Annotated in this window: 57 protein-coding genes, 1 pseudogene and 1 riboswitch (1 of these 59 only partly in view); of the genes and pseudogenes, 5 read left to right on the forward strand and 53 right to left on the reverse strand. The window is 63.5% G+C overall.

Going from position 1 to position 57465, the window contains the following annotated elements; all coding sequences use genetic code 11:
* Positions 1–355: 355 nt before the first annotated feature.
* The 12 genes and pseudogenes from nagB to C6W55_RS11660 all read right to left on the reverse strand — a co-directional run bounded on the left by nagB (position 356) and on the right by C6W55_RS11660 (position 13905).
* Positions 356–1141, reverse strand: a complete 786-nt coding sequence (gene nagB, locus C6W55_RS11600) for a glucosamine-6-phosphate deaminase (protein WP_286892727.1) — start codon at positions 1139–1141, stop codon at positions 356–358.
* Positions 1138–2160 (reverse strand): ROK family protein, encoded by a 1023-nt coding sequence (locus C6W55_RS11605; protein WP_286892728.1) that lies wholly within the window; start codon positions 2158–2160, stop codon positions 1138–1140. Before C6W55_RS11605 ends, nagB begins: the two co-directional genes overlap by 4 nt.
* On the reverse strand, positions 2153–3340 hold the full coding sequence (gene nagA / locus C6W55_RS11610; RefSeq protein WP_286892729.1) for an N-acetylglucosamine-6-phosphate deacetylase: 1188 nt from the start codon (positions 3338–3340) through the stop codon (positions 2153–2155). The genes C6W55_RS11605 and nagA overlap by 8 nt, the downstream gene beginning before the upstream one ends.
* Positions 3337–5109 carry a beta-N-acetylhexosaminidase gene (gene nagZ, locus C6W55_RS11615; RefSeq protein WP_286892730.1) on the reverse strand — a complete coding sequence of 591 codons (1773 nt, stop codon included), beginning with the start codon at positions 5107–5109 and terminating at the stop codon, positions 3337–3339. The genes nagA and nagZ overlap by 4 nt, the downstream gene beginning before the upstream one ends.
* Positions 5106–6791, reverse strand: coding sequence for a response regulator (locus tag C6W55_RS11620; RefSeq protein ID WP_213484156.1), 1686 nt, complete (start codon positions 6789–6791; stop codon positions 5106–5108). Before C6W55_RS11620 ends, nagZ begins: the two co-directional genes overlap by 4 nt.
* The gene (locus C6W55_RS11625) at positions 6766–8589 is read right to left on the reverse strand and encodes a cache domain-containing sensor histidine kinase (protein ID WP_286892731.1); all 1824 of its coding nucleotides are present in this window, start codon (positions 8587–8589) and stop codon (positions 6766–6768) included. Before C6W55_RS11625 ends, C6W55_RS11620 begins: the two co-directional genes overlap by 26 nt.
* Before the next feature lie 24 nt (positions 8590–8613).
* Complete coding sequence (locus C6W55_RS11630; protein WP_286892732.1) at positions 8614–9438, reverse strand: carbohydrate ABC transporter permease; 825 nt, start codon at positions 9436–9438, stop codon at positions 8614–8616.
* Positions 9438–10322 (reverse strand): carbohydrate ABC transporter permease, encoded by an 885-nt coding sequence (locus tag C6W55_RS11635; protein WP_286892733.1) that lies wholly within the window; start codon positions 10320–10322, stop codon positions 9438–9440. The genes C6W55_RS11630 and C6W55_RS11635 overlap by 1 nt, the downstream gene beginning before the upstream one ends.
* A 96-nt stretch (positions 10323–10418) precedes the next feature.
* Positions 10419–11831 (reverse strand): extracellular solute-binding protein, encoded by a 1413-nt coding sequence (locus C6W55_RS11640; RefSeq protein ID WP_015254507.1) that lies wholly within the window; start codon positions 11829–11831, stop codon positions 10419–10421.
* Between the two features lie 163 nt (positions 11832–11994).
* On the reverse strand, positions 11995–12588 hold the full coding sequence (locus C6W55_RS11645) for an MFS transporter (protein WP_286892734.1): 594 nt from the start codon (positions 12586–12588) through the stop codon (positions 11995–11997).
* Between the two features lie 58 nt (positions 12589–12646).
* A pseudogene (locus C6W55_RS18140) lies at positions 12647–13345 on the reverse strand (MFS transporter); the annotation flags it as partial.
* Between the two features lie 32 nt (positions 13346–13377).
* Positions 13378–13905 carry an oligopeptide/dipeptide ABC transporter ATP-binding protein gene (locus tag C6W55_RS11660; protein ID WP_083883168.1) on the reverse strand — a complete coding sequence of 176 codons (528 nt, stop codon included), beginning with the start codon at positions 13903–13905 and terminating at the stop codon, positions 13378–13380.
* Between the two features lie 309 nt (positions 13906–14214).
* On the opposite strand from C6W55_RS11660, the gene C6W55_RS11665 reads away from it, so the two are divergent.
* Entirely contained in the window at positions 14215–14511 is a 297-nt protein-coding gene (locus C6W55_RS11665) for an N-acetyltransferase (protein WP_286892735.1), read from the forward strand.
* A 121-nt stretch (positions 14512–14632) separates the two neighbouring features.
* Positions 14633–15718 carry a tyrosine recombinase XerS gene (gene xerS, locus C6W55_RS11670; RefSeq protein WP_286892736.1) on the forward strand — a complete coding sequence of 362 codons (1086 nt, stop codon included), beginning with the start codon at positions 14633–14635 and terminating at the stop codon, positions 15716–15718.
* Positions 15719–15776: 58 nt separating this feature from the next.
* On the opposite strand, the gene C6W55_RS11675 is transcribed toward xerS, so the two are convergent.
* The 6 genes from C6W55_RS11675 to C6W55_RS11700 all read right to left on the reverse strand — a co-directional run bounded on the left by C6W55_RS11675 (position 15777) and on the right by C6W55_RS11700 (position 21498).
* A complete protein-coding gene (locus C6W55_RS11675) occupies positions 15777–16199 on the reverse strand; it encodes a WGxxGxxG family protein (protein ID WP_286892737.1) in 423 nt (140 codons plus the stop codon).
* A gap of 168 nt (positions 16200–16367) precedes the next feature.
* Positions 16368–17645, reverse strand: a complete 1278-nt coding sequence (locus C6W55_RS11680) for a DUF4129 domain-containing protein (RefSeq protein WP_286892738.1) — start codon at positions 17643–17645, stop codon at positions 16368–16370.
* Positions 17642–18769 carry a DUF58 domain-containing protein gene (locus C6W55_RS11685; protein ID WP_213484169.1) on the reverse strand — a complete coding sequence of 376 codons (1128 nt, stop codon included), beginning with the start codon at positions 18767–18769 and terminating at the stop codon, positions 17642–17644. The genes C6W55_RS11680 and C6W55_RS11685 overlap by 4 nt, the downstream gene beginning before the upstream one ends.
* A gap of 10 nt (positions 18770–18779) precedes the next feature.
* Complete coding sequence (locus C6W55_RS11690) at positions 18780–19742, reverse strand: AAA family ATPase (protein ID WP_286892739.1); 963 nt, start codon at positions 19740–19742, stop codon at positions 18780–18782.
* Positions 19743–19919: 177 nt separating this feature from the next.
* Complete coding sequence (locus tag C6W55_RS11695; protein ID WP_286892740.1) at positions 19920–20255, reverse strand: hypothetical protein; 336 nt, start codon at positions 20253–20255, stop codon at positions 19920–19922.
* Positions 20256–20331: 76 nt separating this feature from the next.
* The gene (locus tag C6W55_RS11700; protein WP_015254499.1) at positions 20332–21498 is read right to left on the reverse strand and encodes an iron-containing alcohol dehydrogenase; all 1167 of its coding nucleotides are present in this window, start codon (positions 21496–21498) and stop codon (positions 20332–20334) included.
* 213 nt (positions 21499–21711) lie between these two features.
* Here C6W55_RS11700 and modA point away from each other — a divergent pair, with 213 nt between their 5' ends.
* Positions 21712–22506, forward strand: coding sequence for a molybdate ABC transporter substrate-binding protein (gene modA, locus C6W55_RS11705; protein WP_286892741.1), 795 nt, complete (start codon positions 21712–21714; stop codon positions 22504–22506).
* Between the two features lie 25 nt (positions 22507–22531).
* Here modA and C6W55_RS11710 read toward each other — a convergent pair whose 3' ends face one another.
* The 3 genes from C6W55_RS11710 to C6W55_RS11720 all read right to left on the reverse strand — a co-directional run bounded on the left by C6W55_RS11710 (position 22532) and on the right by C6W55_RS11720 (position 25538).
* A complete protein-coding gene (locus tag C6W55_RS11710) occupies positions 22532–23857 on the reverse strand; it encodes a deoxyguanosinetriphosphate triphosphohydrolase family protein (protein WP_015254497.1) in 1326 nt (441 codons plus the stop codon).
* A gap of 215 nt (positions 23858–24072) precedes the next feature.
* Positions 24073–24975 carry a type II pantothenate kinase gene (coaW, locus tag C6W55_RS11715; RefSeq protein WP_015254496.1) on the reverse strand — a complete coding sequence of 301 codons (903 nt, stop codon included), beginning with the start codon at positions 24973–24975 and terminating at the stop codon, positions 24073–24075.
* Positions 24976–25142: 167 nt separating this feature from the next.
* Positions 25143–25538 (reverse strand): hypothetical protein, encoded by a 396-nt coding sequence (locus tag C6W55_RS11720; RefSeq protein WP_015254495.1) that lies wholly within the window; start codon positions 25536–25538, stop codon positions 25143–25145.
* A gap of 552 nt (positions 25539–26090) precedes the next feature.
* Here C6W55_RS11720 and C6W55_RS11725 point away from each other — a divergent pair.
* A complete protein-coding gene (locus C6W55_RS11725) occupies positions 26091–26549 on the forward strand; it encodes a chemotaxis protein CheX (RefSeq protein ID WP_015254494.1) in 459 nt (152 codons plus the stop codon).
* A gap of 73 nt (positions 26550–26622) precedes the next feature.
* Here the strand turns inward: C6W55_RS11725 and ytxJ are convergent, their stop codons facing one another.
* From ytxJ to C6W55_RS11760, 7 genes are all read right to left on the reverse strand, one after another.
* Positions 26623–26964: a bacillithiol system redox-active protein YtxJ gene (gene ytxJ / locus C6W55_RS11730; protein ID WP_015254493.1), complete on the reverse strand. Its 342-nt coding sequence runs from the start codon at positions 26962–26964 to the stop codon at positions 26623–26625.
* A 37-nt stretch (positions 26965–27001) separates the two neighbouring features.
* Entirely contained in the window at positions 27002–27538 is a 537-nt protein-coding gene (locus C6W55_RS11735; protein ID WP_015254492.1) for a DUF420 domain-containing protein, read from the reverse strand.
* A 14-nt stretch (positions 27539–27552) separates the two neighbouring features.
* Entirely contained in the window at positions 27553–28776 is a 1224-nt protein-coding gene (locus tag C6W55_RS11740) for a metallophosphoesterase (RefSeq protein WP_286892742.1), read from the reverse strand.
* A 93-nt stretch (positions 28777–28869) separates the two neighbouring features.
* The gene (locus C6W55_RS11745) at positions 28870–29358 is read right to left on the reverse strand and encodes a metallophosphoesterase family protein (RefSeq protein WP_286892743.1); all 489 of its coding nucleotides are present in this window, start codon (positions 29356–29358) and stop codon (positions 28870–28872) included.
* 80 nt (positions 29359–29438) lie between these two features.
* A complete protein-coding gene (locus C6W55_RS11750) occupies positions 29439–30353 on the reverse strand; it encodes a peptidylprolyl isomerase (RefSeq protein WP_286892744.1) in 915 nt (304 codons plus the stop codon).
* Between the two features lie 102 nt (positions 30354–30455).
* Positions 30456–31418, reverse strand: coding sequence for a serine hydrolase domain-containing protein (locus C6W55_RS11755; RefSeq protein ID WP_015254488.1), 963 nt, complete (start codon positions 31416–31418; stop codon positions 30456–30458).
* Positions 31415–31909 (reverse strand): DinB family protein, encoded by a 495-nt coding sequence (locus tag C6W55_RS11760; protein ID WP_286892745.1) that lies wholly within the window; start codon positions 31907–31909, stop codon positions 31415–31417. Before C6W55_RS11760 ends, C6W55_RS11755 begins: the two co-directional genes overlap by 4 nt.
* A gap of 170 nt (positions 31910–32079) precedes the next feature.
* Between C6W55_RS11760 and gluQRS the strand changes: the two genes are divergently transcribed.
* Positions 32080–33060 (forward strand): tRNA glutamyl-Q(34) synthetase GluQRS, encoded by a 981-nt coding sequence (gene gluQRS / locus C6W55_RS11765; protein WP_015254486.1) that lies wholly within the window; start codon positions 32080–32082, stop codon positions 33058–33060.
* A gap of 34 nt (positions 33061–33094) precedes the next feature.
* On the opposite strand, the gene C6W55_RS11770 is transcribed toward gluQRS, so the two are convergent.
* The 25 genes from C6W55_RS11770 to C6W55_RS11890 all read right to left on the reverse strand — a co-directional run.
* Entirely contained in the window at positions 33095–33637 is a 543-nt protein-coding gene (locus tag C6W55_RS11770; RefSeq protein WP_015254485.1) for a GNAT family N-acetyltransferase, read from the reverse strand.
* 42 nt (positions 33638–33679) lie between these two features.
* Positions 33680–34585, reverse strand: a complete 906-nt coding sequence (locus C6W55_RS11775; protein WP_286892789.1) for a DMT family transporter — start codon at positions 34583–34585, stop codon at positions 33680–33682.
* Between the two features lie 147 nt (positions 34586–34732).
* A complete protein-coding gene (locus C6W55_RS11780; protein ID WP_286892746.1) occupies positions 34733–36121 on the reverse strand; it encodes an MATE family efflux transporter in 1389 nt (462 codons plus the stop codon).
* Positions 36118–36981, reverse strand: a complete 864-nt coding sequence (locus tag C6W55_RS11785; protein WP_015254482.1) for a sugar phosphate isomerase/epimerase family protein — start codon at positions 36979–36981, stop codon at positions 36118–36120. The genes C6W55_RS11780 and C6W55_RS11785 overlap by 4 nt, the downstream gene beginning before the upstream one ends.
* Positions 36982–37017: 36 nt before the next feature.
* Positions 37018–38073, reverse strand: coding sequence for an oxidoreductase (locus tag C6W55_RS11790; RefSeq protein ID WP_286892747.1), 1056 nt, complete (start codon positions 38071–38073; stop codon positions 37018–37020).
* A gap of 45 nt (positions 38074–38118) precedes the next feature.
* Positions 38119–39045: an AraC family transcriptional regulator gene (locus tag C6W55_RS11795; RefSeq protein WP_015254480.1), complete on the reverse strand. Its 927-nt coding sequence runs from the start codon at positions 39043–39045 to the stop codon at positions 38119–38121.
* Between the two features lie 215 nt (positions 39046–39260).
* On the reverse strand, positions 39261–40250 hold the full coding sequence (locus tag C6W55_RS11800) for a Gfo/Idh/MocA family protein (RefSeq protein WP_286892748.1): 990 nt from the start codon (positions 40248–40250) through the stop codon (positions 39261–39263).
* A 154-nt stretch (positions 40251–40404) separates the two neighbouring features.
* Complete coding sequence (locus C6W55_RS11805; protein ID WP_286892749.1) at positions 40405–40653, reverse strand: hypothetical protein; 249 nt, start codon at positions 40651–40653, stop codon at positions 40405–40407.
* The gene (locus C6W55_RS11810; RefSeq protein ID WP_286892750.1) at positions 40650–41387 is read right to left on the reverse strand and encodes a metallophosphoesterase family protein; all 738 of its coding nucleotides are present in this window, start codon (positions 41385–41387) and stop codon (positions 40650–40652) included. The genes C6W55_RS11805 and C6W55_RS11810 overlap by 4 nt, the downstream gene beginning before the upstream one ends.
* 24 nt (positions 41388–41411) lie before the next feature.
* Entirely contained in the window at positions 41412–41978 is a 567-nt protein-coding gene (locus C6W55_RS11815; protein ID WP_286892751.1) for a hypothetical protein, read from the reverse strand.
* Positions 41978–42559, reverse strand: a complete 582-nt coding sequence (locus tag C6W55_RS11820; RefSeq protein WP_015254475.1) for a hypothetical protein — start codon at positions 42557–42559, stop codon at positions 41978–41980. The genes C6W55_RS11815 and C6W55_RS11820 overlap by 1 nt, the downstream gene beginning before the upstream one ends.
* Positions 42559–43128 carry a hypothetical protein gene (locus tag C6W55_RS11825; protein WP_286892752.1) on the reverse strand — a complete coding sequence of 190 codons (570 nt, stop codon included), beginning with the start codon at positions 43126–43128 and terminating at the stop codon, positions 42559–42561. Before C6W55_RS11825 ends, C6W55_RS11820 begins: the two co-directional genes overlap by 1 nt.
* 74 nt (positions 43129–43202) lie before the next feature.
* Positions 43203–43562, reverse strand: a complete 360-nt coding sequence (locus C6W55_RS11830) for a Lin0512 family protein (protein WP_286892753.1) — start codon at positions 43560–43562, stop codon at positions 43203–43205.
* A 60-nt stretch (positions 43563–43622) separates the two neighbouring features.
* Positions 43623–43922 carry a hypothetical protein gene (locus tag C6W55_RS11835; protein ID WP_015254472.1) on the reverse strand — a complete coding sequence of 100 codons (300 nt, stop codon included), beginning with the start codon at positions 43920–43922 and terminating at the stop codon, positions 43623–43625.
* 2 nt (positions 43923–43924) lie between these two features.
* Complete coding sequence (gene hrpB, locus C6W55_RS11840) at positions 43925–46435, reverse strand: ATP-dependent helicase HrpB (RefSeq protein ID WP_286892754.1); 2511 nt, start codon at positions 46433–46435, stop codon at positions 43925–43927.
* A gap of 142 nt (positions 46436–46577) precedes the next feature.
* On the reverse strand, positions 46578–47405 hold the full coding sequence (gene cobS / locus C6W55_RS11845; RefSeq protein WP_286892755.1) for an adenosylcobinamide-GDP ribazoletransferase: 828 nt from the start codon (positions 47403–47405) through the stop codon (positions 46578–46580).
* A 186-nt stretch (positions 47406–47591) separates the two neighbouring features.
* Positions 47592–48182 carry a bifunctional adenosylcobinamide kinase/adenosylcobinamide-phosphate guanylyltransferase gene (gene cobU, locus C6W55_RS11850; protein ID WP_286892756.1) on the reverse strand — a complete coding sequence of 197 codons (591 nt, stop codon included), beginning with the start codon at positions 48180–48182 and terminating at the stop codon, positions 47592–47594.
* Positions 48183–48185: 3 nt separating this feature from the next.
* Positions 48186–49253: a nicotinate-nucleotide--dimethylbenzimidazole phosphoribosyltransferase gene (cobT, locus tag C6W55_RS11855; protein WP_286892757.1), complete on the reverse strand. Its 1068-nt coding sequence runs from the start codon at positions 49251–49253 to the stop codon at positions 48186–48188.
* A gap of 25 nt (positions 49254–49278) precedes the next feature.
* Positions 49279–50115, reverse strand: coding sequence for a heme ABC transporter ATP-binding protein (locus C6W55_RS11860; RefSeq protein ID WP_286892758.1), 837 nt, complete (start codon positions 50113–50115; stop codon positions 49279–49281).
* The gene (locus tag C6W55_RS11865; RefSeq protein ID WP_286892759.1) at positions 50112–51158 is read right to left on the reverse strand and encodes a FecCD family ABC transporter permease; all 1047 of its coding nucleotides are present in this window, start codon (positions 51156–51158) and stop codon (positions 50112–50114) included. Before C6W55_RS11865 ends, C6W55_RS11860 begins: the two co-directional genes overlap by 4 nt.
* Positions 51159–51165: 7 nt before the next feature.
* Positions 51166–52221: an ABC transporter substrate-binding protein gene (locus tag C6W55_RS11870; RefSeq protein ID WP_015254465.1), complete on the reverse strand. Its 1056-nt coding sequence runs from the start codon at positions 52219–52221 to the stop codon at positions 51166–51168.
* A gap of 198 nt (positions 52222–52419) precedes the next feature.
* Positions 52420–52637, reverse strand: a riboswitch (cobalamin riboswitch).
* Between the two features lie 52 nt (positions 52638–52689).
* Positions 52690–53007 (reverse strand): rhodanese-like domain-containing protein, encoded by a 318-nt coding sequence (locus C6W55_RS11875; RefSeq protein WP_015254464.1) that lies wholly within the window; start codon positions 53005–53007, stop codon positions 52690–52692.
* Positions 53004–53387, reverse strand: coding sequence for a DnaJ family domain-containing protein (locus C6W55_RS11880; protein ID WP_015254463.1), 384 nt, complete (start codon positions 53385–53387; stop codon positions 53004–53006). The genes C6W55_RS11875 and C6W55_RS11880 overlap by 4 nt, the downstream gene beginning before the upstream one ends.
* Positions 53388–53493: 106 nt before the next feature.
* Entirely contained in the window at positions 53494–56391 is a 2898-nt protein-coding gene (locus C6W55_RS11885; protein WP_286892760.1) for a VWA domain-containing protein, read from the reverse strand.
* On the reverse strand, positions 56375–57465 hold the 3' portion of the coding sequence (locus C6W55_RS11890; protein WP_286892761.1) for a vWA domain-containing protein. The gene runs 889 nt beyond the window's last position; the window shows 1091 of its 1980 coding nt (coding positions 890–1980); its start codon lies off the right edge, out of view — the gene reads right to left on this strand; it ends in the stop codon at positions 56375–56377. The genes C6W55_RS11885 and C6W55_RS11890 overlap by 17 nt, the downstream gene beginning before the upstream one ends.

The raw sequence follows: 57465 nt of genomic DNA on the forward strand, positions 1-57465 counted from the left end.
AGGGGGAACGTTTACCCATCTAGCCTGCAATCACTCGAATTGACTGGAAAAACAGCCACAAAATTGAATGGAATCTTTGCTGATCGCTTCATCCGACTAGCGCTATTCCGGACTTTCGAAATTCAGGTTAATTATAGGATTAAAAAATAATCAGCCTCCTTTCCGGTTTACGGACAGGAGGCGCACAGGAACAAGACAGACGCACCGCTTATGCCGATAAGCAGCCGTCCTTCATGTTTGACTGTAAAAACCCGCACTTCTCCTATCCCGAAAACCGGTCAGCTCGATTTTCTTGCGGATAGGATCAGTGAACCATGGGCATCAAGTCATCCTTTCGCGGTGGAATAATTTATTTCTACCATAACCCATTCGTGGAATCAACTGGTTCATGGAAGGCGTTTTGTGTCGTTTGACACTTGATTCGCGCTGCCGCGCCTTCATCCAGCATCACCACCAGACGGGGATGAAGCTGCAACAAGGAAGCCGGGCATTCCGTCGTGATCGGTCCGGTCAGCGCCCGGTGAACGATGTCCGCCTTGTCGTTTCCTTTCACGACAAGCAGGATGGTCCTGGCGCTGAAAATGCTGCCCAATCCCATGGTGATGGCCCTTGTCGGCACCTCTTCCGGCGTACGGAAGAAACGGGCGTTGGCCTCCCGCGTTTGCGGATGCAGGATGGCCACGTGCGTTTTGCTGTGCAGCGCCCGTCCCGGTTCATTAAAACCGATATGCCCGTTGTGGCCGAGTCCGAGCAGCATGAGGTCGATCCGGCCGGCGGCCTGGAGCAGCCGATCATACCGTTCGCATTCGCGTTCCAGGTCCGCCGCGCAGCCGTCCGGGATGTGCGTTCGCTCCGGCGGAATATCGATGTGGCGGAACAGATGCTGATCCATGTAGTAACGGTACGATGCCGGATGATCCGGCGGCAATCCGACGTACTCGTCGAGATTGAACGATGCAGCCCGCGCGAAACTGACCTCCCTCCGCCGAACCGCCGCCGTCAGCGCTTCGTAGATGCCGACGGGCGTTCCGCCGGTGGCCAGACCAAGGACCGCGTCCGGTTTTTGCCGCAGAAGCCTGACGATCGTTTGTGCCGCCGCCTCGTGCAATAGATTCGGATTTGCAAAGATGTTGAGCTTCAAACCGTATGTCCACCCCTTTCCTTGGCCGCGAGAGCGCTGCCGATCACGCCCGCTTCGTCCGTCCATCGGGCCGCGGTCACCTTCAACCTTTCGGAATGCAGCGGATGAAGCCGCTCCGACAGCGCCCGCCGCACCGGGGAAAGCAGCCGTTCGCCGGCGCGCGACACGCCGCCCCCGATCACCATGACGTCCGTGCCGAGCAGCGCGGCGCAGGCGGCGAGCGTGCTCCCGAGCGCCCGTCCGGTCTGCTCGAACACTTCGGCAGCCACCGCATCCCCCAGGTCCGCCGCTCTGGCCACGTCCTCCGCCGTCATGGATCGCTCCGCTTGGAGCCGCCCGGCTTTGGGCCGCTCGGGAAACCACTCGCCGAGCACGCTGGGCTTCCATCGCATCAGCTCTTTCGCCTGCCGCACGATCCCGCCCGCCGAAACCAGCGTCTCGAGGCAGCCGCTCATCCCGCAGCCGCACGCGTATTCGTTGCCGTCCACTTTGACATGGCCGATTTCCCCGGCCAGATCGCCGCCTGTCAGCAGGCGGCCGTGGTGCACGACGGCGGCGGCCAGTCCGGTGCCCACGGTGACGACGAGCGCGTCGTCGTATCCCGCCGCCGCTCCGACCGCGGCTTCACCGTAAGCGTACATCCGCACGTCGTTGTCCAGGATCACGGGAGCGCCCAACAGCGCGCCCAGCCGATCCGCGAGCGGAAAGTCCCGCAGGGGAAGATTGGCCGCGTGCCGGACCACGCCCCGCCGCGCGTCCAGAAAACCGGGGATGCCGACACCGACCGCGCGAAGCGCGCCCGTCTCCGGCGAAGACGGAAAACCCGCTTTCGCCGAACGGATCGTGAGCAGCTCGCGCACCATCTCCGCGAGTTGCCGCACCAGCGCGTCGCCGTCGGAAGTTTCCGTCCGTTTTTTGACCGTGGCAAGCAGACGCCCCTCCGCATCCACCATGCCGGCCCCCGTGTTCGTCCCGCCGACGTCGATGCCGACAAACACGGATTCCGCTTCGTCAGCCATCAACACGCACTCCTTTGACATACGTGCGGACCACCGTCAAATCCGGTCCAAGCGCCACCAGATCGGCGTCTTTGCCGACTTCGATCGATCCTTTGCAGTCGTCCGCGCCGATTTGCCTGGCGGGATTGATTGTCAGCGCGGGAAGCACTTCGGCCAGCGGCAGGCCGGTGAACGCGACCGCCTGCTTCAGCGCCCGGTCCATCGTCAGGCAGCTGCCGGCCAAATTTCCGCTGTCCCGGAGCACCGCCTTGCCCTCTTTCACCGCCACGGGCAGGCCGCCCAACCGGTAGCCGTCGCCGTCCGGCATGCCGGCCGCCGCGATCGCGTCCGTCACCAGCGCGATCTTGTCGCGGCGTTTGACCGCGAACACAAGCTTGACCACATCCGGATGGACATGAAACCCGTCGCAGATCAGCTCCACCGTCAGTTCGTCGCGGAGCAGCGCGGCGCCGACGATGCCCGGCACGCGATGGTGCAGCGGGTTCATGGCGTTGAACAGGTGGGTGACGTGCGACGCCCCCGCCTCGATCGCCCGCCGCACGGTCTCCGAGTCGGCTTCGGAATGGCCGATGGAGACCGTGACGCCGCGGTCGCGCAGAGCGCCGATCCGGCGCAGCGCGTCGCCGCACTCCGGCGCCAGCGTCACCAGGCGCACCGCTCCCCGCCCGCGCGCCAGCAAATCCTCCATTTCATCCCGGTCAAACGGACGGATGAGCGCCGGGTTTTGCGCGCCGCACCGCCGGGGGTTGAGGAACGGCCCTTCCAGATGAAGTCCCAGCACTTCCGCGCCGCCGGCGGCGACGCCCCTTTCCATCGCGCGTACAACGCCATCCACCGCGCGTTCGAGCTCGTTTCTGGGCGCCGTCATCGTGGTGGCCAGGAAAGACGTCGTCCCGTGCAACGCGTGAAACCGCGCGATCCGCCCGATGGCCTCGTCATCGTCCGCCGCGTCCATCACGTCGGCCCCGCCGCCGCCGTGCACGTGGACGTCGACGAATCCGGGCACAAGCGAGAGTCCTTCGGCGTCCCACACTTCATCGGCGTCGCCCGGCTTCGCCGGCGGACCGTCCTCCGGTCCGCAAATGCGCGCGATCCGCCCGCCGACCGCATACACCGAACCGCCCGTCAACACCCGATCGGGCAAATAGACGTTGGCGTTCCTGATCCACAATCCTTTCAAGACTCTTCACCGTCTCGTTCTTTCCGAAATCCCGAAATGCCGTGCCCAAACGGATATCGCTCCGACAGGGTGACCGGCAGGCGGCCCCGGGCCTCCGTCTTCCCGGCCAGCACTTCGGCCAGCGCCTCCATCATGCAGGGGGTGTTCTCGTAACAGGCCGCGTAGGCGTGAACCTCCGGAAACGCGAGGAAATCGTACGGGTTGCGGAGCGCCGCCGCCGTCACCCGCACCCCTTCGCAGGCCAGCAGACGGTTCACCAGTTCGGTTTGTCCCGCCGCGAAGGCGGCGTTGTACGTCCCGACCACCACCTGCAGGAGTGCCCGATCGCTTCCCGGCTCTCCGCGGACCGCGGCGCGTTCGCGAATATTCTTCAGCGCCTTGCCGATCTCCGCCAGCGTCTCCCGAATCTCGTCTTCGCCGGGAACGGCGCCGATCCTGAACTCCTTCACCCGGCCGAGATACGGCGCGAGCGCCCGGCCCAACGTCAGCTCCCGGGCCAACGCTTCGTCCACTTCCGTTCCCTGCCGCACCTCGGGCCAGACGACGAACGTCGGCACATCCCGCCGAAGCGGCAGCGCGCCGCGCTCGTTCCGCACGAGCGTCACGCTGCGCCGGCAAACTTCCCGGGCGAGCGCCGCCGCTTCACCGCCGAAATCGAAATCATCCGTCCCGGCCCCGGCATCGGAGCGATCGGCCGGAACGGGACCGAACGGAACCGCCGCCGACTGTCTGGCCTTCAACCCCGCAATGCGCCGCACCGACTCGTCGATTCGCTCCTCGGCGATTTCCCCGGCGACGACCGCCTCGTACAATGCGTCGAGCGCGGCGATTTGCAGCGCCGGCGTATGGCTGACCAGCACGACGTCCGCGCCGGCCTTCACCGCCATCACCGCCCCCCGGGCGACGCCCACCGTACCTGCGATCGCCTTCATTTCCAGACAGTCCGTAAACACCACGCCGTCGTATCCCCATTCGTCCCGCAGCAGGCCGCGCAGAATGCGCGGCGACAACGTTGCCGGAAGACCGTCCGGTTCCAACGCCGGAAACCGCACGTGCGCGGTCATGATCGCGTCCGCGCCGGCGGCGGCCGCCAGCCGGAACGGCAGCAGCTCCACTTCTTCCAGGCGTTTCCGATCGTGCGGCACGGTCGGCAGCTCACGATGCGAATCGGCCACGGTGTCGCCGTGCCCCGGAAAATGCTTCGCACAGGCGACCACCCCCGCCTCCCGGTATCCCCGGATGGCCGCGATGCCCAGTTCGGCCGCCAGTTCCGGACGCTCGCCGAACGAGCGCACGCCAATGACCGGATTGGCCGGGTTGTTGTTGACGTCCAGGCAGGGTGCAAAATTCAGATTGACGCCCAGCCGCATGAGCTGCGCGCCGGACGCATAGGCCGTCTCGCGCGCCCACTTCGCCGAGCGCGTCGCGCCGAGCGCCATGTGGCCCGGCATGACCGTCACGCCCTGGTCGAGGCGCACCACCATGCCGCCTTCCTGGTCGACGGCGATCCACAGCGGCGCCTTCGTCGCCTCCGCAGCCAATTCGCGCAGCGCGGCCGACAGGCTGGCGACTTCAGGGGCGCTGCCCGCGTTCCGGCGGAAGTAGATCACCCCGCCGAGCTTGCGTTCGCGGATCAGCGCCCGAATTTCGTCCGTCGGCGCCTTGCCGTCGAAGCCGGCCATCACCATCTGCCCGATTTTGTCGCGCAGGCTCCAGCCGGCCAGGTTCACGCCTTCTCCTGTTTCCCGCCAAACCCCCGCATTGCTCAATTCGTCCCGCTCTCCTTCCGGTCGTTCGTTTTTCGCCGTTCCCGCCAGGCCGACGGCAGTTCGCCGGTCACCTTGTGAAACACTTTATTGAAATATCTCCGCTCGGCGTAACCGACCGAACGGCCGATGTCCGAAATGCTTCGATCCGTGAGGAGCAGCAGCGACTTGGCCAGCTCCACCCGTTCCGCCGTCACGTACTCCAGGAATGTGGCGCCGAAATGCTGTTTGAACAGCAGGCTGAAATAGCTGGCGCTGATGCCGAGGTGCCCGGCCACTTCGTCGACGCCGAGATCCCGGGACAGGTTCCGGTCGATGTAATCCTTCGCGATGTGCATGAGCCGGTCGCCGGTCTTTTGGCGTTCCGACGTTTCCAGGCTCAGCTCCACGATGCGCCGCACGGCCGCGAACATGTCGCTTACCCGGTCGGCCAGCTCCACGAGACGCCAGATTTCGTCCTCCTGTTCGGCGGTCAGCGCGCCCAGCGCCCGCATTTCGCGCAGCAAATAGAGCGCGATGAAATGGGCCGCCTTCTCGGCCCGGGCCAGCGACCGCCCCGACTCCGCCGCAAGGCGCGCCGTCAGCAGGCGCAGCGCTTCTGCGACGCGATCGCGCTCCACCCGTTTCAGCGCGGCAACCAATTGTCCGACCGGTCCCCACAGCTCCTCCCGGGTCGCCTCCTCATCCGCCGCCCCGTCGTTCCACAGCACCGAGCGGTTCCGGTCCGCGGCCAGATGCACCGTGCGCTGCAGCGATCGGAACACCGGAGAAAGTTCGTGGATCGCAATTTCCGCCGGGTGGATGCCGACCGTGACGGGCAGGCCCGCATGGGTCCACACCGCTTCCTGCAGCAGCGCCGCCCACCGCCCGGCGCGCTCGCGCAGCCCGTCCGTGCGCCGCCCCGCCGGCTCAAGCGGTTCGGCATCCCGCTGCCCCGCAGTCTCTCCCGGCTCTGCCTCCTCGTCCCCTGCGCTGCAGCGCCCGATCAGCACGCACCACTCGCCTTCACGCATCGGCAGCACGGCGTGCCTGAGCCCCTCCGCCGCAAGCGCGTCCCGCAGCGCGTCGCGCGCCGCGACCAGCCACATCTTCCGCTCGCGCTCCCGGACGACGCGGCACCGCTGCGCGTAGTCGTCAATGTCGGCGAGCATCATGACAAAACGCCACCGCTCCGGCTCCTCCCCGTCGATCCAGCGCGGCGGCGGAGCGGAGGCGTGATCCGTCAGCAGATCGTGCAGCATTTTCTCGTACGCCAGGCGCATCGCCTGATCCAGCCGCGACTGCTCGCTGTCCCGGGCCTGCCTTCGTTCGCGGATCGCGCCCGCCAGCCGTTCGATGAGCGCGGTCAGTTCGTCGTAGCGGATCGGCTTCAGCACATAATCGCGCACCCCGTACGGAATGACCGAGCGGGCATAGTTGAAATCCTGATACCCGGTGAGCATCACCACTTCCGCTTCCTCGTCCGTCTCGCGCAGCTGCCGCAGAAACTCGATCCCGTCCATGACCGGCATGCGGATGTCGCACAGAATGAGGTCCGGACGGTGCCGCCTCGCGATGTCGAGCGCCTGCACGCCGTTTCGCGCCAGCCCGACGACTTCGATGTCCAGATCCGCCCACGGCAGCACCGCGTGCAAGTTTTGCAGAATCGGCTTTTCGTCGTCAACGAGCATCGCCTTCAGCCTCACGGGCAACCCCTCCCGCCATCTTCGGAATGACGATTTTGATCACGGTGCCCCGCCCCGGCTCGCTGCAGACGAACAGGCCATAGCGGCCGCCGTAGCGAATGCGGATGCGGTCCGCCACGTTGCGGACGCCGAGCCCGCGCCGCTCTCCCGTCTCCGGCGCGTCGCCGTGCCCGGCGGACGCGTCGGGGACGGCTTCGATCGCCGCCAGACGTTCCGGCGGGATGCCGATGCCGTTGTCCTCGACGCAGAACGCGATCCGTTCCCCTTCTTCGCGCGCGGTGACGCGGATGTGGCCCATGTACCCGATGCCCTCGAAGCCGTGCTGGATGCAGTTTTCGACCAGCGGCTGCAGCGTCAGCTTGGGCATGAGGCAGTTCATGAGCGAGGGCGGCACGTCGATGTCGAATTGAAACAGATCGTCGAAACGGTATTTCTGAATCTCCAGATAACTGAGCAAATGGTCCAGTTCCTGCGCCACCGTAATTTCTTCCCGCTGCAGAATGCTGATGCGCAGCATGCTGCCGAGCCGTGTCACCATCCGGCTGACCTTCTGCCCTTCGTTCTGCACGGCCAACGCGTTGATCGACTCCAGCGCGTTGAACAGAAAATGCGGCTTGATCTGCGCCTGCAGCGCCTGCAGTTCGGCGCGCGTCTTGCGTTCCTGCTGCCGCTTCACTTCCTCGAGCAATTCCGCGAGGCGGCTGACCAGCCGGTTGAACCCGCGGGCCAGGAGCGACGTCTCGTCGTTGCCCTGCAGCGGCAGCCGGGCGGTCAAATCGCCCCGTTCCACCCGGCCCATGACGTGCACGGTTTGCACGATCGCCCGCGCGACCCGGTTGGCGAACAGCCGGATGAACAGCAGCGCCGACGCGAGGCAGAGGAGCAGGATGGCCGCGACCCAGCGGGAGTACTGCAGCACTTCGCTGGACAGGGCGTGCCAGGAGGTGACGGACACCAGGCGCCAGTCTTCGATCCCTAAGCCGATGCTGGAGATGACGCTGTCCTGTCCGTCAAACCGGCTGCGCGCGCTTCGGTACGCCTCACCAGACAAAAGCGGTCGTTCCGCCAGCTCGGACAGCTGTTTTCCGTTCAGGGCGCCGCCGCTGTCGTACAGCACCAATCCGCCGCCGTTCACGATGAAAAACCGGGTGGCGGTCTGGTTTTGCCGGTAACGGAAATATCGGAACACCGACTCCAGCCCCGAATTTTTGATCTGCACCAGCAGAATGCCCTTGTCTTGCAGCGTGTCGATGTCCTTCACGACGCGGATTTGCGTGAACACCGGCTCCGAACCGGTCAGTTCCGGATATTCATAGGGGCCTACCCACAGCGGCAGGCCGTCCCGCTCCAGCACTTGCTTATGCAGCCGCGTCTCGATGAACTGCGCGTACGGCATGGCCTGAAAACGCTCTTTCGTGAAAATGCGGTAAATCCGTCCGTCGTCCAGCGCGTACATCAGGGCGTAACTGACCGATGGGTGATAGACGAGCAGCTCCCGGAACTTCTGCTGCACCTCGTTCAGGTTGAGGTAATCGATGTCCTCCACATCTCCGCCGTATGCATCGTTCAGTACATCCTGGATGGCGTCGCTGGCGATCGTGCTGTCGGTCACCTGGTTCATTTCCCTGAAAATGAAGCCGACCGACTGGCTCAGCGCGCGCAGCGTCAGTTCCGTCTGGCGGGAATGCTTCTCCTCGATCAGACCGGTCACCAGCGTGTAGAGCGCGACGGCCAGCACGACGAGCGGAACGATGATCAGAACCAGAAACGCGCCGAACAGCTTGAACCTCAGCGACATCGCACCCGGACTCCTTCGGACCGATTACCCCTTGACGCTGCCGACGGTCAACCCTTCGATGATTTTCTCCTGCAAAAACGCGTACAGCGCGAGCACCGGCGCCACGCTGAACACGATACCGGTACAGATCAGCGCGTAGTTCGTCTGGAAGGCGTCGCGAAATCCGACCATCCCGGTCGGCAGCGTGCGCAGCGCGTCCCTGCTGATGAAAAAGTTCGCCAGCAAATACTCGTTCCACGCGCCCAGAAAATTCACGATGAAGACGGTGACCAAAGCCGGCAATGTAAGCGGTAAAACTATTTTGGCAAAAAGTCCCGCCGAACTCAATCCGTCCATGATCGCCGCCTCCTCCAGTTCGCGCGGCAGCGACTTCATGAACGCCGCAAGGAGCAGCACGCCGAGCGGCAGCGCGCCCGCCGTGTAAGGGAGAAACAGCGCCCAGTGGGTGTTCAGCACGCCCAGCTTCATGACCAGCAAATATTGCGCGATGAACAGCACGTTGCCCGGGATGAACATGCCGATGAGCACCGTTTGATAGATCCATTTGCCGGCGCGCGGGAACCGCATCCGGACGATCGCGAACGCCGTGGCCGCGGCCAGCAGGGTGGAAGCGAGCGCGGACGTGAACGACAAATAGACGCTGTTGAAGAAATAGACGCCGATTTTGGCCTTGACCCAGGCTTCCGCGTAATTCTCCACGTGCCACGTTTTCGGAACGCCGAACGGACTCTCCGCGATTTCCACGTTGCTTCCTTTCAGCGAGGAAAACACGACGAACACGAACGGAAAAAGGACGACGGCGACATACGCCAGCAGCACCGCATGCGGCACGGCCCGCTTGAGCAGCATCAGAACTCGCCTCCTTGCATCCGCCGACCGAACGTGAACTGGTAAATCGACGTCAGGACGAGCGCGAAGGCGAAAATGATGAGGGCAATCGCCGTGCCGAACCCGTAGTTCGGGTCGACGCCCATCGCTTCGTTCACCATGTACGACGCCATCACTTCCGTCGCGCCGACCGGTCCTCCCTTCGTCATGACCAGCACGATGTCGACGACGCGCATCCCGCCGGCGATCGACAGCATCACCACGACGGAGATGATCGGCAGAATGAGCGGAACCGTAATGTTAAGCGCCCGTTGCCAGCCGCTGGCGCCGTCCACGACCGCCGCCTCGTGAATCTCCCGCGGAATGGCCAGAATGGCGGCCAGCACCAGCACGATGTAGAAGCCCATCCACTGCCAGGCGTTCGTGATCAGCACGGCCGGCAGCGCCCATTTCGATTCCGCCAGCCAATAGATCGGACCCGCGCCGAACAGCGCGAGCAGCCGGTTGAGCGGCCCGACCTCCGGTTCGTAGATGAACCCCCACAGAATGCCGATGACGGACGTGGACACGATGGAAGGCACAAACACGGTCGTCTTGTAGAAGCCCCTGAGCCGCTTGACGGAAGCGATCAGCAGGGCGAACAGCACGATGAGCGGAATTTGCACGAACACCGAAAACCCGATGAAGATGAGGTTGTTGATGATCGCGCGGCGAAAGTCCGGGTCGCCGAAGGCGTCGGCGAAATTGGACCAACCGACAAAGCGATAGCTTTCCAGGCCGTTCCAGTCGGTGAACGCGTAAAAGGAAGACGACAGCATCGGCCAGAGGAAAAACAGACCGTACAAGAGCAGCGTCGGGGCGATGAACAGCGTATAGATCCATGGATTGCGCATCGGATGTTTCAAACGGCTCCACCTCCATGAACAGACGGCGCCGCCCGCGCCAGGCGGGGCGGCGCCGCCACAAGGCTTCCGGACTCGGACCCGGCTCTCTTGCGGCACTTACGACTTCGCGTTGGCCTCCTGCTGGACTTCCTGCAACGCTTCCGTCACCTGCGCGGCGGTCGCCTGGCCGGCAATCAGCTTCTGGATTTGCGCCTCGGACTCCTTGTAAACGTCCGATGAGACGGTGGAGTCGAAGTGCGAGAACGCGCCGCCGGCTTGCCGCATCGTTTCCATGATCTGCTTGACAAGCGGGTCCTCCACTTTGCCGATCGCGTCATCGGACAGCTTCATCGACGGCAGCACGCCGTCTTCCAGCAGTCCCCTGAGCTGCATTTCTTCGCTGTACATGTTTTTGATGAACGCCTTCACGGCGGCCAGCTCGCGTTCGTTCAAATCGGCGGAGAACCCGTAGCCGTTGCTGTAGTTCCCGTTGACGAACGTTTGATCGCCTTTGCCGCCGGGCACGGGAGGCATCGGGAAAAATCCGACCTTGCCGGTGAGCTCGCCCGCCTGCTCCGGATCCTTGAACACGGACGAACGCCAGCTGCCGTCGAACATCATGCCCGCCTTGCCCGTCACAAACTGGTTCAGCATGTCGGCGTACTCGAGGCCGAGCTCGCCTTTGGTGAAGTACCCTTTTTTGACCCATTCTTCATATTTCGCGAACGCGGCCGTCACTTCCGGCGAATTCCACGCGTGCGTGCCGGCGGGGAAACCGTCGATCGCCTCGGGGCCGGCGTAGCGGCCGATCAGCGTGTTGACCATCATGAGCGGCACCCACGCGCCTTTCGACCCCATGGCGAACGGGGTGATCCCGTTCTGTTTGAGTGTTTCCGCGGCCGCCTCCAGCTCCTCCCATGTCGTCGGCACCTTGATGTTGTACTGCTCGAACAGCGGGATGCTGTAGAAAAATCCTTCCGTGCTTCCGCCGATCGGCAGGCCGTATACTTTGCCGTCCAGCGTAAACTGGCTCAGGTTGAGGAACTTGTCGGCGATGCCCAGCTCTTCGATGATCGGCGTCACGTCGAGCAGCCTGCCGGCTTTGGCGTACTTCAACGCGTCGCCCGCGCCGCCGAACAGGTCGAAGATTTTCGGCGGATTGCCCGCGGCCATCTCGGCCGGCAGCTTCGTGAAGCGGTTGACCTGGTCCTCGACGCCGTCGAGCTCGAACTTCAGGCCGGGGACTTCCGCCTCCGTTTGCTTCACCACGTCGTCCAGAATCGCTTTCCGGAATTTTTGCGCTTCGCCGATTTGAATATGCCGGAGCGAAACGGTGAACGGCTCGGCGTCCGCCTGCGGCTCCGTCCCGGACGTCTCGCCGCCGGTATTGCCGCTTTCCGACGCGCCAGGCGAATTGCTGACGCCGTTTCCGTTGGTTGCGTTTTCATTTTTGTTCGAACCGCATGCCGCAAGCGCCGCGGACAGGGCGAGGAACAGGACCATGACGGCGATTCCCAACCTTTTTTTCATCGACTGACCTCCCGTCTGTGGTTTCGTATCACAGTTTCAATTATAGAGAGAGGTCGGCGTTCGGCAGAAGATACATAATTCCATGATTACGGGATAAATTTCTTGAATAGCTGCGGTTGGGTCGCCAAAGGCCTGCATGAAAGGACAAGAGTTGTGCACTCCATTATGACCGGATATGAACGTTCTCGCCGCGGCTTGCGCATGGTTCACTCGGCGGCTTACGGCGCAGCATCAACAGAATCGGCATGGCAACTGCAAGAAAAATGACGATGAGCAGGAAGGTGTCTTGCAGCCCGGCCATATATACGACCGGGTTCGCCTCGCCGCCTTCACTGCCCGCCGGAATGCTCCCGGGACCTTGCAGCGATCGGGATCTTGCTTCCAGACGCTGATAAAAATAAGAAACGAAGCAGCCGACGCCGATTCCGCCAAATACTTGCCTCACCCAGTGCAAAAGCGCCGAAGCGTGTCCCGACATCTCCCTCGCAACCGCCTGCATGCCGACGTTCAACAGCGGCGTCAGCGACAAGCCGATGCCGACATTGCGCATGCACATCCAGAATACCGCATACGCCGTTCCCGTGACGGGCCCGAAACCCGCAAACGCCCAGGTGCTGATGAGAAGAAGCACTGTACCCGCCGCAATCAACGAGAATGCGCGGACGCTGCCGCTCAATCTGCCGGCGGCAATCGTTGCGGCGGTTACCGCGCATGCGCCCGGCAGGAAGAGCAGTCCGACTTCGAATGGGGTGTACATGGACAACGAACACGATGAAAGCCAGCGTTCCCGCCAGCAGCCCGATGATCGCTGCGGGCGAACCCAGTCCCCAGGCGTGGAGATTTCCGAATACCATGAGATAAGCCGCGCTGGCGGCCGCTGCCAGAAACATGCCCCACCCGTCCAGTCCGGGACGCCGGGGCGAAGCCGCTTCGGGCAAATACCGAAGGCCGATCAACATCGCGGCTGCGCTGGGGATGACGGTCACCCAGAACATCATCGGCCAGTACACGCCTTGAAACCACCCGCTTGCGCTCGGCGCTACGGCGGTAGCGGTAATCGAAGCCGCAGACCATACGGAGACGGCCTGCGGCTGTTTTGCCCTTGGTACAATCTGATACAGCAGAGCCAGCGTGACGGGCTGAACAAGCCCCGAGAACACGCCCTGGATCGTCCGGAACACGACCAGCGAGCCGAGGTTCCAGGCAATGCCGCAGCATACGGACGTCAGCGTCAAACCCGCCATGCATACGGCGAAAATGCGCCTGTACCCGAACCGCGAGCCCAAATACCCGCTGATCGGCGCGATCATGCCGGCGGCCAGCATAAAGCACGTGACCAGCCATTGCAGGGACGCCGGGTCCGCGTCGAAAATGCCGGCGAATGCCGGGATGGACACGTTCAGCGACACCGTATGGTAGATGCCGACAAATGAGCCGGCAATCAAGGCGAACTGCCCGCTCCAGCCCGAAGGACGGCTGCCGGAATTGCCCGTCTCCGGCTCAAAATGCTCCATCTTGTATCTCTCCACACCGGAATTTTATTTGATCAGGCCGGAAAATGGCAGGCCGCGTAATGACCCGGACCGATTTCCTGAAGCTCGGGAGCCTCCAGCTTGCAACGCTCCGTCGCCGCCGGACAGCGCGGATGGAACCGGCAGCCGGAAGGCGGCGCGGCGGGCGACGGGACTTCCCCTTCGATCACCCGGGCCGTTCCTCTGCCGGCGGGATCCGGATGCGGGATCGAGGCGATGAGCGCCCTTGTGTAGTGATGGGCCGGATGCAGGAACAATTCCGCGCTGTCCGCCACTTCAACCAGCTGTCCGAGATACATCACACCGATCCGGTCGGACAGATGGCGCACCACATGCAGCCCGTGCCCGATGAACAGATACGTGAGCCCCATCCGCTCCTGAATGTCCAGCAGCAAATTCACAATCTGCGCCTGAACGGAGACATCGAGCGCCGACACCGGTTCATCCAGCAGCAGAAAAGCCGGGTTCAGCGCGATGGCGCGTGCGATGCCGAGCCGCTGCCGCTGCCCTCCGGAAAATTGATGCGGGTAGCGGTCGGCCATGTATCACTTCCGGATGCCGGTGGATTTCCCGCCGCCACTGCACCATTTCATCTTGCATTGAACGAATGCAGGCCAATATGGGAGCGGTGTCCATCACCGAATCCGCTTCGATTTCCGGCATGCTCATAAGACCTTTCCCATGCCGATCGCACACCTGATGCTGTTCTGAGTTGAGCCCAGCTTAAGCTGATTTTTCCCCATGCCTGAACCTCCCGCACGTAATTTCAAACATTTCATATCTGTTTAGTGTTATTTGGGTTGCTATTCATACTGTAACCTCAAGATGACCTTCCGGGGATATACGAAAGATTGAACGTTGATTCGGAGATTTCTATCAAAGGCTTCTGCAAGGATCAACCGGCTGCGGCGGCCGTCCAAAAGCCGCCGGAACATGGAACGGATCGGCATGAAGATCGGATTTATCAAAGCGTTGTGGACCTACTGGGACACCGGCCCGAAAACGCCGCCGCGGCCGCGCTGTATGAGAAGACAGGCTTTCATGTTACCGGCGAGATCATCGGGGTAAGATTGTCTGTTGCTATTCATTTGATTGATCCGCAATATAGTTTACATAATTTTTATTATGGAATATATAAACCGAAATGAATTTATAAGTTTACATAATATTAATTACAATCACTATTAACCTTACAACTCCGGATGCCAACCTTCCCCGCTGATGGTACAATAAGACTTGTCAGAGCACCGGCCCATACGGAGGGATCGCATGAACGTCATCAAGCTGAAAGACAGACAGGAGCTCGACCGGCGCGTGCCTTCGATGCCTTGGTACGTGGAGCAGTTCATCAACTACAAACTGCCCGATCTGTCCCCCTCTTCCCTGCTCGAATACGTCCGCGACTACGAAACTTTCTTTCGCTGGCTGATGGCGGAGGGGCTGACGGAGGCGCGGGAGATGAAAAATATTCCGCTCTCCGACCTCGAGAATTTGCGCATGGAGACGATCGACCATTACAAAATGTACCTCGCCGCGCACAAAGACCGGGCCAACAGCCGGACCACGATCTCGCGCAAACTGTCCTCGCTTCGCTCGCTGTTCCATTATTTGAGCCAGATTGCCGAGGACGAAAATTTTTACCCGCTGCTCAAGCGGAATGTGATGGCGAAAGTGTCGATCAAACGGACGCACAAACCGAAAGATTCGGCGGCGCGTCTCGAAGGAAAGCTGCTGCAAGAGGATGAAATCGCGGAATTTTTGCAATATGTGAGGGAATACTATGCCGGCGACCTGGCGGGCAACAAACAGGCGCTTGCGGCCTACGAGCGGAACAAAGTCCGCGATGCCTGCATCATCAGCCTGATCCTCCACTCCGGCCTGCGGGTATCCGAAGTTGTCAACCTGAACGTCGACGACGTCGACTTGAAGCGCAAGCTGGTTTACGTTTACCGCAAAGGCGCCAACGACGAGACATTCAAGACGCCCGTCTATTTCCGGCAGGACGCGGTCGAAGATCTGAACCGCTATCTGCAGCTCAGGGAAAGCCGCTACAACGCGCCCAAGAAAGAAAAAGCGCTCTTCCTCGCCGTGGCGAACGGCAAGAAGGAAGGCTCGCGCATGACCAAGCGGGCCATCCAGGAGATGGTCATCAAGTACGCGAGACGGTTCGGCAAACCGTATCTTTCCGTGCACAAACTGCGCCATTCCTTTGCAACCGACTATTATCTGCGCAACGATCTGTACAAGACGCAGGAGCAGCTCGGTCACGCCTCGCCGGAGACGACGCAAATTTACGCCCATCTGACGGACAAGACGATGGCCGAGGCGATCGACCGTCCGAGAGCGGATGCGTGACGGCAATGAAAAAGCCGAGGGTTCTTCTTGCCGAAGAACGCTCGGCTTTGCCGCTATTTCAGCGGCCCGTCTCACGATTGCGGCCGCGAAGACCCGCAAGTCCGATCAGACCGAGCAGGCCCAGCCAGCCCCAGTCAAAATCGTTGTTGTTGTCAGTAGCCGCCGCGCGGACCGTACGTTCCGTACCGCGAACCATACGTTCCGTACCGCGAACCGTACGATCAATCAACCCGTTGTTGTCGCCGTTAACGTTGTTGCGGCGGAAGTTGCGGTCATTGTCCATGAAATTGGTCGTTGCCGGGTCTTCCATCATACGGTTGGTGTAACCGCTCGTCCCCGATTTGTTCACGCTCGTTCCCGTGTACGCGGATGTGTGGCCTTTGCCCGTCGAGCTATTCACACCGCCCTCCGCGAATACAGGGGAAGATAACGCCAACATCAGGGCTGTTGCGGCGACCGCACCTTTCAAAGTACGTCTCATTCGAATCGGCTGCCACCTTTCTCTCCAGGGATGGATTGAGCGTCGGGCACTATTCTCCGCCTGGCTCAACTATGGTATGCCCCGTAGACAACAATCCGATTCGAACGGGATCAGGAAGTTGATGGCGGATTGCCGCGAAGGACAGCCGCATGCACGATGCATGCTGATTCACAAGCCCAATCGCGATTTCAGCGCCTCGGCCTCCTCCTTCGCGGCCGGACGGCCGCCGTAGCGCACTTCTTCATAAACCTGATCCAGCCGGCTGTCCGCATCCCGGTTATCGCCGTCGATCTCCTGCAAGGCGCTGATATTCTCCCGCGGCGTCCAGCTTAAGCGGTAGCGGAATCCCCGTTTCCCGGCAAGCTGAAATCTGCGCCGGAACAGCCAGCGAACCCGCTCTTCCGGCGACATGGCCGCCCAGGATTCCCGGCGGCCGATCGACCGCAGCCGCCGGATGACGCCGGCAGCCATGGATTCCCCGGTCAGCCGCTCGACCTCGTCCACATAACCGCCGGTATCCGCGGATCGCGTCCGTTCCCGCCAGGCGGCCAGCCAGCGGGCGATCAGCCGCGCCAAGGCCGGAATGCGCAGCAACTGCCTGAGCGCTAGGACGGCAAGCGCGATCAGCGCCAGTACGCCGATGGCGACCGCGATTCGTTCCAGCAACAGCAAGAACCAGTTCGGCTCGCTTTCCTCGGGCATGGGCAGCCCGGGCATCATCGGTTGAGCGCCCGGATCTGCCGGCAATTCGTCCGGAACCGGATCGCCGATCTTGCCGGTCAGCCACTCGATCAGCCGTCTGAGCCAGCCGATGAACATATGCCAGAGCGCCTCCAGATGGCGGAAGAACGCAATGAACAGCGCAATGGCCGTAAAAGCGGCCGCCAGACTACGGTTGCGAACCCTGATGGACCGGGGCACCGATCCGCCGCTCTGATCCAGGTTGGCATCCATGAGCGCAATCCGGTTTACGCGCCGGATGGTCAAGAGCAGCGTGATGACCCCGCCCGCCGCCAGCAGCATCCGGTAAGGCTCCATGCTGTCCATAAACCCTGCGGCAATCGATGCGATGAAATAGAGGATCAGCGCAGGCGTCAGCATATCGCGCATCCGCCGGTCGTCAGGCAGCACCGGTGACATCCCGTGCAGGACAAAGGCAGCCGCAACGAGACTCGCGGGCAGCGCACCGAAACCGTACGGACGAAGCGCCAACCCGATGCCGGCTCCTATGGCCGCCGCCAATGCGAAACGCGAGGCCCGCCGCATCCGGTTCCATCGCGCCGTCAGCCTTTCGCCTGCCGCATAACATATCGGAAGCGCCGCCAAGAAAACATAAAATACGGATGCCGGCAGCCCCCATGAAGAGACAAACACCGGCACCGGCAGCCAGATGATCGTCGTCGTTGCGCCAAGCCAGACGGCGAGCAGAAGTCTCCGCGCGTTCATGCCGGTTGCCCCGCTTTCTTCTTGCCCGATGCGTTGCGGTCTGGCAGGCGAAGCGGCAAGATGCGCACCGCATGGCCCTGCTGCTCCAGCTTCCGCGCCGCTTCGGCGATCCGGTCGTTTTCATAGGACGTCAGTATGGCGATATCCGTACGGCCGGCCAGCCGCTCGCCGATCATCTGCAGCAGCTCATGCAGCGGAAGAAGCCGTTCCGTCTTGAGCCGGGCCATCGATTCGAAGATCGCCGTCAGATGCGGGTGGCCCGCATCCGGCTCGACGTACGCCGGCTTTTCCTCGCCGGTTCGTCCCGCCTCCGCGGCGTTCGCCGCAAATCCGGCTTCCAGGCCGTTCTCCACGGCATGCCGGGCCATGCCCGCCGCCGCCGACAAACCGTATTCGACCAGCTCGTCATCCGTCGCGACGCTCCACATGCCTTCATGATCTTCCACATTCAGGACAATCATCAGCCGATGGTCGGCCGAATAATCGCGCTTGTGCACCTGCAGCTTCCCGGTGCGCGCCGACGCCTTCCAGTTGATGCCCTTCAGCGGGTCGCCGTACCGGTATTCGCGCGTGCCCGCGATCAGGAACGGGTCGTCGACGATCCAGCGCCGGACGACCGCTTCCCCCATCCAGCTGTGGGCCGGCAGATCCCACTCCTCGGGCAGCAGCGGCTTCGGATAGACGATCAGTTCGAATCCGATATCGATGCGCCGGGTCGCCGAGGCGAAGCCGAACAGGTCACCCGCCGTCATCGAGACGGATTCGGCGCGGTAATAGCCTCGTTTTATGCACTTTACCGTATGCCGACGCGTAATGCGCGTATAGGGCATCAGGCTGAACAGACTTTTGTGGTTCTGATAAATATTCCCCGCGCTGACGTCGAAGTTCGCCTGCGTCCCGAAGCTGAGCGCCGCCGGCATCTGTGACTCCACGCGCAGCCACGGCACGGGCAGCCACTTGCGGTTCTCGATCGTCTCCACCATCTCGATCTCGTCGCCCTCGTGGCACGATCTCACGCTGAGACGGCGGTCGTACCGGATGCGGAGGAGTCCGGTACGGCGGAACAGGTAAGCCTGCAGCAGCATCAGCAGGATGAAGGTCAGCAGGATGAAATGAAAAGCCATCTTCGGCCTCCTAACTGGCGCCCAGCGTTTCCTCCGCAGGCACCGGAACCTCGTCGAGCACTTGCCGGATGACCGCCTCGGCGGCTTCCTGCTTCGAGCGGGTCGCGCTGCGCAGCACAATCCGGTGGGTCAGCACATCGGGCGCCATCGTCTTGATGTCATCCGGCACGACGTATGCCCGGCCCTGCAGCGCCGCATAGGCCTGCGCCGCCTTGAGCAGCGCCTGGCTGCCGCGCGGGCTGACGCCGACGTACACGTCAACGTGCGAACGCGTCCGCTCCACGATGCCCACGATATACCGCAGCAGATCGTCATGCACCGCGACTTTCGCATACAGCCGCTGCGCTTCCAGGATCGCCTCCCGCCCCACGACGGGGCTGATCTCCTCCAGCGGGCTCGCGTCCATGAACCGCTTCAGAATATGAAGCGCCTCCTTGCTGTCCGGATAACCCATGCGCAGCTTGAACAGGAACCGGTCGAGCTGCGCTTCCGGCAGCGGGAACGTGCCCTGGTTCTCGACCGGATTCTGCGTCGCGATGACGAGGAACGGCCGCTCAAGCGCATGCGTATGCCCGTCAATGCTGAGCTGGCGCTCTTCCATGCATTCGAGCAGGCTCGATTGCGTGCGCGGCGTCGCCCGGTTGATCTCGTCCGCCAGCACGATGTTGGCGAACAGCGGACCGGGACGGAATTCAAATTCGCCAAGCTTTTGATTGAAGAAATGAATGCCCGTCAAATCCGAAGGCAGAAGGTCCGGCGTGAACTGGATCCGCTTGAACGTGCAGTCCAGCGAAACTGCAAGCGCTTTCGCAGTAAGCGTTTTGCCGGTGCCGGGCACATCTTCAAGCAGCACGTGGCCGGAGGTGATGATGGCGATCAGCAGGCGGTCAATCATTGTCTCCTTGCCGACGATCACCCGCGCGACGTTCGCGCGGATGGCTTCGGCCATGTCGCGAATCGGCGTCAGATCCATGGCTGAAATTCCTTTCTGCCGCACCCTCTCGATGAAAAAAAATCCCGCCAACAGACGCACGTACGAGGAAGGCGCGGCGGGAGTCATTTTTTCCAGTGTAGCCCATTCGGGTCGGAACCGTCAATTGCCGGCAGCCGGACCGCTGACGGCTTTGCAACGCCGCCAGCGGATTGCCTTTCACTGCCGAATGCCCGGCGAAGTCGAAAGCACCGACTGCATCGCGTGTTCCGCCTGGCGGACGCGTTCGCGGATCGCCTGCAGCTGCCGGAGCTGCGCGTCCATCTGCACCTGGACCTGATTCTCCGCGCGTGCGATCTCCGAGTTCAAATTCTGCAGTTCGACGAGCAGCGTGCGGAGCCGGTCGGAATAACGGTCCGCGCCCGCCCGAAGCAGCGCTTCCCGCGCCATCGCCTGTTCCTGCTCCTGGCGGATGCGCTGCTGCTCCTGAAACTGTTCGTAGGTCATCTGCTGCGGCACGAAGCCCGTGCCGCCCGCCGGTTGCGATTGCTGCATGGGGATCCTCCTTGTCGGCAGATCGGAATGACATTCACCGTTAACATGCCCTGCCGCAAGGAAAAATATGCCTCCGTTACAGCGCCATCTCCAGAATCGCCTTGACGTCGTCCTTCTCCAGCTTGCGGAACGAACCGAGCGGACCGAAGCGGACGGCGTCCTCCGCCATCACATCGAGCTTCTCCCGGCCGATGCCGGCTTCGCCCAGCGTCGCGGGCGCGCCGATCCGGGTGAAGTAATCGCGGGTTGCCTGGATGCCGGCGAGCGCGATTTCCTCGTCGGACTTGCCCGCGGGATCGATATCCCAGACGCGGACGGCGTACTGCACGAACCGGTCGATGCGCGAGCGGTAGACATATTTCATCCAGTTCGGGAACACGATCGACAGGCCCGCTCCGTGTGCAATGTCATAGACGGCGCTGATCGCGTGCTCGATCTCATGCGACGCCCAGTCCTGCTGCACGCCGACGCTGATCATGCCGCCGTTCAGCGCGTAGGTGCCGCACAGCATCAGGTTTGCGCGGGCGGCGTAATTGTCCGGTTCGCGGATGGCCAATTCGCCGTTCTCGATGACCGTCTTCAGAATCGACTCGCAGAGCCGCTCCTGCAGCGGGGTGTCGGTCGTCAGGCTGAAATATTGCTCGAACACGTGCGACATCATGTCGACGATGCCGTTCGCCGTCTGGTCGGCGGGCACCGTGAACGTCAGCTCCGGATCGAGAATCGAGAACTTCGGGTACACGTGAATGCTGCCCATGCCGCGCTTCTGATTGATTTCCCAGTTCGTGATGACCGTATTGCCGTTCATCTCCGTGCCGGTCGCCGCCAGCGTCAGCACCGCGCCGAGCGGCAGCGCCTTCTCGACGCGCGCCTTCCGGGCATAGAAGTCCCACACATCCCCTTCATACGGCACGCCGGCCGCGATCGCCTTGGCCGCGTCGATGACGCTGCCGCCGCCGACCCCGAGGATGAATTGCACATCGTGCTCGCGGCAGAGTTCAATCCCGCGGTGGACGGACGTCAGGCGCGGGTTCGGCTCGACGCCCGGAAGCTCGTACACTTCCGCGCCGATGCCCTTGAGCTGCCGAAGCACCTGATCGTAAAGACCGTTCCGCTTGATGCTGCCTCCTCCGTAGACGAGCAGCACGCGCTTGCCGTAAGGCTCCACCAGTCCGCCGAGTTCGGATACCGTTCCGCGGCCGAACACAATCTTCGTAGGGTTGTAGAACGCAAAATTGTTCATAAACGCGTGTTTACCTCCTCGTAATCCCATGCCGTAATTCTTTTTCCATCCTTAAGCATAGTCGAAAACGTGCGGTAAGACAATCGCCGGCGCCGCGGACCAAGCCGTTCAAATTGAGCGCCTGCCCCCCCTGTGTTAGAATTAATGCCATCAACGCGGAAGACGAACCGGAGTGGAGAAGACGAAATGGACAAACGGCGGCAGGCTGTGTGGATGGCATCATTGGCGGCGATGTTGACAAGCTTGACCCTGCTTGCGGGTTGCCGGACGACGGACGAACGGAAACCCGATGAGCGCATCGAATTGCTCGTCTCCGCCGCCGTCAGCCTGCAGCGCAGCATGGACCGGATCGGCGAAGCGTTCGAGCAGGCGCATCCCGACATCCGAATCACGATGAATTACGGCTCGTCCGGCGCACTCCGCCAGCAGATCGCCGAAGGCGCGCCGGCGGATCTGTTCATTTCCGCCGATACGGTGCAGATGGATCGGCTGGCGGACGACGGCCTGATCGCCAGGCAAGCCGTTCTGCTCGGCAACCGGCTGACCGTCGTCGTGCCGGCGGATCGGAGCGATAACCTCCCCGAAACCCTGGAGGATCTCGCCGCCGGCGAATACCGCGCCGTCGCCATCGGCGATCCGGATACGGTGCCCGCCGGCGCCTATGCGGCCGAGGCGCTTCGCCATGCCGGCCTGCTGGAGACGCTCGAACCGAAGCTTGTCTACGGCAAAGACGTCCGCCAGGTGCTCACCTATGTCGAATCCGGCAATGCGGACGCCGGTTTCGTCTACCGGACGGACGCGCTGCTGTCGGGCGCCGCCCGGGAAGCGTTCACGCTGCCGGACGATCTTCACGCGCCGATCCGCTACCCGGCCGGGATCGTGAAGGCGACGGCTCATCCGGAAGCAGCCGCTCGATTTTTCGCGTTCCTCACGGGCGATGCGGCGCGGCGCATCTTCGAAGCGGACGGATTCGTCTTCCTGTATTCGCCCGACGGCGAGTCGTCCTGACCGCCACCATGCGGGAAGCCGCAGCCTAATCCCGCTCGTAGATCGAGCCGGACCGGCTCGCGAACAGTTCCGTGTACACCTTCTCCGCGTATGCGTCGGTCATCCCGGCGATATAATCCGCCGCCAGCCGCTCCCATGGCCATGATCCCTTCTGCCGCTCATAGCTTTCGACCCAGTCCGGCGGCAGAAGCAGCTTCCCCGTCTCGCGGTCCGCGAAACTTTCCCACAGGCGGGTCAGCATGATCTCGCTCCGTTTCTGCAGCCGCTGCACGCGGAAATCTTTGATGAGCGTCACCCACGCCAGCTTCTTGAGAATTTCCATCGTCCGCAGCAGATCCATGTCTTCCTCGCCGTCGCGCACGAACGTGACGCGCTTCCAGCCCTGGCCGTCGCCCAAGATGCCGACCCGGCTCGCGAACAGGCCGACCCAGCGCGCCTTCATCTCGCGGCGGGTGCGCGAAGGCTCCCGGCCGGTTTCCCGAAAAACCGTCGTCCACTGCTCGTAATATTCGGCCAGCACCCGCTTGACCATCCCGGTCATCCGCTCCCGGTCAATGCCGTCCCAGGCGCGGTTCGGTCCGGACGGATCGTGCTCGATCTCCTGCACGATCAGCTCCGCCAGCCGGTCGTCCTCGAAAAACCCGGGACTCATCAGAATCTTGCCGGCGCGGATGCCGTCCTCGATATCGTGCGTCGAGTAGGCGATGTCGTCGCACAGATCCATCAGCTGCGCCTCGAGCGTCGCCCGGCCTTTCGGCATGTCCCACAGCTCCCGCAGCCTGCGGATGCCGCCTTCCCATTCCATCTCGTAGACCCCTTTGGTGACGCCGGGCTCGTTCAGACAGTGCGGATATTTGTTGATCGCCAGCAGCACGGCCGCGGTCAGATCGAGCCCGCTGTCGCTGCCGGCGCGCTTTTCGAGGAACATGAGAATGCGGAAGTTCTGCGCATTGCCCTCATAGGGCATGCCGTGCCGCTTGCTGAGCAGCCGGTGCAGCACTTCCTCGCCCTTGTGGCCGAACGGCGGATGGCCGAGATCGTGGGCGAGCGCGGCGCATTCGACAACTTCCGGCTCCATCATCAGCCCGGGATGCTCGGGCTTCTGCAGCATCGGATACGACCGGTGCAGCCGACGCGCCGACTCGCGGGCGATCTGGGACACTTCGAGCGAATGCGTCAACCGGGTGCGGTAATAGTCCCCGGTGCCCGCCCCGAACACCTGCGACTTTCCCTGCAGCCGCCGGAAAGCGGGCGACTGCACAAGCCGGGCGTAGTCTTTCTCGTACTCGTCCCGCGCCTCGCTCGTTTGCACTTTCCCGCCTTCATCCAGCCGGATTTTGCGGATATCCATTCCTTCCACCTCCCGTGTGCAAAACAAGATCTCCGCCAACCCTCATACTTCCATCATATCGCAAGTCCCGGCAAAATGTCAGGTATGCTGACACAAAACACAAACTTTCTTGCAGCAAATCCGAACGTTCGGGCAACAGAAAAAGCATGTCCCAAACCGGAACATGCCAATACCTTCCCCGCAGACCTTCGCATACCGCCGGCATCCGCCGTCCTTCAGCCGCGACCGAGCCGCAGCAATGCGCCCAGCGCGCCGCTGAATTCGCCGTTTTCGACAAAATGCGGTTCCCCGCCGCGGAAGCGGGTATAGGATTCGACGGCCTGACGCAGCGGCGCGTTGCCGTTGAAGGACGAACCGATATAGACGACGGTCTTCACACCGTGCGCGGCGGCGGCGTGCACGCACAGCGTCGCCACCGCTTCCCCGACCATGCCGATGACCGAGGCGAGCGCATCCTCCCGCGAGATGGAACCGTCTTCGCCGCTGCCGATCACGGCTCCCGGAAGCACCCGCCCGAAATTGCTGGCCGTCAGGTCGCCGTCAATCGGCGGCTCCAGCCCTTCATAGATGTGGCGCACCTTCAGGTCGGCCGTGCCTCTGTCACCCTTTGCCGCCGCCGCGACGATCGCTTCATATTTGTCCAGTCCGGTAAGCAGGCGGGCCAGCCCGACGATCGTCCCGCCGCCGAGCCCCGTGCCGCCGATGCGGAGATTGCGCTCTCCGTCAATGACATGAACGGAAGTGCCCGTGCCGACATTCGCCAGCAGGAACGCGCTTCCACCCAGCGCCGGCGGCAGCAGCAGACGAATGCCGGCGCAGGTTGCCTCGAACTCCGGCATCATGTCCGTCTCCCTGCCGATCAGCGCCGCCAGTTTGGCTCCTTTGCCGCCCGTCAGGCAGAGCGGCGCATCCGGCAGCTCCTTCCGCAGCCAATCCGCCGCCTCCGCCAGCCGGTCCGAACGGAACTTGCGCAGCCGGCGAACGCCGTCTTTGACATATGCAATCTTGACCAACGTTCCGCCTGCGTCAATGCCCGCCGCGTCGCCAGGGCCGGGCCGGCCGGCAAGATCGCCGAAGTCCGGCGCCGCATGCAATTCCGTCGATTGTGTCGCATCCATAGCTGCTGTCAAGTCCCCTCTGCATCCAGGCTGCAAGGCGGCGCAGCCGGCCTTCCGGACGGGATGGCCGGCCGCGTCTGCGCATCGCGTTGAATTATAGCACGGATCAGACGGGTGTCAAGTTTTGTCGGTATTGGCAAGCGTACCGGGAGCGCAGGAAGCGATGCTCAAAGGACGCGAACCAGGCCGCTGAATTCCGCGATCACCGCCATCAGCTTCGGCGGAATCGGCAGCACGAACTGCATCGCGCCCATCGCGGTCAAGCCGCTGCGGTTGTGAACCGTCACGCGGCTCGCATACAGCCGGTACTGATCCGTGTCCGCCCTCGGACTCGCATATTCGACGGCGCTGCCCGACGAATGGCGGACCGATACCCGGGTCCTTCGCATCTGCTGCTCGAACGGCACGATGCTGATGATGTCGTCGTATTTGATGTGATAGTTGACATGCGGCTTGTGAAACACGATTTCGCGTGTCGAGACGGTCAACCCGTACTCCCGTTTTTTCTGCGAGACCTTCAGTTCGCCTTCAAGACCCCGCAGCTGGATAAAGTCCCGGTTCACGGCAGCTCCTCCCCTCGATTCTCCCAAGCATACCATACGTCGAGAAAATCTGCATGGGAGGTCGCCAACCCCCTCGATTATCCAGTCTGCACCGTCTTCTCTTCCTCATAGACATCCATGGCCGCCTGCAGCGCCGGGAGCGGCCACTAGCGCATGATGAACGCAGGGCATCAGGCGCATCAATGAACGCAGGGGGTTTTTGTATGATGGACCAATCGGGAAACATGAAGGTTGGTTTCTGTGCATGAGGATTTGGACGAAAGTCTTGATCCGGTTGAATTGCATTTAGTACTTTGCGTCATACCTTCCTTGTGATAACATGGGATACAGCGGACCTGGCATTCACAACCAATAGTCCGCAAGACCCTTCAATCGACAACCGCAGACCAGACATTAGACAGGGGGACGCAATGCCGCCGGACCGGATCGGTTTTCCCGCGTGGCCGGGAGCCCGATCAGACGGACAGGCTCAGCTTCCGAACATCAGCGTCTTCCGGTTCCGGAAGCGCTTTTTCATATGGGGTTCAAATCATGCAACAGAAGGCAGCAGCCATGAACGTCAATTACATCAACCCGTTTCTCGCATCATCCATTCACGTCATTGAAGCCATGATGCAAGTGAAGCCGTCCGTCGGCCAGGTCGCGCTGCAATCCGTGGACAGCCGCAGCGATTCCCTGCTGCTCAAGATCGGCATACTCGGTCAATTTCAGGGCGACGTCGTCTTCAGTTTCCCGCACCAGGTGGCTCTGCGCATCGTCTCGGTCATGATGGGCGGATACCCGGTTTCCGAACTCGATGACATGTGCTGCAGCGCCATCGCCGAACTCGGAAACATGATCAGCGGCAACGCCACCACCATGCTCTCCAACGAAGGCATCGCCGTCGACATCACCCCGCCCGACATCGTGGCGGATCACAGCCGCTACGTGGAGAAGAAGGCGATTGCGATTCCGCTCGATCTGTCGGATATCGGCAAATTCAACATTTACATGTTTGCAGAGAGCGCATGACATACCGGAACGGCAACACCCCCGCCGCGCCTTGAACGGGCGCAGCGGGGGTGTTGCTGCCTTGCCGGCTGCTTCAATCCAGCACGGCGGTCATATGTTTCTTCGTCACCGACCAGTGCGACGTGTTCCATACCGCTTTGCCGTCTTTCACCAGAATCATCTGCGGCGAAGCATGGACAACGCCCAGGTCTTCGGCAATCTTGTTCGATACCGGGCGGGACTCGATCACCTTGACGAGATAGTAGTCTGTATCCGGATTCGGTTTGTCCGCCAGATAAGCCTCAAATTCCTCGAGTGCGCTGGCCGATACGGGACAACGGGTGCTGTGCTTGAGCACGATGATCTGCCGGTTTGCGGAATCCGATCTCACCTTGTCCCACGCTTCCAGTGTCGAAATCTCCTGCCATGCCGTCATATGCATCCTCCTCCCAACCGGCATGCCGGTTCAAGCGTCAAGATCCATAATACGGCGAAATGAGCAGATAGACAACAATGCCCGTAAAGCTGACGTACAGCCAGATCGGCATCGTCCATTTCCCGATGCGGCGATGCTGCTTGATGCGTCCTCCCAGCCCGAGCGTGACCGAGATCAGCGCCAGCGGCACATTGACGATCGCCAGGATGATGTGCGTGGCCAGGACGAACAGATAAATATAGCGCATCACTTCGCTGCCGCCGTATGCAGTCGGCTCCGTCAGGTAGTGATAGACCACGTAAGTGACGAGAAACAGCGCCGTGGTAACGAATGCGGCCCAGATGAAGGTGCGGTGCATCTTGATATTTTTCCGCTTCACGGCAACCAGCGCGATGACCAGGAAGCTGAATGTGAAGCAGTTGTAGACCGCGTTCAGGAGCGGCAGCACCGTCACGTCAAAACCGACTTCGCCCTCGTACCCCGGCAGGAAAAACAGCAGCGTGATGATGCCGACGAGAACAAAGGTGAAAATGAAAATGAGCGGAATCCAGTTGCGTTCACGTACCGAAGGCACAGACGGCCCCTCCTTCACGAATTGGCGGCTTGTCCATCCTCTATTGTAAACGATCCTCCGGCTTCCGCGCCGCCCGGTTTGTCACGATTTTCCGAACGTTGGCTTCCCGTGAAGACGAGTGTGATGTCCAGCAGCTCGGAGCGGCTGGCGAGCCGGATGGCCGGTCCCCATGTGCCGAAGCCGGACGAGACAAGGGCGTGCATGCCGCCGATCCGCTTGTAGCCCCAATCGAGTTCGAAAAGCCGCCTGGTCACCAGATGGTTGGGCGCGAACTGGCCGCGGTGGGTATGGCCGGACAGCAGAAGATCCGCTCCCGCCTGCGCCGCCTCGCCGAGAGCCAGCGGCTGGTGATCCATCAGGAGAATCGGCAGCTTCGGATCGAGCGGTTCCAGCAGCCGGCTCACCGGCAGCCGTCCGTCCGGCCCGGCGCCTTCCGCCGTCTTGTCCTTCCGGCCCGCGATTTGGAAGCAGCCGTCAATCGTCACCGTCTCGTCGCGCAGCACGCGAATGCCGGCATCCGCGGCGCGCCGCACATAGGCTTCGATCTGGCCGCCGTAATATTCATGGTTGCCGAGGACGGCATAGATGCCGTATGGCGCTTTCAACCGGCCGAGCGTCTCGTCCATCCGGTTGCGGATGAACGGTTCGATGTCATCGTCAATGACATCGCCGGCCAGCAGAATCAGATCCGGCTTCCTTGCTTCCGCCGCCCCGATCAGCCGGCGCAGGTGCCGGTTGCCCACGATATTGCCGAGGTGCAGGTCCGAAGCGGCCAGAATGCGCAGCGAGCCGAGGCCCCCCGCATCCTTCGGCACTTCAAGGCGATATTCACGCACCACGGGCGACCAGGCGTTGATGCTGCCGGTGATGAACAGCACAAGCAGCACCATCGCAACGGCCGCGCCCGGCACGCCGATATGTATCGATGCGCCGTACCCGGCTTCCCTGAGCAGCCAGCCCGCGATGTCGGCCGGAGGCAGCAGCAGGCAGCCGTATTCGAACAGGGCAAAATAGTAGGCACCGGCCACTTTGAGCAGACGCAGGACGGGGCCGGCGCCGCGCCCGATCCGGCCGATCGGGAAGCCGAAGGCGACGAGCAGGAACGGAATCCAGAAGACCGCTCCCGGAATCGGTCCGGCCAGCCATTCCAGGAACATCCGCAAGTTCCATCCGATATAGACATTCAGGCCGATGTAGAGAATGAGGATTAACGGCAGCGCGAACAGCATCCGTTTCATGACGAAATGACGACCCCTTGTTCCGGAAACAGGTTCAAATACCATCGTATCATATCCGGAGCGCTGCCCTCAAATGCGCCGCCGCTTCATTCATCAGAAAAAGACGTGCCTCACCTGCAGAATACCGTCCTCAATGTCCCAGATGCCGAATGAATGATGGGCCTGTCTCCGCCGCGCGGTCGGCGAGCCCGGATTGAACATCAGGACGCCTCCGTCCCGCCGGTTGAGCGGCACATGGGAATGGCCGAACAGGATGACATCCACCTTCTCGTTCTTGAACGCCTGCCGCGCCCTCGACTCGGTCGTTCCGCCCGTGCCGTGACCGTGCACGATTCCGATGCGGATGCCGCCCAGATTCAGCCGTTTCCGCCAGCCGAACCGCTCCGCCAGTTCCCGGACATCGTTGTTGCCGGCTACGCCGTCGACCGGGGCGTATGCTTCGAACGCCCGGACCGCGTCCGGCACGCACCAATCGCCGGCGTGCAGAATATAGTCCGCCGTTGTCAGCGCTTCCCGCAGCGGAGCCGGTATCGATTTCGCGCTGCGCGGCATATGCGTGTCCGATACGACGATGATCCGCATGGCCGCCCTCCTTCCGGTTGATTGATCTACAGACATTGTATGCGCCGCAAGCGCTGCGGAGTCACCCCGTGCCGAGCCCGTTACCATTCCATCAGATACTCGATGTCCGCTTCCGCTTCGCGATCCGCGATCCAGCCGTCGACCAGATCGGCAAGCTTCGATTGGGTCAGATAATCGACGATCTCTTCGCGCGCCGAATCCAGCGTCGCTTCCTGCGCGGCGGACTTGTCCGTCACGCGAACGACGTGAAAGCCGTAGCTCGTCTCGGCAATGGCCGTTTCGCCGATTTCAAGGCTGAACGCCGTTTCCTCGAATCCTTCCTCCATCTCGCCGCGTGCGAAATCGCCGATATCGCCGCCGCTTTCTTTCGTCATTTCATCGAGCGTATGCTCGGCGGCAAGCTCGGCGAAATCCGCTCCCGCCTCCAGCTGCTTGAGCAGTGATTCCGCTTCTTCCCGTGTCTCGACCAGGATGTGCGACGCCCTCACCGTCTCCGGCTGGTCGAAGCTGTCCTTGTTCTCTTCGAAATACGCCGCGATTTCTTCGTCCGTGACGGCGACGTCCGCCCCGATGATTTTCTCGATCTTGATCTGCGTTGCAACCTGCTCCCGCAGCATTTCCTCGGAATAGCCGTAATACGCGATCTCTGCCAGGAACGCGTCCATCGATCCGTAGGGCTCGGCGAATTTCTCCATCCGCGCCTGCACTTCTTCATCAGATGCCGTCTTTCCGGCTTCCTCGACCGCCTGCCGGATCACTTCCTGACGGATCAGATCGTCGAGCACGCTGCTCCCGCCGTATGCCGCCATTTCATCGAACAGCTCGTCCTTCGTAATCTTGACCCCGTTCACGGTCGCCACGGCTTCGGCGCTTCCCGCCCGGCTGCCGAAAACATGCAGCAGAAGCGAGACGATCAGAAGCACGGCCAGCACGGCGGTCGAAATTTTCCAGCCGAGGGTTCCCGCCGTCGGTTGGTCATGGTTGCGTTCATTCATCGTCCAATTGCTCCTCTCCATTCGCGTACGTCAACCACTGTACCACGAATGGAGAACGCTTGCCTTAAATGAACCTGAAAAATGTCACCCGTCTCCCCGATTTCATGTCCGGGATCCCGTTGCCGCGCGCAAAATGTACTCGTCGAGCAGGGACCGCGACTTCATCGAATCCGCCCGCGTGGTGGCATTCCGGCGCAGCACGGCGGCGATGCCGAGAGAAGGCACGACCGCCAGATATTGGCCGCTGAAGCCGAGCGCGAAGGCGTACCCCGGCCGGTCTTCCGCGGGATCCGCGACCCACCAGTGGAAGCCGTACCGGCCGAAGATCGGCGGTTTGTACAGCGCCAGCCCTTTCGACGCGGGCCGGGTCGATTCCCGGATCCACTCCGCCGGCACGATCCGCCGGCCTTCCCATACGCCTTCCTGAACGGTCAGCATCCCGATCTTGAGCAAATCCTCCGTCTTGAGGTACAGCCCGGTGCCGCCCTCGTGGATGCCGTGCAGCGCATTCCACTTGACGCGGCGGATGCCCAGCGGTTCGAACAGCCGCTTGCGGGCGTAATCCAGCACGCTTGAGCCCGCCGCCGCCGCGAGAATCGCCGCGAGCAGATGGGAACCGCCGGTATTGTACGCGAACACCGTTCCCGGCTCATGCGCGACCGGCCGGGACAATACGAATTTTACGCCGTCCGCGCTTCGTTTCATCGCCCAGTAAGGCTTGTCGAAATCGGGCCAATCGATGCCGGACGTCATCGTCAGCAGATGGCGAAGCCGGATCGACGACAACCGCGGATGCCCGTCCTTCGGCAGCAGCAGATAGTCGCCGATCCGGTCGTCCGGCCCGCCGATCAACCCCTCATGAATCGCAATGCCGACGAGCAGCGACAGGACGCTCTTCGTGATCGAATAGACCGCCGACAGCCTGTCCTGCCCCGACGCATGCCAGGACCAGACCGTCTCTCCGCCCTCGGCCACCGCGATGCTCCGCATGCCGCGGTCTTCAAGAAGACCGCGCATCGCTTCCAGCCGCTCGAAGTCCCACGCGATGCGGCCCATCTTCTTCATCCGGCTCCTTCCGCATCCATCGAGTCGCCCGCCGGCCAAGCGCAGGCAAGCGGGACCGGATCGAATCCAAGCTCCCGCGACCAGACCGTGAGCTGTCCGGCGTGATAGGCCTCATGCTGGACGAGCCAGCGCAGAATGTCACCGAACACCAACTCGGATGCCGTTCCGTCCTCATGCTGCACAACCCGGATTTCGCGATCGCGTACCGGCGTCCAGGACCTGACCGTCTCTTCCACGAACGGCCTGAGCCGTCTGGACAAAGCGTGCAGCGCGTCGAGATCCGCATATTCCGCATATTCGTACCGATGTTCCGTTCCGTAGGCAAAACGCCGGATCCAATATTGCTCGACATCGATGATATGGAACAGCGTGCGGAGGATGGATCCCTCCCCGTCGAGCCGCGGCGCGTCGAGTTCGACCTGCGGCACGTCCAGGCACCAGCGGAACCATTCGTCCCGCATTTTCCAGTTCAATCTGAACAGCTCGATCATCATCCCATCTCCTTCCGGTTGTCCGTCTTATCCGCGTCTGATCCCGCGTTCCCTGCCATCGTCCTTATGGTTGCCGGTCCCGGTGATTTGTCCGCTTCATCATTGCGCGTCCGCCCGAGCCGTGCTATCATGACCGGCGTAAGATGCGTTCCCGCCCGGGAGGTGAACCGATGACGTATCGCGGACGTTTCGCTCCGACGCCGTCCGGCGAAATGCATGTCGGCAACGCCAGGACCGCCCTGCTGGCCTGGCTCGACGCGCGGAGCCGGGGCGGTCAATTCATTCTCCGCATTGAAGATATCGACAAGCCGCGCTGCAAGCCGCAATATTATGATCTGCTGATGGAGGATCTCCGCTGGCTCGGCATCGACTGGGACGAGGGGCCGGACATCGGCGGTCCGTTCGGACCTTATGTCCAGTCCTTGCGGCTCGGAGATTACGAGCGGGCCTTGAAGCGGCTCGAGGAGCAGCAGCTGCTCTACCCTTGCTATTGCAGCCGCGCCGAACTGATGGCCGTCGCCAGCGCGCCGCACGGTCTCGGCAGCGAAGGCCCCGCCTATCCGGGGACATGCCGAAAGCTGACCGAGGAAGAGCGCCGGGAACGGGAAAGCCGAAAAAGCCCGTCGCTCCGGTTCCGCCTGCCGGACCGCGCCGCGGCGTTCGAGGACGGCGCGGCCGGACCGCAGCGGTTCGAACCGGGCGCGGGCGGCGATTTCGTCGTCCGCCGGGCGGACGGCATTGTCAGCTATCAGCTCGCGGTCGTCGTTGACGACGCCGCGATGGGCATCACCGATGTCGTGCGCGGCGCGGATCTGCTCGATTCGACGCCCAGGCAGCTGTTCCTGTTCGAAGCGCTCGGCCTTGAAATCCCGCGCTACGCGCATGTGCCGCTCCTGTGCGGACCGGACGGCAAGCGGCTGGCCAAACGGCACGGCGCGCTCTCGATCCGCGCGCTGCGCGGACGGGGCGTCCGGGCGGAGACGATCATCGGCGCAATCGCGTCGGTCAGCGGCCTCCACGACCGCGTCGAGCCGATCGCCGCGCATGAACTGATCGGCCGCTTCCGTCTTGAGGACGTGCCCGGTGAACCGGTCATCGTGGATGAACAATGGATCAGCCGGCTGGCCGGCGAAGCGCCGCCCGCGCCGTGACTTCACCCGGGCTTGTCCGTCCGCAAGTTCCCGCTCACAGCCGGCTGCTGTTGTCGAACGTCTGGACGAAGCCGTCCCACCGGTCGTCGTTGAGTTCGGTCTCCTTGTACCCGCCCGCCGTGTACTCGCGGATGACATTGCGCCAGAAGCGCTGCGCACCTTCATGCTCCCGGCGCTGCTTGATCTCCCACAAGCCGGGGTACGACTCGAAAATTTCGCGCACGACGGCTTTGCCGATGGAACGGCGGCGCCATTTGCGCAGAATGAGGAAGTCCGACAGATGCCGCGTCGAAGGCGTGCGCGGCGCGACCAGACTGAATCCGTTGATCATCGCGAAGCCGGCCGCGGTGCCGTCGATCCGGATCAAGATCGGCAGCCGCCCCTCCTGCCGGCCTTCCGCCGTGAAATAATAATCGAACTCGGGATAATCGAATATGCCGTGATCATCGGGGTCGGCGCCGGTAAACTCGCTGATCTCATGCAGATAGAGCTGCATGAGATTCCGGAGCAGCGGCTTGTCTCCCGTGCCCGCCGTCAGCAGCAGTATCTGATGGCCGCCGTGATGGATGATGTTCATGGCATACCCTCCTTTTCCCGCGGCAGCTTCGTCTTTCATATTCTACCCTTCCGCGTGCCGCGTCGCGGCAGCCGCTCCGCCGTCCCGGATCACCACGCGCTTCTTCAGCGGCATGTTCAGTAGCACAATGCCCGCCGTGAACAGGAACGCTCCCGCGATGATCCACAGCGTAATCGGTTCGCGAAACAACGCGGCCGACCAGATGAGCTGGAACAGCACCTGACAATTGCTGATGATGATGACGGCGGGGAACGGCACGCGCTTGATCGCTTCCCCGAAGCAGAGAAAGCTGAGCCCGGTGATGAGGCCGAGGGCGATCATCGCGGCCCATGCCGCGGCCGAAAACCCGCCCGGCAGCGGATCGCCCGCGAACGGCAGCGGCACCGCCGTCATGACTGCGGCCCAGAAGAAGACGACGAAATTCATCGTCGCCGCATCCATCTCCTTGACCAGCGACCTCTGGCTGAGGACGTGAATCGCGGCGCCCACTCCGGCGATCGCGAAGCACAGCGTCGTCAGCCCGTTCCCGCCTTCCGCGAGCTCCCCGCCCGCATTGCCCCAGCCGATGATCAGGATGCCCGCCAGGGAGAGCGCCGCGGCCGTCCAGCCTTTGGGACCGATGCGCTCCTTCAGGAACAAGGCCGAGACGAACAGCAGCGTGATCATCTGGACGGGCGGAATCACGATGTTGCCGTAGGAATAGCCCCATTTGAGCGCCATGTTCTCGAAGAAATAGTTGAGGCTTTTGCCGGCGGCGCCGATCCAGATCCAAGGCAGCGCGGCGGACAGCCGGATTCTGCCGTCCTTGAGCAGCAGCCAGCCGCCGAGAAACAGCACCCCGAAGCCGAACCGCGCGAATGTGATCAACATGCTGTCCGCCATGCCGGATGCGATCTTGACCAGAATGCCGACAAAGCTCCATCCGAGGGTGGCCAGCAGCAACAGCACGTAGCCCAATCCCTTCACCCCACAAGACAAGGATAGCGGATCGACCGATGGTTCTCAACAGCAAAAGCGAGAGGCCGCGTCCGTCCGACATCAGGAACAGACACGGCCCTTGCGGGAATGAGGGAATTTCGATCCCGGATTCCAGTCTCAGCCGGCGGCCGTCTCCGCCGCGCGGGAGACGATCGCCTTGGACTTCCACGCCTTGCTCTTCCACCTCAGGAACAGCGCGATGCCGCGCACCCACTCATCCGCGATGAATGCGGCCCAGATGCCATGCAGCCCGTATCCCAGATGGATGCCGAGCAGATAAGTCAGCGGCACGCTGAACAGCCACATGATGAGCACGGACGACAGCGCGGTGAAGCGGGCGTCGCCGGCGGCTTGCAGGCATCGCTCGAACATGATGTTCAGGTTGCGGCCCGGTTCCAGCAGGAAGCTGAGCAGAAGCAGATTTGAACCGATCCGGATGATTTCCTCCGAATCGGTGAACAGATCGAGCAGCGGCACCCGGAGCAGGCAGATGACCGCAGCCCCGGCCAGCGTGATCAGAACGCTGCGGCCGTAATTGCGCAGCACCTGCCGGTACGCCTCGTCCTGCTCCCCGGCCCCGACGAGATGGCCGACGATGATCTGCATGCCCCGTCCAAGAGAGATGCACAAAATCACGATGATGAAATTGATGTTCATCGTATAGATGCGCGTCGTCAGCATGACCGAGCCGAGGCTGGCAATCATGGCGGTCGTGACGAGCTGATTCACATTATAGGACAAATTGTTGAGCGACGCCGGAACGCCGACGCGAAGCACCCGGACCACGTCGTCCAATTTCCACCGGATCAAATGCCTTGGCGTGAACGGCAATTCGACAGCCCGGCGCAGCAGGTACAGGTTGACGATCATGCCGATAACCTGGCTGACAACCGTCGAGATCGCGACCCCGGTCACGCCCAGCTTCGGGAAGCCGAACGGGCCGAAGATCACGAGATAGTTGCCGAAGATGTGAATGATGTTCATGCCGAGCGCGACGAACATCGTCTGGCGGGTCAGGCCGTGCGACTGGATGATCGCGACCGCCGCAGACATGACGGCCTGCACGAACAGCCCGCCGCCGGCGATAAGCAGGTAGCGTTGCGCGATCGCGTGCAGCTCCGGTTCAAGACCGAACAGGCGGAGCAGATCGCCGCAGAACAGGACGACCATCGCGCTGACGAACAGCCCGAACAGCAGGTTGAGCGCCAGCGAAGATCCGGTGAGCCGTCCGACGTCCCGCCTAAGCCCGGCGCCGAGATACTGCGAGACAACGACGGCGGACCCCATCGCCACAAAGTTGAACAGCAGCATGCCGAACATGAGAATCTGGTTGGACACGCCGACGGCGGCCACCGCCTCGTCCGACACCTTGCTGAGCATGAACGTGTCCGTCATCCGAATGAGGGTTTGCAGGGCGGATTCAATGAAGATCGGCCAGGTGATGGCCAGCAGAGACAGCTTGACCGTCTTGCCTGCCGATCCGCCGCCTCCGTCCTTTGGGTTCACGTTGATCTTGCTCCTTCGATGTGATCGACCGAGAAAGCTTTTCTCAGGCAATCCAGGCCGTATCGGGCCGTGTCCGGCGCCGTACGCCCTCCGAAATTTTCAATGAACAGCTCCAGGGACAAGTAGCCGCCGTAACCCGAATCGCACAGCAGGCGGGCGAGCCGTCCGAGCGGCGCAATGCCTTCGCCCGGAAAGACGCGGTCACGGTCGGCGATCGTCTCCCGCGGCGGCTCGGCCGGGTAATCGTTCGCGTGAACGATGCCGATCCGATCGCCGCTTAACGTGCCGACGCTATCGAACCGGCTTCCCCCGACGTACATATGGAACGGGTCAAGCAGCAGCTTCGCATCGCCGATGCCGCTCAGGTCAAGGACGGCAACCGCGTCTTCCAGCCGATTGAGCCGCTTCGCCCGCCCCCAGAATTCGAGATACGGCTCGACGCCCATGGAGCGGCCGAGCCTCACGAGTTCCGCGAAATGCGCGGCGAAATGTTCCGGACCCGCGCCGTCGACGTCGCCGTACGGCGGCGCGGCGACGGCCGGGCAGCCCAGCTCGGCGAGCATCTTCATCTCCCGCTCGGCTTGCGCGAAACCGTCGTGCCTCGCCGTTTCACTCATATCCGCCCAGCGGAAGAAGGCGATCGCATTCGGGATCGCGATGCCGAGTGAAGCGGCGTAATCCTTAAGCTCCGCGATCGATCCTCCGGATGCGGTGTAAGCTTCGAGATCGCGCATCCAGATTTCAATGCCGTCATAGCCGGCCTCGGCGGCGACCCGAAGCTGCTCCCGGATGTCCAATTTGTACGGGAACAGCGTGGATGCGTTCAGACAGGTTTGAAACGGAAAAAGTGCATCGCCCATGCTCAGGCCGCCTCCCGCAAAAATCGATAATGTCGATTACAGTGAAACTTCGATCGTCCGTCCTTCCCGGCTGCTCTGCAAGCCGAGCTCGATCAGGCGGATTGCCGCGCGCGCCTCCTCGGGTTTCACGGCGAGTTCGCCGGCGCCGTTCACCGCATCCCGCACATTCGCGAAATAGTTCTGGTACGCGCCGGGCAGCGTCTCGACCTTGCCGGTGAACCGGAGGCCGTCCTGCATGATGTCCAGCGTGCCCCAATTCGCTTCGGGATCGCGGCCCCAGCCGGGATCGGACGGCTTCCCGCCCGCCTTGAGGGCGTTCTCCTGCGGGTCTTCGCCGTACTTCACGAACGATCCGTTCGTTCCGTTCAGCCGGTAGCGCGGGCCGGGCGTGCGGACAATGAGCGAAGAATACAGTCTGACGCTCAGTCCGTTCTCGTAGCCGAGCGTCACATCGAAGGCGTCATCGGCGGCGACACCCTCCCGCTGCGTCCGGATGTCCGCCCGGATCGTCTTCGGCGTGCCGAACAGCTGCAGCGCCTGATCGAGGAAATGGACGCCGAGATCGTACCAGACGCCGGCTCCCGGCGCCGCGCTGTCGCGCCATCTGCCCGGAGCGGGATACGGATTGTAGCGATCCCAGCGAAACTCGGCGGACACGATCCGGCCAAGCTTTCCGCCGCGCACAATCTCGCGCACGGTTTGAAAATCGCCGTCCCACCTGCGGTTGTGGAAGACGCTGAGCACAAGGCCGCGCGCCTTCGCGAGCGCGATCAGCTCATCCGCTTCGGCAGACGTCACCGTAAACGGCTTCTCGACGATGACATGCTTGCCGGCGAGCAGCGCGTCGCGGGCGAAGGTGAAATGGTCGGTGCTCGGCGTCGTGACAACGACGATGTCGAGTTGCGGATCTGCATACAGACCGTTCACGTCGCGCACGATCTCGACCTGCGGGTAATCCTGCTTTGCGCGATCCGTCCGGCGTTCGACGACTTTCGCGAGCTTGAGTCCCGGCACGCACGTGATGACCGGCGCGTGGAACGTCTTGCCGGCGAATCCGTACCCGATCAGACCGACGTTCAGCGTATCCTTCATTCGTTCGACCATCCTTTCCCCGAAAAGATAAGCATGAGTCCGGCATCAGTAGCTTGAGCCCGCGTTGTACAGGATGCGATTCGGCGGATAGGGAGAATCGCTCTCGCTGACCGGATGCAGCTCGCTGTACCGCGGATCGTAGTATTTTTTTCGATATTTGGTGGCGGTAATCCCTTTCACGTTCTTGAACACCCGGCAGAAATAGTTCTCGTCCGTGAACCCGACCGCATAGGCGACGTTCTTCACGCTCCGTTCCTCGTAGAGCAGCAGCTGGCATGCCCGCTCGATCCGGCGCTGGATGATCATCTCCCGCGGCGTGCGGCCCGTGTAGCGGACGAAGGAGCGCGAGAAATGCTCATGCGTCCAGCCGACACTCTGCGCCAGCCGATCAATCGAAAGCGGTTCGTCGAGATGCTTGTCGATGTAGTCAAGCGCTTTCAGAATCTGCGGCGGAATGCGGTTTTTGTCCCGCGTGACCGGCTGATCGACGATCAGGCCGTTGATCTCCTCGAGCAAGGCGGCCAGCAAGGCGCTGCCCCGCTGCTGCAGCTTGTCGGGATACAGATACGCGATGTTCATGATCTGCTTCATCATGCCGACGAGCAATTCGTCTTCCGCCGGGATGACGGACGGACCGTCCGGCTGCAGGATCGCAAGCGGCGGCGCCTCCCCGTTTCGGTGGAAATAGCCGAAATGGATGAACAAGTGGCGGGACGGCTGCACCGGATCGTACTCGTACTGATGCGTCTCGCCCGGTCTCGTCACGATGAAACACGGTTCGCTGAGCGTGTACGCCATTTCGCCTACGCGGTAGATGCTTTTGGTGCCGTCGGGAAAATAGAGCAGTTCGTAGTCTTCGATCTGCCGCGGCCCGAGACCGGTGCCGGCGCGTTTCACGATATCGCCCGCAACCCGGATGGCGGGAAGACATTCATGCGGCGGACGAAGCTGCACGTTGCCGCTGCGGTCCATGACGATTCCACTCCTTGCTCAACAGGTATGACGGGTCCGATTCCCGCAAATGTTTGCCGAGTCTGCCCCCATTATCGATGTTCGGACGAGGCGAAACAATAGAGCAGATGAAAGAAAAACTGGACATATTTGATATTCCCAATGGATGGTATTTCTTTGCCGGATGCAAACGACGCCTGGACGGCGCAAGTCCGCCAGGCGGTCGTTACATCGAATCAGTCTGCGTACGGATAAGTCAAATTCCATTGCGCGCGGAGCGCATCGAGCGTCCGCATGATGGCCAGCGTCTCGTCGAGCGGCATGACGTCGCTCTCCTTCTTGCCCTCCCGCAGGCAGCGCATCGCTTCCTCCGCCTCGAAGTTGTAGCCTTTCGCTTCCCGGTTGTCGGTGAACGTCACCGGTTCTTCGCCGTGCACGAGCAGCGTTGCCGATTTGCCGAACAGGAAATCCGGGATGCGGATCTGTCCTTTCGTGCCGTACAGGATGGCTTCATTCGACGTTCTGAGCCGCACCGCCGCGGCGACCTGGGCTGCGCGCCCGTCTTCGTACTCGAACAGCGCGGCGAACTGCTCGTCCACTTCCGTCTTGCCGATCCGGGCGGTCGACGAAATGCGTTTCGGCTGCGTGCCGAACACCATGGAGGCGAAAGAAACCGGATAGATGCCCGCGTCAAGCAGCGCGCCGCCGCCGAGTTCCTTGTTCAGCAGCCGTCCTTCGGGCTGCCAGCCGATATCGAAGCCGAAATCGGCGGTCATCAGGAGCACTTCGCCGATCTTCCCTTCGCGCAGCCACTCCCGAACTTTCACGATCGGCGGCAGATAGCGCGTCCACATCGCTTCCATCAGGAAGACGCCGCGCACCCGGGCTTCCCGGATCACTTCCTCGGCCTGCTTCGCGTTCATCGTGAACGGCTTCTCGCACAGCACGGCCTTGCCGCCGCGGATCAGGGTCAGCATGTTGTCCCTGTGGGCCGGATGCACCGTGCCGACATAAACGATGTCCACTTCGGGATCCGCGGCCAGCTCCTCGCAGCTGCCGTATGCGCGTTTCGCCCCGAACTCCGCCGCGAACGCCTCGGCCCGCTCCTTCGAGCGCGAACCGACCGCCACCAGTTCGGCGCCTTCGACCCGTTTCAGATCCGTCGCGAATGTCCTCGAAATGCCGCCAGGCCCCATAATGCCCCATTTGATCGTCCGTTCTGCCATGTAACCCGCCTCCCGTATTCCGGTAATCTGCTGTATCAATTTGATACCGTGGCTTCCATCATAACACGCGTTCACAAAAGCAGGCAATGGATTTCCATTCGCAAAAACTTGCACGTATCTTATGTATGGAACATACCGGGGGCGTCTTCCCGCTTCAGACGCGCTTGTCGATGATTTGCGCCTTCTCCCTGGCCAGTTCACGGCGCAGCATCCGGACTTCGTCCGTCAGCTCCGCCAGCCGATCCGTCAGCTTCGATTGGTTGATGGCGTTCCGGATCACCATCGTCAACCCCAACAAGTGAAGTACCCCGGCCATCAAAATGATCACGATTAGCTCATCGGTATTCATCGTGCACACCCGCCTTTCCGATCCCGGCTTCCGCACCGGAGTTTCCTTCTTCAACCGTCCAGCCTCCGATAGCGCGCCGTGCGCAATTCCCGTTCATATTCGGCGAATTCCGGCATGCCCGCCGCCTTCGCCTCGCGGATTGCCCGCTCGACATCGTAAGGGACCCGCAGCAGCTGGATCGACCACGGCGCCGGCGCTTCGCCGCCGAGCTCCCCTTCCAGCAGCGCATAGGAAGCGGCCGGCAAATCCAGCGGATTGCCGACGCTGCCCGCATTGAACAGCGTGCGGCCCGCCAGATGCTGGACATAGGCGTTATGGATGTCGCCATATCCGACAATGTCCGCCGTCACGGGCTCCGTGCAATGCGGCGACGGCTCGAACATTGTCAAGCGGCGTTCATCCGGGTCCCACAGCTGGATGCGCTCATAGACGCTCCGGGGTGAGGCGTGAAACAACCGGACCCGCTTGCCGCTCAGAACAAACTCGATCATGAAAGGCAGCGAGCGCAGGTAATCCATCCGCTCCTCGCCGATAACGGATTGATGCCAGCGCACAACTTCGGATTCGGGATCGGACTCCCGCGGCACGAAATCGTCCCAGTTCCCCCGGATCACGGCTTTGCAATGGCGCCGGACGAGGTCGATGGCCGCATCGCCGGACGGCCCCTTGCCGATCAGGTCGCCCAGACAATAGATCGTCTCAACGCCGCGCGCCGCGATGTCCTCCAGCACCGCTTCCAGCGCCGGCAGATTGCCGTGAATATCCGAAATAACCGCGATTTTGTCCAAATCGGATCCTCCAGACGTAGATGTTCAATGCCGGCGCCGCAGACGCAGGATCAGCAGCACGAAGACGATGGCCGCAAGAGCGGCGAACGCCGTTCCGGACCAGAACAGGTACTTGCCGGCCGGATTTGAGCGGATGGCGCTTTCCAGTTCCGGCGACGGCGGCGGCACCTTGCCCTTGCCCAGCGCCGCCAAATCGTCCGACGCCTTCGCCAGTTCGGCCGTGCGCGTGCACGAATCGATTCTGAGACCGGTCAACGTCTTCCTGGCATAGACCATGTACGGCATGCCCTCGACAAAACGGTTCGCAACAGACGCCGCCATGCGAACCGTCACCCTGTCCGAATCGACGCCTTTCCAGGACTCCGTCACACGGAATGCCACCTCGACCGGATCGGCGGAGGATCCCCATTTGGACCGGTTCAACGCCTTCACCGACAGCACAATGCCGGAGAACACGGCGTCGCTTTGCTGCAACGCGGTTTCGGGAGAAGGAATTTCCGCGCATGAGGCATGGGCGGGTGCCGGATTTGTGCCGAATATTCCCCCGCCGATCAGCAGCACGATGACGAGCATGACAAGTCTGATGCGCATTACCGCTTCCCCCTCTGTCTCGTCCAATGCCGGCGCCGCAGTCGCAGAAGCCGGATCACGAGGACAACAGCCGAAAAGCAGGCCAGCACCGTACCCGTCGGGAACAGGTACAGGCCGCGCTTATCCGGCTCCGGCGACGGCGGCACCTTGCCTTTGCCCAGCGCCGCCAAATCGTCCGACGCTTTCGCCAGTTCGGCCGTGCGCGTGCACAGCCCGGTCGCCAGACCTTCCGATGTCTCGTAGGCATACACGATGTACCGCATGCCTTCATCGAAATCGAAGCCGCAGGTGGACATCGACGTATGCACCGTCAGCCGGTCCGCCTCTACGCCTTTCCAGGTTTCCGTGACGCGGAATGTCACCCGGATCGGATGCTCGGCGTATCCTCCTCCGAACAGATTCGGTCCCTTTTGCCTGACCGACAACACTTCGCCGGCAAACACGGCAGCGCTTCTCTGCAGCGCGATCTCCGGGGATGGGATTTCCACGCAGGAACAAGCATGCGCGGGTGTCGGACCCGAGGCGAGCCCCCACCCGACAAGCAGCAGCAACATCAAGAGCACGCCCCGTCTTCGGCGCATCATCTCTCCCCCTGTTCCCGCCGACGCCGACGAACCTGTACATATACGGTCAGGCTCGCCGCAGCCAAGGCGAAAACGATGCCGCTCCCGATCAGCCAATCGTTCCGCCTCGTCGACGGCGGAGGCGTTCCTTCACCCAGCACGGACAGATCGTAATCGGCCGTGTCGAGAACGGTTGTACGCGTGCAGATGCTCGTATCCAATCCCTCGGTCGTCTCGTAGGCATAGACCAGATAGCGGACGCCCGGTTCGAACCGGTAGCCGCACATCAATTGCGACGGATCTGCCGTCAAGACTTTGATCCGGTCCGCGTCAGGGCCTTTCCACATCGCCGTCACGCGGAACACCGCTTCGTACAGATCGGATAAAGTCTCCCCGTTGCCCGGTTCCGCTTTCCGGAAATCCGTCACCTCGCCCGCGAACACCGCGTCCGCCTGCCGCAGCGCTTCGTCCGGGGGAAGCGGCTGCAGACAGGAACAGGCGCGGACCGGCGCCGGATGCAGGGCGAACAGCCAGCCGGCGAAGGACAGCAGGATCACGGGGAGGAACAAACGTGCGCGTAACGCCACGCCTTCACCCTCCCGTCACACAAGGCAGTTTTCCCTTTAGACGCCGATACCAGGGAAAAAGTTACAGCCGCAGGCTACCTTCCGACTTCCACCGATGCGATGACGACGTACATCAGATCATTCACATCGCCCTTCTCGGGAATCACGATGCCGCTCGTCGTCGCCATGCCGCCGTTCATCACTTCAACGGTCACCTCGCCGAAAGGCAGCTCCGCCGTCACGGCGTCGATGTCCAGCTTGTCATGATCGCAAGGGACGGCCAGCTTCACCTTCACTTTCATATTGTCCAGCGAGCCGCCCGGCAGCATGCTCCGGAGGCCCGGCATCGAATTGCGGTGGATCGCGTCGCGCACGGCGCGCACCGCCGCGGTCGTCACATTCTGGCCGTGAAGGTCGGCCCCCATACCGAGCTGAATGAACAGCAGCTGCTCCATTCCGTCATCCCTCCATTCATCGATTGACGTGCCGCTTCACGCGGAATGATTTTTACCGTCTTACAGATTGAACCGCCGGATGTGCGACCAGAGCCCTTCCGCGGCCAGAATCGCCTTCTGCCGCGGGCCGATCAGGTCGAAATGCGGATATGCGCCGCGCCGGTGAATGTAGGCGGGGTTCAGCCCCCATCGCCTGCACCACGCCGCAAGCAGGTCCAGATCGGCGCACCCGACCTTCGTTACCGTCGTCACGCCCGGAAAGCGCGGGTCAAGCCAGTAATGGGTCAGGTAGGCGATGCGGCCGGATGCGACTTCCGCTTTCCATGCGTCGAGCTCCGCGCGGCTGATGCCGAACGCCATCCTTACTCCCGCCCTTCTCGCGGCTGCGGCCGCACGCGGCTTGTCGCCGTCGCCGTGGCCGGGTCGTCCGGCCAATAGTGCTTCGGGTAGCGGCCTTTCAGCTCTTTCTTCACTTCGAAATAACCATTCTTCCAGAAGCCTTCCAAATCCTGCGTCACCTGGACGGGACGCATCGCCGGCGACAGAATGTGCAGCGTCAGCGGCAGCCGGCCGTAGCCGATGACCGGCGTCCGGCTCATGCCGAACAGTTCCTGCAGCCGCGCCGCCAGCACCGGCGCCGACGGGTCCGAGTAGTCGATCGCGATGCGCGAGCCGCTCGGCACGCGATAGTGGGTCGGCGCTTCCTCGTCCAGCTCGCGCCGGCGGTTCCAGTCGAGCATCGATTCGAGCGCGGCCGCGAGATCGAGCCGCTTCAGGTCGTCGAGCGATTTCATGCCGATGACGTATGGCAGCAGCCATTCTTCCAGGCTTGCAAGGAGCGCCTCGTCCGACACGTCGGGCCACGACGGATCGAGCCGGTGCAGCGCCGCCAGCCGCCCCCGCAGCTGGCGGGCCTGTTTTGTCCACGGCAGGCGGTCGAGCCCTTCCGCGCGCAGCGCGTCGAGCAGCGCCTTCGCGATCTCCTCCGGCTCCGGTTTGTCAAGCGCCGTCTCCTTCAGGACGAGCGCGCCGAAGCGGACGAGCCGCCTCGCCCGCACCGTGCCGGACTGCCGGTCCCAGGCGACGGACTTCTCTTCCCGGACCTTGTCGGCAAAATGAGCCTCGAACCACGAAGCGTCAAACGGAGAGGCCAGCCGGATGCGGGAGTCGGCGCCGGCATCATCCAGCTCGGCCGCAACGATGAACGGTTCCGATGCGAGCGGTGAACCGGCGGGCAGCGCGGCGCCCCGGCCGACGGCGAGGGTGTAGGCTGCTCCGCTTCCCGGCGTTCCGGAGTTTCGCCGCATGCCGATCCGGTCCGGATAGGCGAAGCCGAGCAGAAGACCGGCGAACCGGTCGTCCGGACGTTCGTGCTCCGGGACGCCGAATTGCCGCTTCAGATGGGCCGCTTCCGCCGCGGCGCGGCGGGCTGCGCTCTCGTGGACGCCGGACGGGATGCGGCCCGCGGCGGCCGCCCGGAGCGTCTGAAGGCGCGGCTGCACCTGGACGTCGGGGCCTTCCGGTCCCTGGTTCAGCAGCACGTCGCGCTCTTCGAGCAGCGCCGCCAGCTCGCACGCCAGCGCGCCTTGACCCAGCTCGAGCGCCTTGATCGCCATGTGCGCGAGACGGGGATGCAGCCCCGTCTCCGCCATGCGGCGGCCGTGCGGCGTCAGCTTGCCGTCGGCATCCCGTGCTTCAAGCTGCTCGAGCAGCTCCGCCGCCTGCGCAAGCGCGGCTTCGGGCGGGGGGTCGAGAAACGGCAGCGCCCGCGGGTCCGACGCGCCCCACGCGTCAAGTTCGAGCAGGAGCGGCGCCAGGTCCGCTTCCAGCATCTCCGGCACGATCGCCTTCGGCATCGCCCGCTCCTGCTCCTCCGACCACAGCCGGTAGCAGACGCCGGGTTCGAGCCGGCCGGCGCGGCCGCGGCGCTGTTCGGCGGAATCGAGCGAAACGGGCGTCGTCGCGAGCCGCGTCATCCCGGTGCGCGGTGAAAATTTCGGCACGCGCTTCAGGCCGGAATCGATGACGACGCGGATGCCGCTGACGGTAAGGCTCGTTTCGGCGATCGTCGTTGCCAGGACGATTTTGCGGATGCCGGGCTCGGGATCGGCCAGCGCCCGGTCCTGCTCCTGCTGCGGGAGCGCGCCGTACAGCGGCAGCACGGCCGTCCCTTCCGGCGCGCCGAGCAGTGCGGCGGTGCGGCGAATCTCCCGCTCGCCGGGCAGGAAGACGAGCAGGCCGCCCGTCTCCTCCGCCAAGGCGCGGCGGATCGCCCGGACGACATGCTCCTCCAGCGGCACATCCGCCGGTTTCGGCATATAGCGGGTTTCGACCGGATATTGCCGGCCTTCGCTCGCGACGACCGGCACGCCGCCCATCAGTTCCGCGACCGACCCGCTGTCCAGCGTCGCGGACATGACGAGGAGGCGGAGATCGTCCCGCAGCACCTGCTTCGCCTCGAGGCACAGCGCCAGGCCGAGATCGGCATGCAGGCTCCGCTCATGGAATTCGTCGAATATGACGACGCCGTATCCTTCCAGCGACGGATCCGACTGCAGCATGCGGGTGAGCACGCCTTCGGTCACGACTTCAATCCGCGTGTCGGGACTGACCCGGCTTTCCATCCGGATCCGGTACCCGACCGTCCGGCCGGGGCGCTCGCCGAGCAGCGACGCCATGTAGGCGGCCGCGCTGCGGGCCGCCATCCGGCGCGGCTCGAGCATCAGGATGCGCCGGCCGTCAAGCCACGGCTCGCCCAGCAGCCGGAGCGGCACGCGCGTCGTCTTGCCCGCGCCCGGTGCGGCCGTGAGCACCGCGCCGCCGTGCTCGCGCAGCGCTTCGAGCAGCCGGGGCACGGCTGAATCGACGGGCATCGGCAACTCGTCCAGGCGGACGAGCGCGCGTTGAATTTCAGATGATGTACCGGTGTTGATGAGATTGGAATGATGGTTGGACTTCATAGTGCCATTGTAATCGAGGCAGGCCGGGTTTCACAACGGAAGGTTGGGCGGGGATTCAGGCATAGAGGGCCGACAGGGCGAGCAGCAGCCAGGCTTCCGTCCATTCGTTCATGGCGCCGTACGTGTCGCCGGTCTGGCCGCCGAGCCGGCGCGCCAGCCATCGGCCGAGCGGCCAGCCGAACGCGGCGGCCAAGGCCGGAAACGCCGCCGCCGCAAGCGCGGCAGCGCCGGGCGCCGGCAAGCCGCCCCATTCAATCGGCGCGGCGCCGCCTGCGCACAGCAGCGCGAAGGTCACCGCCAGCCCGGCGGCGGCTGCGCCTCCCGCGTGCACGGCGCGGACGCCGCGGAACAGCGCGCCCATGCCGCCCTCGCCGCGGGCGTTCGGCCACGCGGCCATTGCCGCGGTCATCCACCAGCGGCTCCACACCGGGATGGCGGCGAGCATCGCCCAGCATGCCGGCCCGGCGCTATCGAGCAGCGACGCGAGCGCGGCGAATTTGACGATGAGCAGCAAGACGCCGGCCATCGCACCCATCGCGCCGACCCGGCTGTCCTTCATGATTTCGAGCATCCGCTCCCGCGGCCAATTGCTGAGCGTGCCGTCAGCCGTGTCGATCCAGCCGTCCAGATGCAGCCCGCCGGTGACCGCCGTCCACACCGCCAGCGTCAACGCCGCTGCGGGCCATGCGGGCAGCAGAAGCAGGAGCGCCGCCGCTGAAGCGGCCGTCACCAGCCCGACGGCAGCGCCGGCCAGCGGAAACGAGACGGCGCTTGCCCTCATCGTGCCTTGGTCATACGGCACCTCGAGCGGCACCGGAATCCGGGTGAGCAGCTGCATGGCGGCCGCGAACCCGCGGCCTGAACGGACGAGCAGCCGGAACATGCGATCACCCCCTGGTGTGGGTCAGTTGCAGCGCAGTCCTTGCGAAACAGAGACGACTTATTTGTGTCAAAACACGAGGTTCCGGCAGGATAACGAAACGGAGACACGCTATTCACTCCGAAACGAGCTGAACATCCCGTCGAAACGGCAAATAACGCGTCTCAGTTTCGTCAGGACGGTCTTCCGTCAAAGTTCATCCATCCGAAATTCGATCGATTTCAGATCGACCGGAATGCCGGAAACGACGAGGAACAGCCGATCGCAGACGCCGGCCAGCCGCTGGTTCATCCGGCCGGCGGCGTCCCGGAACATACGGCCGAGCGCCGTCTCGGGCACGATGCCGGCGCCGACTTCGTTCGTCACCAGCACGAGCGGAAGCGGAAAGCGCCGCACGGCGCCGGCCAGCGCTTCGATCCTGCCGTCCATCTCGCGCTCGACCCGCGCCCGGTCCGCACCGCCGTCCGGACAGACCGCAAGCAGATGGTTGGACAGCCAGAGCGTCAGGCAATCGACCAGAACGACCGGGCGGCCGGCTTGCGCCCCGGGGGCGGCGAGCCGATCCAGCAGCCCGACAAGATCGAGCGGTTCCTCGACCGTCTCCCACGCGAATCCGGACAGTCTCCGTTCCTCGCGATGCGCCCGTACGCGCCGCTCCATTTCATCATCCAAAGGCTGCGCCGTCGCGACATAGATGCCGCGGGACGCGAGACGAGCGGCATACGACTCGGCGAAGCGGCTCTTCCCGCTGCGCGCGCCGCCGGTGACGAGCACCGCCACGGCTCAGTCCTCCCTGCGCCGCGAGACGCCGGCGCTGTCGAAGGTCGCCATCTCGCCGATCAGGCGCGACGCCGCCTCGACGAGGTGAAAGCCGAGCACCGCGCCCGAGCCTTCGCCGAGCCGCATGTCCAGACGGATCGGCGGCGCAAGGCCGAGCGCGTCCAGGACGACGGCATGCCCCCGCTCCTCCGACAGATGCGAAGCGATCAGATAGGACAGCACAGCCGGGCAGAGCCGGACTGCGGCAAGCGCGGCCGCGGAGGAAATGAACCCGTCAATGACGACCGGAATCCGGCGCGCCGCAGCGCCCAGCATCAGACCGGCGAGCGCGGCGATTTCGAGCCCGCCGACTTTCGCCAGCACGTCGACCGGATCGTCGGAATCCGGGCGGTTCACGGCGATCGCGCGGCGCACCGCCTCGCGCTTGACCGCAAGCCTTTCATCGTCCAGCCCCGTTCCTCTGCCGACGACCGTCTCCACCGGAACGCCGGCGAGCACGGCGGCAATGGCGGCGCTCGGCGTCGTGTTTCCGATGCCCATCTCGCCCGCCGCGACCAGCGTCACGCCCCGGCCGGCCAGCAGGCCGGCCACTTCCATCCCGACGGCCAGGCTGCGCAGCGCCTCCTCCCGCGTCATGGCCGGCCCCGCGCACATGTTGGCCGTGCCTCTGCGCACTTTGCGCTCGATCAGATCCGGGTGGCGCACATCTCCGCTTATGCCGACGTCGACGCAGAAGACATCCGCGCCCGCCTGTCTGGCCAGCACGTTGATCGCCGCGCCGCCGCCCAGCATGTTCAGCACCATCTGCGGCGTCACCTCGGCCGGGTAGGCGCTCACGCCTTCTTCGCAGACGCCGTGATCGCCCGCCATGACGACCGCCGCCTTGCGCGGAAAGCGCGGCAGCGGCTCACCGCGGATGCCGGCCAGCTGCACCGCGAGCTGCTCCAGCCGGCCGAGACTACCCTGCGGTTTCGTCAGCCGGTCAAGCCGGTCGGCGGCCTTCGTCATCGCGTCTTCGTGCAGCGGGCCGATGTCCGCGATGACACGGGCAATCTTTTCTTCAACGTTCATTTGCGATCGTCCTTTCCTTCTCCGGCTACGGACGGACGATCCCGGACGGCGCGGCCGCATCCCGGAGTGCCGCCGGCCCGATCTCCCGCCTTCCGGGCTGCAGCAGCAACTGGGGCACGCCGCTTTCCGGGTGCGGCAGCAAGACCGGCTCGACGCCGAACACGCGCCGGATCGTCTCGAATGTCAGCACCGCAGACGGCGGGCCGTCCGCCGCCAGCCGTCCTTCGTGCATGACGAGCAGCCGGTCGCAATATTGTGCCGCCAGATTCAGATCGTGCAGCACCGCCACGACCGTCCGGCCGCCGGACCGCTGCCAGACCCGCACAAGATCGAGCAGTTGAATCTGGTATCCGATGTCGAGATACGTCGTCGGCTCATCCAGCATAAGCAGCTCCGGATCCTGCACCATCACTTTCGCCAGCGCGACGCGCTGCCTCTCCCCGCCGCTCAGCGCATCAAGCCGGCGGTTCGCAAAAGCCGACAGTCCGAGCGTCTCCAGCACGCGGTCAATCAAAGCCTCGCCTTTTTCATCCCGGGCGCCGAACCAGTTCTGGTAAGGATAACGCCCCATCGAGGCCACTTCGCGCACGGTGAACGCCGTCCCGGGCAGCGGTTCCTGCTGCAAGACGGCAAGGCGGCGGGCCAGCGCCCTGCGCGGCCAGGATGCGACCGGACGGCCGAACAGCCGCACGGAGCCGGCGTCGAATCGCCTGACGCCGGAGATCGCGGCGAGCAGCGAAGATTTGCCGGCGCCGTTCGGGCCGATGATGCCGTACAGGCCGCCCGCTTCCAGCCGGAATGTGATGTTGTCCAGTATGCGCCGCCCGTCTGCGTCGATCGTCAGGCCGTCCACTTCGATCATGCGTCACCCCTCCCCAATCCGGCTTTGCGACGCTTCAGCAACCAGGCGAAAAACGGAGCGCCGACCAGCGCGGTGAGCACGCCGAGCGGGATTTCCTTCGGACTGAGCGCCGTGCGCGCCAGCGTGTCGGCCCATACGACATAGATGCCGCCGCCGATGACGGAGAGCGGCACGATGAGCCGGTAGTCCGGTCCGACGAGCAGCCGGATCAGATGCGGCACGACGAGCCCGACGAAGCCGACGACGCCGCTTACCGAGACGGCGGCGGCGGTCACGAGCGTCGAGGCGAGCAGGACGAACAGTTTCGTCCGCTCGACATTCACGCCGAGATGGGCGGCATGCCGCTCGCCGAGCGTCATCAGGTTCATCGCCGAAGCGAAGGCGGCGATGACCGGCAGTCCCGCGGCCGCGAACGGCAGGACGAGAAGCGCGTGGTCCCACGTTCTTTTCGACAGGCTGCCGAGCACCCAGAACAGGATCCGGTTCACTTCGTCGTCGGACATCGAGATCATGAGCGAGACGAACGCGCCGAGAAATGCCTGAAAGATGACGCCCGTCAAAATGAGCGTTTCCACCGCCATCTGTCCGTTCGAACGCGCAAACACGAACACCATCAGCACGGTGAGCAGTCCGGAAACGAACGCGGCGGCCGGAACCGTCCACATGCCGATCATCGCCTGCAGCCCGAACGTCATGACGAGCGCCGCGCCGACCGAGCTGCCGGAGGCGACGCCGAGCGTATAAGGATCGGCCAGCGGATTGCGGAGCACGCCCTGAAACCCCGCTCCCGCCATGCCGAGACATGCGCCGACAAGCACCGCCAGGACGATGCGGGACAGCCGGACCTGCGTCACGATTGCTTCCTCCAGCGGCGTCCAGTCCGGTTCGGAACTTCTGAAAAACGGCAGCTGATGGATGAGAATCGACCACACCTTGGCGACCGGCATTCCCGCCGAGCCGATGGAAAGCGACCATACAACGGAAACCGTCAGGAGCATGAGCGCCGCCCCTGACCATGCCGCAACGCGCAGCGGGAGTTTCATGGCTTCATCACGGGAACAGGTCCGGATGAATCGCGGCGGCGATTTCTTTGAGGCCGTCCGTCAGCCGCGGGCCGACGCGCACGAGCGGATCGTTCGTCACCGCATGCACGCGGTCGTTCTTCACCGCTTCGATCTGATCCCAGCCCGGACGGGACAGGATCTCGCCGAGAAGGTCCACGCCTTCGATTTCCGGATAAATGATGACTTCGGGATTCCGCTGGATGACCGCTTCCGAATCGACCTCGAACCATCCCGATTGATCGGCAGAGATATTGACGCCGCCGGCCAGCTTCACGAGTTCGTCGAGAAACGTTCCGGAACCGACGGTCCACCCCGGCGAAAACTCGAGATAGACGCTGAGCGGCTCCGCATCTTTGACTTTGTCCGCAACGTATTGGATGGCCGCGCGCATCTCGGCGGCGACGGCTTCCGCTCCGGCCTGATGGTTCAGCAGGACGCCGACTTGTTCGATATGCGCGATCGTCTCCTCCAGCGTCTGCGGATCAGATGCGTACACGGTGATGCCGAGCTGCCGCAGCGCGTCGACCGCGGCCGCGTTCATGCTCGCGCTACCGAGCACCAGATCCGGATTCAGCGACGCCACTGCTTCGATGTTCGTGTTCATGTCGCCGACGCGCGGCAACTCGGCCGCTTCGGGCGGATAATTGCTGTACTCGTCCGCGCCGACCGCAAGGCTCCCCGCACCGATCGCGAAGACGATTTCCGTATCGCTCGGCCCGAGCATGACGACGCGCTCCGGCGCCCGCTCCAGCGTAATCGCGGTGCCCGTCTTGTCGGTGACGGTGAGCGGATAGACCGTCTCTTTGCCGGCATCCGCCGCCGCGTGTTCCCCGGAATCGGCTTCGCTTCCGGCCGCGTCCGCATTTGCCGGGCTGCCGCCGTCATCCGCCGTTTGCTGACCGGCATGGTCACCGCCGCTTGAGCCGCTGTTCGAGCCGTCGTTTGAACCGCAAGATGCAAGCAGCATCGCGAACAGCAGTAGCGCCGCGAACCATGCCGCATATTTTGTCCAATTGTGATGAATGTCCGCATTTCGTGTCATGTCGTTCATTGCTCCTGTCCGAAAAGAATGTGATGCATGAGGCCTTCAGCTAGCAAAAAAAGCATCCCCGGCCTGACGTTCCCGGAAATGCTCATGCAAGCGTCGACTGTTCGAAGCCGTCCGGCTGATCGGGCGGCAAACCCGACAAAAGGCGGCTTCGATCCATCATCCAACACCTCCTAAGACCACGTAGGCAGCGTCTGGCAAGGATAACGGGCAGGTCTCCTGACTCGAAGTGCACGAACGCCGTCTTCCCGGTCTCCCAGTGACATGGATGGCGTTCGCTTGCGCAAGGCATTGAGCGCCTGCGCGCTTCTCACAGTGGCGGGTCCGTGCCGGATTCTCACCGGTCTTCCCTATTAAGCCGGCCTCCGCTCAGGGCGCGGCGGCCTGGCACCCGTATCCGCAATATGCAATTGTCCGTTTCCGACTATAGCATGAACCGGAAAGGTTGTCCATAGCGGCGCGTCAGTCGCCGGTGACCACTTCGCCCGGCCAGGCGGCCATGCCGTCTTCCACGTTGACGACATCGTAGCCGAACTGCGCGAGATATTCGCACACGCGCGCGCTCCGCACGCCGCCCTTGCAGATGAAGACGAGCGGGCCTTCGCGTTCCGGCTCGAGTTCATCCATCCGGTCCAGAAATTCGGACAGCGGGATCAGCCGCGCTTCGGCGATATGGCCGGCCTGCCATTCCTCCCGCTCCCGGACGTCGATCAGGTTGACCGGCTCTCCCTTGGCGAGCCGTTCGGCCAATTCTTCGGCCGTCCATACTTCAATGCTCATGCTTCGTCACCTCCGAGCCGCTTCTCGATCCGTTCGCCGTACGTGTCCCATGCCGCGGCTCCGTACCAGCCGCGCTGCTCCATGAGCAGGCGGAGCCTGAGCCGCCGCTCGTTCAGCTTCTTGCGAATGTCGGCGCGCTCTTCGTCCGTCCGGCACATGCGGAGCAGATCCGCAAGCGTGACGGTCTCTTTCGCGAGCTGCACTTCCTCCGGCACGATACCGGCGTTGCGCATCATGATATAAGCCGTGCGGAGATCCTCCGGCACATGCGACAGATCCTCGATCTCAAGCGGCTTGCCTTCGCCCGGCAGATTGCGGAGCTCCCCCCGCTCGATCGCTTCCCGGATGCGCTCTTCCGCTATGCGGCTCACCCAATCCATCGCCGTCCGCCTCCTCCGCATCGAATCATACCGCTCCAAGCATTGTACGCCTCCGGGAAGCCGATGTCCAGCGCCGGGAACGGACGTCCGGCCGCGCAGCCGGGCATTATCTGCTTCCGCGCCGCTTTGCTGCGAGCAGACGCTCCATCGGAGACCCGGCTGCGCCCCCGGAATCCGGGCTGCCGGCGTCCAGGAGAACGGAATGCGAACCGTTGGAAGGGGCCGATCCGGTTGCGCTTGGACCGGCACGGGCAGTATCCGTGCCGTCTGTCCCGCCGATGCGGACATCCGGAAGCTTGTCTTCGGCCTTCCGCGGCTCAAGGCCCCTCGGCCTGATCCCGCCGCCCGCATAGAATTCGCCGGCGCTCCGGGTCCGTTCCTTGAGCCGCGACCATGCGGCGGCACCCGCCGCATCCGCGCCCGGCCCCTGCCGGACGGCAAATCTGCCGGCCAGGGCGGCGGCGATCCTGTTCCACGGCAGCGACAGCCGCCGCACGGCGATGTCGGCGAGCCACAGCAGCAGCGCCGCGATGAGGAGTCCCCGCGTCAGGTCGACTTTCCCGCGCGCCGCAATCCGTTCGATGCGGAACACCTCGCCGGGCTGTTCCGGCGACAGCATCCGCCCGCCCGTCACCTGTGCGATCTCCTCGAGCAGCGCCCGCCCTTCTTCATCGCCGGCAAGCCGGAATTCGGGCGAATACGGGATGACGAAACCCGCCAGCGAGCCGCCGGAAGGCGCGCCGTCCGCATCCCCGCTTTCGCTGATCTGCATGAAATACGCGCCCGGCCGGGCATTGTGGAGCCGCACGGCATATTCCCCGGGCGCAACCGGGACGGGCCGAAGCGTCTCCGCGCTGCCGTCTTCGCCCGTCAGCGACACCGTCAAATTGCTTGTGCCGGCTGCGCCCTGGGCGGTGATGGTCAATTCCGCGTCTCCGCCTTCCAGCCTTGCCTTCACAAGCCAGGGGTCGGTCGAAAATTGCGGGAACGTCCATTTCACCCATGCGGACAGCACGTCGGGAAATTGCGGCCAGGACGTCCATTCCGTTGACCATTGGCCCATCAGGTCGCTCGTCCAGGCGACCGAACGGCCGGCTCCGAACGACCAGCGCGCCAGCAGCGGATCGCCTTCCGGGGACAGGAGCACCGTCTCGGCCGTCTCTTTGGGCGTCGTCGCCACATACGCGTCAACGGCGGGGACGCCCGCCGAGAACAGCGGCAGCCAGCCGCCGGCCTGCCCGATCGCGGGGACGAACCGGTTCTCCACGATGTAAGTCCGCGCCATCATCGCCGTCTCCCGGCTGAAAATCGCCGGGATCGTGCTTTGATCGGCGGTGTAATAATACCGTCCCTTCGCCGCGTCGGCCAGCCGCTTCAGCAGCTCCGTATCCGCGTCCATGCCGACGGCGACCGTCGACATCGTAATGCCCGCTTCATTCATCGCGGCCGTCAATGCGTTATAATCGTTGTTTCCCGCCGACATGCCGTCCGTGAGCAGAATGATGTGCCGGCGCTGGGCTTCAATCTCCAGCATCCGGTCCAGCGCGGCGGCAACGGCCGGATGGATGTCGGTGCCTCCCGCGGGCTGTATCCCCTGCACCGCTGCCGTGACCGCATCGCGATCCGTCAGCTTCGTCGGTTCGACGACCCACCACGGGGAATCGTCGAACGCGACGACGCCGACCGTGTCCGGGTCGCGCAGCAGCCCGATCGCGCGCAGCGCCGCTTCCTTCGCCAGCTCCAGCTTGCCGCCGTCCATGCTGCCCGACCGGTCGATGACCAGGATGAGGCCGAGGGACGGCATCTGCCGCCGCCCTTTCAAATCCATGTAGACCGGCAGCGCGCGTTCGAGCGGCGTCTCGTAATAGCCGCCGAGGCCGTAGCTGTCCGCGCCTCCGGCGGCAACGAGCCCGATGCCGAGATCACCGACGGCGGATGCCAGCCGCTCCATCACCGTCTCGGACAGCCGCGTCGCCGGCACATTGTTCAGCACGATCGCATCATATCGCGCGTAATCGGCAAGTTCCACGGACAACTGTTCAGGCGACGCCAGATCGTACGGGATGAGCGACGCCTCGAGCGCCGAAGCGATGTTGGCCGACGAACCCGGCTCGCCTTCGACGACGAGCACGCGCGGCGGCCCTTCGACCCGGCTGAATCCGTAAGCCGTGTCGTTCTGCGCCCGATGGTCCCCCGGCATGTAGATTTCGGCTCGATAGCGATTGAACCCGGCGGACCCGGCGATGTTCTGAAACAGATAGCGGTTGATGCCGCGCGACAGCCGAACCGTCTCGCGGGCGATCTCGCGCTCGTTCTCGAACAGCCTCAGCTCGGCCTCGCTTTCCGCGGTGCTGGCGACTTCCAGCTCGATCGTGAAACGTTCGCCGAGTCTGACCGAGGCCGGCACCTGGAGCGATTCGATCGCCGCGTCGTCCGCGGCTCTGGAGGCGAGCGGCACGACATCGACGGCGATGCCCTGCGACTTGAGCAGCCGGCTCTGGCGGATGGCATCGCCCGCATTGCTGCGGCCGTCCGTGAGCAGGACAATTCGTCCGCCTTCCGGAAGCATGCTCGCCGCCAGCCGCAGGCCGTCGGTCACATTCGAATATGCGGGATCGATGCCCGCACGCAGCGCGGGCGCGCCGCCTTCCGCCGTGAGCGGCCGCTCCACCGCCGCGGTCCGGCCGAACGAGACGATGCCGGCCCGGTCGCCGTCGTCCTTGCCGTCGAGCGCCTCGCCGATCCAGCCGGCGATGCGCGCATCGTCTGCAACGCTCGCCGAGCGGTCGGCGACGAAGACCACCGCCCGGTAATCGTCGCGAAACGTCGGTGCAAAGCCCGATGCGACAGAGATGAGCAGCAGCAGGATGACGGCACGCAGCGTAAATGCGGCGGCTTTGCGCGGCCCCGACAGCCGAAGCGTACGCTTCCATGCCCAAAACAGCCACGCGGCAGCCGGGATGATGAGCAGCAGCAGCCACGGCCGGTCAAAATGCAGCCCCACGCCGGTACACCTCCCATTCCGCCGCCAGAAGCAGCAACAGCAGAACGGCGATGTACGGCGCGAGATCGATCCAGACGTCCAAGGCACCGTCCGATCGTTCCGATGCCGCTTCTTCCGCGCCGTCCGGCGTTCCGGACGCCGCATCGCCCGTCTCCGCGCCGATTCCCGGAAGGCCGATTCCGGTCAGCGGTTCGCCCGTCCACATCCCTTCCGCTTCCGCCGCGTGAACGGCGAGCAGCCGGGCGCCCAGCACCCGGTCGTCCGCATCGTATTCGACAAAGCGGTAAAGCCCGGGTACGCCGGGCACCGTCTGCACGGCGGCCACTGCCCCGTCCGCGTTCCGTTCCGCTTCGACCACGGCGGATGCGGCCGCCGTCCGGACGGGCGCCGTCTCCAGCGTCTCCCACACCGCCCGCACCGTGCCGTTCCTTACGCCGATTTCGATCCGGCCGTTCGCTTCGGCCCGGCCAAGGTGGCCGCTCGCGGCGCCGCCGAGCCATTCAGCCGCCTGCGCGGCCAGAATCGGGAAATCGGCCCGCAGCGGCAGGTCGGAATCGGCGGGATCGAACGCCAGGACGAGCTGCGGGCGGCCGTCCGCAGTCCCGGCATAGAGCACCGGCACGCCGCCGTACACGGCGACCGGCTCCATGCCGGGGCCGGGATCGGCCTGCACGATCCACGCGATATGCGTATCGGCCAACGTGATATGGGCCGTGACGGGATGCGGCCGGATGTCGGCCCGGTTGTCCGCCGGTTCGATTGCCGTTCCGCCCCGGGGCGGCGATGAAGCGGTCCAGATGCGCCACACCGGCCTGGATTCGAGCAGACTGCGCCAGGCGGCCGAGTCCAGCGTCCGTTCGTCCGCTCCGTACAGGACGATCCAGTCGATGCCGGCCGCCGATTCATCGTCGGGTTCGAAGCGGGCCGGATCGGCCTGCACGATGTCGACACCCGCCAATCCGAGCGAAGCGGAGAGGAACAGGCTGCGTTCGCCGACGAGCAGCGCCCGGCTCGCTGAAACCGCAGCCGGGAACGCGAAGGCCGCGTTGTCCGCCGTGTAATCATCCGCCGTGC

It is taken from the genome of Thermobacillus sp., assembly GCF_003390775.1.
In the GTDB taxonomy this organism is placed as follows: Bacteria; Bacillota; Bacilli; order Paenibacillales; family Paenibacillaceae; genus Thermobacillus; species Thermobacillus xylanilyticus.

Coding starts and splice junctions, on each gene's coding strand:
- C6W55_RS11605 (WP_286892728.1), bottom strand. CDS start 2,160: ATGGCTGACGAAGCGGAATCCGTGTTTGTCGGCATCGACGTCGGCGGG.
- C6W55_RS11625 (WP_286892731.1), bottom strand. CDS start 8,589: ATGTCGCTGAGGTTCAAGCTGTTCGGCGCGTTTCTGGTTCTGATCATC.
- C6W55_RS11630 (WP_286892732.1), bottom strand. CDS start 9,438: ATGCTGCTCAAGCGGGCCGTGCCGCATGCGGTGCTGCTGGCGTATGTC.
- C6W55_RS11640 (WP_015254507.1), bottom strand. CDS start 11,831: ATGAAAAAAAGGTTGGGAATCGCCGTCATGGTCCTGTTCCTCGCCCTG.
- C6W55_RS11645 (WP_286892734.1), bottom strand. CDS start 12,588: ATGTACACCCCATTCGAAGTCGGACTGCTCTTCCTGCCGGGCGCATGC.
- C6W55_RS11660 (WP_083883168.1), bottom strand. CDS start 13,905: ATGGCCGACCGCTACCCGCATCAATTTTCCGGAGGGCAGCGGCAGCGG.
- xerS (WP_286892736.1), top strand. CDS start 14,633: ATGAACGTCATCAAGCTGAAAGACAGACAGGAGCTCGACCGGCGCGTG.
- C6W55_RS11675 (WP_286892737.1), bottom strand. CDS start 16,199: ATGAGACGTACTTTGAAAGGTGCGGTCGCCGCAACAGCCCTGATGTTG.
- C6W55_RS11680 (WP_286892738.1), bottom strand. CDS start 17,645: ATGAACGCGCGGAGACTTCTGCTCGCCGTCTGGCTTGGCGCAACGACG.
- C6W55_RS11685 (WP_213484169.1), bottom strand. CDS start 18,769: ATGGCTTTTCATTTCATCCTGCTGACCTTCATCCTGCTGATGCTGCTG.
- C6W55_RS11690 (WP_286892739.1), bottom strand. CDS start 19,742: ATGGATCTGACGCCGATTCGCGACATGGCCGAAGCCATCCGCGCGAAC.
- C6W55_RS11695 (WP_286892740.1), bottom strand. CDS start 20,255: ATGCAGCAATCGCAACCGGCGGGCGGCACGGGCTTCGTGCCGCAGCAG.
- C6W55_RS11700 (WP_015254499.1), bottom strand. CDS start 21,498: ATGAACAATTTTGCGTTCTACAACCCTACGAAGATTGTGTTCGGCCGC.
- modA (WP_286892741.1), top strand. CDS start 21,712: ATGGCATCATTGGCGGCGATGTTGACAAGCTTGACCCTGCTTGCGGGT.
- C6W55_RS11710 (WP_015254497.1), bottom strand. CDS start 23,857: ATGGATATCCGCAAAATCCGGCTGGATGAAGGCGGGAAAGTGCAAACG.
- coaW (WP_015254496.1), bottom strand. CDS start 24,975: ATGGATGCGACACAATCGACGGAATTGCATGCGGCGCCGGACTTCGGC.
- C6W55_RS11725 (WP_015254494.1), top strand. CDS start 26,091: ATGAACGTCAATTACATCAACCCGTTTCTCGCATCATCCATTCACGTC.
- ytxJ (WP_015254493.1), bottom strand. CDS start 26,964: ATGACGGCATGGCAGGAGATTTCGACACTGGAAGCGTGGGACAAGGTG.
- C6W55_RS11740 (WP_286892742.1), bottom strand. CDS start 28,776: ATGAAACGGATGCTGTTCGCGCTGCCGTTAATCCTCATTCTCTACATC.
- C6W55_RS11745 (WP_286892743.1), bottom strand. CDS start 29,358: ATGCGGATCATCGTCGTATCGGACACGCATATGCCGCGCAGCGCGAAA.
- C6W55_RS11750 (WP_286892744.1), bottom strand. CDS start 30,353: ATGAATGAACGCAACCATGACCAACCGACGGCGGGAACCCTCGGCTGG.
- C6W55_RS11755 (WP_015254488.1), bottom strand. CDS start 31,418: ATGAAGAAGATGGGCCGCATCGCGTGGGACTTCGAGCGGCTGGAAGCG.
- C6W55_RS11760 (WP_286892745.1), bottom strand. CDS start 31,909: ATGATCGAGCTGTTCAGATTGAACTGGAAAATGCGGGACGAATGGTTC.
- gluQRS (WP_015254486.1), top strand. CDS start 32,080: ATGACGTATCGCGGACGTTTCGCTCCGACGCCGTCCGGCGAAATGCAT.
- C6W55_RS11770 (WP_015254485.1), bottom strand. CDS start 33,637: ATGAACATCATCCATCACGGCGGCCATCAGATACTGCTGCTGACGGCG.
- C6W55_RS11785 (WP_015254482.1), bottom strand. CDS start 36,981: ATGGGCGATGCACTTTTTCCGTTTCAAACCTGTCTGAACGCATCCACG.
- C6W55_RS11790 (WP_286892747.1), bottom strand. CDS start 38,073: ATGAAGGATACGCTGAACGTCGGTCTGATCGGGTACGGATTCGCCGGC.
- C6W55_RS11795 (WP_015254480.1), bottom strand. CDS start 39,045: ATGGACCGCAGCGGCAACGTGCAGCTTCGTCCGCCGCATGAATGTCTT.
- C6W55_RS11800 (WP_286892748.1), bottom strand. CDS start 40,250: ATGGCAGAACGGACGATCAAATGGGGCATTATGGGGCCTGGCGGCATT.
- C6W55_RS11815 (WP_286892751.1), bottom strand. CDS start 41,978: ATGCGCATCAGACTTGTCATGCTCGTCATCGTGCTGCTGATCGGCGGG.
- C6W55_RS11820 (WP_015254475.1), bottom strand. CDS start 42,559: ATGCGCCGAAGACGGGGCGTGCTCTTGATGTTGCTGCTGCTTGTCGGG.
- C6W55_RS11830 (WP_286892753.1), bottom strand. CDS start 43,562: ATGGAGCAGCTGCTGTTCATTCAGCTCGGTATGGGGGCCGACCTTCAC.
- C6W55_RS11835 (WP_015254472.1), bottom strand. CDS start 43,922: ATGGCGTTCGGCATCAGCCGCGCGGAGCTCGACGCATGGAAAGCGGAA.
- hrpB (WP_286892754.1), bottom strand. CDS start 46,435: ATGCCCGTCGATTCAGCCGTGCCCCGGCTGCTCGAAGCGCTGCGCGAG.
- cobS (WP_286892755.1), bottom strand. CDS start 47,405: ATGTTCCGGCTGCTCGTCCGTTCAGGCCGCGGGTTCGCGGCCGCCATG.
- cobT (WP_286892757.1), bottom strand. CDS start 49,253: ATGAACGTTGAAGAAAAGATTGCCCGTGTCATCGCGGACATCGGCCCG.
- C6W55_RS11860 (WP_286892758.1), bottom strand. CDS start 50,115: ATGATCGAAGTGGACGGCCTGACGATCGACGCAGACGGGCGGCGCATA.
- C6W55_RS11865 (WP_286892759.1), bottom strand. CDS start 51,158: ATGAAACTCCCGCTGCGCGTTGCGGCATGGTCAGGGGCGGCGCTCATG.
- C6W55_RS11870 (WP_015254465.1), bottom strand. CDS start 52,221: ATGACACGAAATGCGGACATTCATCACAATTGGACAAAATATGCGGCA.
- C6W55_RS11875 (WP_015254464.1), bottom strand. CDS start 53,007: ATGAGCATTGAAGTATGGACGGCCGAAGAATTGGCCGAACGGCTCGCC.
- C6W55_RS11880 (WP_015254463.1), bottom strand. CDS start 53,387: ATGGATTGGGTGAGCCGCATAGCGGAAGAGCGCATCCGGGAAGCGATC.